Annotated in this window: 52 protein-coding genes (2 of these 52 only partly in view); all 52 read left to right on the forward strand. The window is 46.3% G+C overall.

Annotated elements, in window-relative coordinates; translation table 11 throughout:
* Window positions 1–240 carry the end of a translation elongation factor Ts gene (gene tsf / locus V7728_RS09135; RefSeq protein WP_007611455.1) on the forward strand. Its footprint begins 642 nt before the window's first position, so 240 of the gene's 882 nt are visible here — the last part of the coding sequence; the start codon falls outside the window, past its left edge; its stop codon occupies window positions 238–240.
* A 145-nt stretch (window positions 241–385) separates the two neighbouring features.
* Window positions 386–1,108, forward strand: a complete 723-nt coding sequence (gene pyrH, locus V7728_RS09140; protein ID WP_003154213.1) for a UMP kinase — start codon at window positions 386–388, stop codon at window positions 1,106–1,108.
* 2 nt (window positions 1,109–1,110) lie between these two features.
* Complete coding sequence (gene frr, locus V7728_RS09145) at window positions 1,111–1,668, forward strand: ribosome recycling factor (RefSeq protein ID WP_003154212.1); 558 nt, start codon at window positions 1,111–1,113, stop codon at window positions 1,666–1,668.
* Between the two features lie 125 nt (window positions 1,669–1,793).
* Window positions 1,794–2,576 (forward strand): isoprenyl transferase, encoded by a 783-nt coding sequence (locus V7728_RS09150; RefSeq protein ID WP_007611457.1) that lies wholly within the window; start codon window positions 1,794–1,796, stop codon window positions 2,574–2,576.
* Window positions 2,577–2,579: 3 nt separating this feature from the next.
* Window positions 2,580–3,377, forward strand: a complete 798-nt coding sequence (locus V7728_RS09155) for a phosphatidate cytidylyltransferase (RefSeq protein ID WP_007409796.1) — start codon at window positions 2,580–2,582, stop codon at window positions 3,375–3,377.
* Between the two features lie 55 nt (window positions 3,378–3,432).
* Complete coding sequence (dxr, locus tag V7728_RS09160) at window positions 3,433–4,584, forward strand: 1-deoxy-D-xylulose-5-phosphate reductoisomerase (RefSeq protein ID WP_043021091.1); 1,152 nt, start codon at window positions 3,433–3,435, stop codon at window positions 4,582–4,584.
* 6 nt (window positions 4,585–4,590) lie between these two features.
* Window positions 4,591–5,859, forward strand: coding sequence for an RIP metalloprotease RseP (gene rseP, locus V7728_RS09165; protein ID WP_099566744.1), 1,269 nt, complete (start codon window positions 4,591–4,593; stop codon window positions 5,857–5,859).
* A 31-nt stretch (window positions 5,860–5,890) separates the two neighbouring features.
* Window positions 5,891–7,585: a proline--tRNA ligase gene (proS, locus tag V7728_RS09170; protein WP_003154202.1), complete on the forward strand. Its 1,695-nt coding sequence runs from the start codon at window positions 5,891–5,893 to the stop codon at window positions 7,583–7,585.
* A 111-nt stretch (window positions 7,586–7,696) separates the two neighbouring features.
* A complete protein-coding gene (locus V7728_RS09175; protein ID WP_012117566.1) occupies window positions 7,697–12,010 on the forward strand; it encodes a PolC-type DNA polymerase III in 4,314 nt (1,437 codons plus the stop codon).
* 239 nt (window positions 12,011–12,249) lie between these two features.
* Window positions 12,250–12,720 carry a ribosome maturation factor RimP gene (gene rimP, locus V7728_RS09180; RefSeq protein ID WP_007409801.1) on the forward strand — a complete coding sequence of 157 codons (471 nt, stop codon included), beginning with the start codon at window positions 12,250–12,252 and terminating at the stop codon, window positions 12,718–12,720.
* Window positions 12,721–12,759: 39 nt separating this feature from the next.
* Window positions 12,760–13,881 carry a transcription termination factor NusA gene (nusA, locus tag V7728_RS09185; RefSeq protein WP_003154195.1) on the forward strand — a complete coding sequence of 374 codons (1,122 nt, stop codon included), beginning with the start codon at window positions 12,760–12,762 and terminating at the stop codon, window positions 13,879–13,881.
* A 13-nt stretch (window positions 13,882–13,894) separates the two neighbouring features.
* A complete protein-coding gene (gene rulR / locus V7728_RS09190; protein WP_003154193.1) occupies window positions 13,895–14,170 on the forward strand; it encodes a glucose-induced regulator RulR in 276 nt (91 codons plus the stop codon).
* A 1-nt stretch (window position 14,171) separates the two neighbouring features.
* On the forward strand, window positions 14,172–14,474 hold the full coding sequence (locus V7728_RS09195) for a YlxQ family RNA-binding protein (RefSeq protein ID WP_003154192.1): 303 nt from the start codon (window positions 14,172–14,174) through the stop codon (window positions 14,472–14,474).
* Between the two features lie 19 nt (window positions 14,475–14,493).
* Complete coding sequence (infB, locus tag V7728_RS09200) at window positions 14,494–16,641, forward strand: translation initiation factor IF-2 (RefSeq protein ID WP_053573443.1); 2,148 nt, start codon at window positions 14,494–14,496, stop codon at window positions 16,639–16,641.
* Window positions 16,638–16,916: a DUF503 domain-containing protein gene (locus V7728_RS09205; RefSeq protein ID WP_003154188.1), complete on the forward strand. Its 279-nt coding sequence runs from the start codon at window positions 16,638–16,640 to the stop codon at window positions 16,914–16,916. Before infB ends, V7728_RS09205 begins: the two co-directional genes overlap by 4 nt.
* 16 nt (window positions 16,917–16,932) lie before the next feature.
* Window positions 16,933–17,286 (forward strand): 30S ribosome-binding factor RbfA, encoded by a 354-nt coding sequence (gene rbfA, locus V7728_RS09210; RefSeq protein WP_003154185.1) that lies wholly within the window; start codon window positions 16,933–16,935, stop codon window positions 17,284–17,286.
* 84 nt (window positions 17,287–17,370) lie between these two features.
* Entirely contained in the window at window positions 17,371–18,300 is a 930-nt protein-coding gene (gene truB / locus V7728_RS09215) for a tRNA pseudouridine(55) synthase TruB (protein WP_017417788.1), read from the forward strand.
* A 19-nt stretch (window positions 18,301–18,319) separates the two neighbouring features.
* A complete protein-coding gene (gene ribF / locus V7728_RS09220; protein WP_007611467.1) occupies window positions 18,320–19,261 on the forward strand; it encodes a bifunctional riboflavin kinase/FAD synthetase in 942 nt (313 codons plus the stop codon).
* A 165-nt stretch (window positions 19,262–19,426) separates the two neighbouring features.
* On the forward strand, window positions 19,427–19,696 hold the full coding sequence (rpsO, locus tag V7728_RS09225) for a 30S ribosomal protein S15 (protein ID WP_003154182.1): 270 nt from the start codon (window positions 19,427–19,429) through the stop codon (window positions 19,694–19,696).
* 174 nt (window positions 19,697–19,870) lie between these two features.
* A complete protein-coding gene (pnp, locus tag V7728_RS09230) occupies window positions 19,871–21,994 on the forward strand; it encodes a polyribonucleotide nucleotidyltransferase (protein ID WP_015239868.1) in 2,124 nt (707 codons plus the stop codon).
* A 112-nt stretch (window positions 21,995–22,106) separates the two neighbouring features.
* Window positions 22,107–23,066 (forward strand): polysaccharide deacetylase family protein, encoded by a 960-nt coding sequence (locus V7728_RS09235; protein ID WP_012117569.1) that lies wholly within the window; start codon window positions 22,107–22,109, stop codon window positions 23,064–23,066.
* A 39-nt stretch (window positions 23,067–23,105) separates the two neighbouring features.
* Entirely contained in the window at window positions 23,106–24,341 is a 1,236-nt protein-coding gene (locus V7728_RS09240) for a M16 family metallopeptidase (RefSeq protein WP_012117570.1), read from the forward strand.
* Window positions 24,342–24,419: 78 nt separating this feature from the next.
* Window positions 24,420–24,677 carry a YlmC/YmxH family sporulation protein gene (locus V7728_RS09245; protein WP_003154176.1) on the forward strand — a complete coding sequence of 86 codons (258 nt, stop codon included), beginning with the start codon at window positions 24,420–24,422 and terminating at the stop codon, window positions 24,675–24,677.
* 157 nt (window positions 24,678–24,834) lie between these two features.
* Entirely contained in the window at window positions 24,835–25,725 is an 891-nt protein-coding gene (gene dpaA / locus V7728_RS09250; protein ID WP_012117571.1) for a dipicolinic acid synthetase subunit A, read from the forward strand.
* Window positions 25,726–25,727: 2 nt separating this feature from the next.
* Window positions 25,728–26,318: a dipicolinate synthase subunit B gene (dpaB, locus tag V7728_RS09255; RefSeq protein ID WP_007409809.1), complete on the forward strand. Its 591-nt coding sequence runs from the start codon at window positions 25,728–25,730 to the stop codon at window positions 26,316–26,318.
* A gap of 134 nt (window positions 26,319–26,452) precedes the next feature.
* A complete protein-coding gene (gene asd, locus V7728_RS09260) occupies window positions 26,453–27,493 on the forward strand; it encodes an aspartate-semialdehyde dehydrogenase (RefSeq protein ID WP_012117572.1) in 1,041 nt (346 codons plus the stop codon).
* An 87-nt stretch (window positions 27,494–27,580) separates the two neighbouring features.
* Complete coding sequence (gene dapG / locus V7728_RS09265) at window positions 27,581–28,795, forward strand: aspartate kinase (RefSeq protein ID WP_003154168.1); 1,215 nt, start codon at window positions 27,581–27,583, stop codon at window positions 28,793–28,795.
* A gap of 30 nt (window positions 28,796–28,825) precedes the next feature.
* Complete coding sequence (gene dapA / locus V7728_RS09270; RefSeq protein WP_003154166.1) at window positions 28,826–29,695, forward strand: 4-hydroxy-tetrahydrodipicolinate synthase; 870 nt, start codon at window positions 28,826–28,828, stop codon at window positions 29,693–29,695.
* Between the two features lie 178 nt (window positions 29,696–29,873).
* Entirely contained in the window at window positions 29,874–31,541 is a 1,668-nt protein-coding gene (gene rnjB, locus V7728_RS09275; protein WP_007409811.1) for a ribonuclease J2, read from the forward strand.
* 115 nt (window positions 31,542–31,656) lie between these two features.
* Complete coding sequence (locus tag V7728_RS09280; RefSeq protein ID WP_003154162.1) at window positions 31,657–32,394, forward strand: ClpP family protease; 738 nt, start codon at window positions 31,657–31,659, stop codon at window positions 32,392–32,394.
* Window positions 32,391–32,600: a YlzJ-like family protein gene (locus V7728_RS09285; RefSeq protein WP_003154161.1), complete on the forward strand. Its 210-nt coding sequence runs from the start codon at window positions 32,391–32,393 to the stop codon at window positions 32,598–32,600. The genes V7728_RS09280 and V7728_RS09285 overlap by 4 nt, the downstream gene beginning before the upstream one ends.
* A 134-nt stretch (window positions 32,601–32,734) precedes the next feature.
* Window positions 32,735–35,095, forward strand: coding sequence for an FtsK/SpoIIIE family DNA translocase (locus V7728_RS09290; protein WP_309192285.1), 2,361 nt, complete (start codon window positions 32,735–32,737; stop codon window positions 35,093–35,095).
* A 124-nt stretch (window positions 35,096–35,219) separates the two neighbouring features.
* Window positions 35,220–35,945 (forward strand): GntR family transcriptional regulator, encoded by a 726-nt coding sequence (locus tag V7728_RS09295; protein ID WP_007409813.1) that lies wholly within the window; start codon window positions 35,220–35,222, stop codon window positions 35,943–35,945.
* A 111-nt stretch (window positions 35,946–36,056) separates the two neighbouring features.
* Entirely contained in the window at window positions 36,057–37,286 is a 1,230-nt protein-coding gene (locus V7728_RS09300; RefSeq protein WP_007409814.1) for an MFS transporter, read from the forward strand.
* A 107-nt stretch (window positions 37,287–37,393) separates the two neighbouring features.
* Window positions 37,394–37,849, forward strand: coding sequence for a MarR family winged helix-turn-helix transcriptional regulator (locus V7728_RS09305; protein WP_003154157.1), 456 nt, complete (start codon window positions 37,394–37,396; stop codon window positions 37,847–37,849).
* A complete protein-coding gene (locus V7728_RS09310) occupies window positions 37,849–40,968 on the forward strand; it encodes an MMPL family transporter (protein ID WP_099566745.1) in 3,120 nt (1,039 codons plus the stop codon). The genes V7728_RS09305 and V7728_RS09310 overlap by 1 nt, the downstream gene beginning before the upstream one ends.
* Before the next feature lie 151 nt (window positions 40,969–41,119).
* Entirely contained in the window at window positions 41,120–42,400 is a 1,281-nt protein-coding gene (gene yfmF, locus V7728_RS09315; RefSeq protein WP_012117578.1) for an EF-P 5-aminopentanol modification-associated protein YfmF, read from the forward strand.
* The gene (yfmH, locus tag V7728_RS09320; protein ID WP_043021101.1) at window positions 42,397–43,683 is read left to right on the forward strand and encodes an EF-P 5-aminopentanol modification-associated protein YfmH; all 1,287 of its coding nucleotides are present in this window, start codon (window positions 42,397–42,399) and stop codon (window positions 43,681–43,683) included. The genes yfmF and yfmH overlap by 4 nt, the downstream gene beginning before the upstream one ends.
* A gap of 59 nt (window positions 43,684–43,742) precedes the next feature.
* Entirely contained in the window at window positions 43,743–44,471 is a 729-nt protein-coding gene (gene ymfI / locus V7728_RS09325; protein WP_015239877.1) for an elongation factor P 5-aminopentanone reductase, read from the forward strand.
* A gap of 75 nt (window positions 44,472–44,546) precedes the next feature.
* Window positions 44,547–44,804: a DUF3243 domain-containing protein gene (locus V7728_RS09330; RefSeq protein WP_003154150.1), complete on the forward strand. Its 258-nt coding sequence runs from the start codon at window positions 44,547–44,549 to the stop codon at window positions 44,802–44,804.
* A gap of 127 nt (window positions 44,805–44,931) precedes the next feature.
* The gene (locus tag V7728_RS09335; protein WP_007409819.1) at window positions 44,932–45,723 is read left to right on the forward strand and encodes a DUF3388 domain-containing protein; all 792 of its coding nucleotides are present in this window, start codon (window positions 44,932–44,934) and stop codon (window positions 45,721–45,723) included.
* Window positions 45,724–45,741: 18 nt separating this feature from the next.
* On the forward strand, window positions 45,742–46,641 hold the full coding sequence (locus V7728_RS09340; protein WP_014417801.1) for a helix-turn-helix domain-containing protein: 900 nt from the start codon (window positions 45,742–45,744) through the stop codon (window positions 46,639–46,641).
* Between the two features lie 73 nt (window positions 46,642–46,714).
* Window positions 46,715–47,296: a CDP-diacylglycerol--glycerol-3-phosphate 3-phosphatidyltransferase gene (gene pgsA / locus V7728_RS09345; protein ID WP_007409821.1), complete on the forward strand. Its 582-nt coding sequence runs from the start codon at window positions 46,715–46,717 to the stop codon at window positions 47,294–47,296.
* Window positions 47,297–47,313: 17 nt separating this feature from the next.
* Complete coding sequence (locus V7728_RS09350) at window positions 47,314–48,564, forward strand: competence/damage-inducible protein A (protein ID WP_007409822.1); 1,251 nt, start codon at window positions 47,314–47,316, stop codon at window positions 48,562–48,564.
* A gap of 170 nt (window positions 48,565–48,734) precedes the next feature.
* Complete coding sequence (gene recA, locus V7728_RS09355; RefSeq protein WP_003154145.1) at window positions 48,735–49,778, forward strand: recombinase RecA; 1,044 nt, start codon at window positions 48,735–48,737, stop codon at window positions 49,776–49,778.
* 167 nt (window positions 49,779–49,945) lie between these two features.
* Entirely contained in the window at window positions 49,946–51,127 is a 1,182-nt protein-coding gene (locus tag V7728_RS09360) for a serine hydrolase domain-containing protein (RefSeq protein WP_064115445.1), read from the forward strand.
* Window positions 51,128–51,419: 292 nt separating this feature from the next.
* Window positions 51,420–52,979, forward strand: a complete 1,560-nt coding sequence (gene rny / locus V7728_RS09365) for a ribonuclease Y (RefSeq protein ID WP_003154140.1) — start codon at window positions 51,420–51,422, stop codon at window positions 52,977–52,979.
* Window positions 52,980–53,039: 60 nt separating this feature from the next.
* A complete protein-coding gene (locus V7728_RS09370; RefSeq protein ID WP_003154137.1) occupies window positions 53,040–53,834 on the forward strand; it encodes a TIGR00282 family metallophosphoesterase in 795 nt (264 codons plus the stop codon).
* A gap of 199 nt (window positions 53,835–54,033) precedes the next feature.
* Complete coding sequence (gene spoVS, locus V7728_RS09375) at window positions 54,034–54,294, forward strand: stage V sporulation protein SpoVS (RefSeq protein WP_003154135.1); 261 nt, start codon at window positions 54,034–54,036, stop codon at window positions 54,292–54,294.
* Between the two features lie 257 nt (window positions 54,295–54,551).
* The gene (gene tdh / locus V7728_RS09380; protein WP_043021104.1) at window positions 54,552–55,598 is read left to right on the forward strand and encodes an L-threonine 3-dehydrogenase; all 1,047 of its coding nucleotides are present in this window, start codon (window positions 54,552–54,554) and stop codon (window positions 55,596–55,598) included.
* Between the two features lie 12 nt (window positions 55,599–55,610).
* The gene (locus V7728_RS09385; protein WP_098081411.1) at window positions 55,611–56,789 is read left to right on the forward strand and encodes a glycine C-acetyltransferase; all 1,179 of its coding nucleotides are present in this window, start codon (window positions 55,611–55,613) and stop codon (window positions 56,787–56,789) included.
* A gap of 142 nt (window positions 56,790–56,931) precedes the next feature.
* Window positions 56,932–57,671, forward strand: partial view of a tRNA (N6-isopentenyl adenosine(37)-C2)-methylthiotransferase MiaB gene (gene miaB, locus V7728_RS09390; RefSeq protein WP_012117585.1) — the 5' portion only. 790 nt of this gene lie beyond the right edge of the window; the window shows 740 of its 1,530 coding nt (coding positions 1–740); the start codon lies at window positions 56,932–56,934; the stop codon falls past the right edge of the window.

Genomic DNA, 57,671 nt, shown 5'->3' on the forward strand with positions numbered 1-57,671 from the left:
CAAGAAGGCAAACCGGAAAACATCGTAGCTAAAATGGTTGAAGGCCGTCTGAACAAATTCTTCGAAGAAATTTGCTTATTAGACCAAGCTTTCGTTAAAAACCCAGACGAAAAAGTGAAACAAGTTGTGGCTGCGAAAAACGCATCTGTTAAAACTTACGTCCGCTACGAAGTTGGAGAAGGTATTGAAAAACGCCAAGAAAACTTTGCTGAAGAAGTTATGAACCAAGTGAAAAAATAATGGCGGAAAGCCTTGGCGAATCTTTCGCGGCTTTTCAGGCAGTATAGGGGACACTACTTGTGTTCCCTATTTTTAAAACTATATTTACAAACCTTTTTTTCTCTTGCATAATAGGAAACGGCAATGTTTACACTTGGAGGTTATTATGGAAAAACCAAAATACAATCGTATCGTTTTAAAGCTTAGCGGAGAAGCATTGGCAGGAGAGCAGGGAAACGGCATTAATCCAACTGTCATCCAATCCATCGCTAAACAGGTAAAAGAAATCGCTGAGCTTGACGTCGAAGTGGCCGTAGTCGTAGGCGGCGGCAACTTATGGCGCGGAAAAACGGGCAGTGACTTAGGAATGGACCGTGCGACGGCCGATTATATGGGCATGCTTGCTACTGTCATGAACTCACTTGCCCTGCAGGACAGCCTGGAAACGCTCGGAATTCAGTCCAGAGTGCAGACATCAATTGAAATGCGTCAGGTCGCTGAGCCTTACATCAGAAGAAAAGCCATCCGCCACCTGGAGAAAAAACGCGTTGTTATTTTTGCCGCGGGAACAGGAAACCCTTATTTCTCTACGGACACAACCGCAGCGCTGCGTGCCGCTGAAATCGAAGCGGACGTGATCTTAATGGCGAAAAATAATGTCGACGGTGTGTATAATGCTGATCCGAGAAAAGATGAGTCAGCCGTTAAATACGAAAAATTATCTTATCTCGATGTGTTAAAAGACGGGCTGGAAGTCATGGATTCTACGGCTTCTTCACTATGTATGGATAATGATATTCCGCTGATCGTCTTTTCTATTATGGAAGAAGGAAATATTAAGCGTGCCGTAATCGGCGAATCTATCGGAACGATCGTAAGGGGGAAATAACGTTGTCAAACGAAGTATTAACACAAACAAAAGAACGCATGGAAAAAGCGGTTGCCGCTTATTCACGCGAATTGGCGTCAGTCCGCGCAGGACGTGCCAACCCATCTCTATTGGATAAAGTGACAGTAGAATACTACGGTGCCCAAACACCTTTAAACCAGCTGTCTTCCATCAATGTGCCTGAAGCGCGTATGCTTGTTGTCACACCGTATGACAAAACGGCAATCGGCGATATTGAAAAAGCGATTCTGAAAGCTGATCTTGGCGTAACGCCGACAAGTGACGGCACAATTATCCGCATCGCGATCCCGGCTCTGACGGAAGAAAGACGTAAAGAACTTGTCAAAGTCGTGAAAAAATACGCGGAAGAAGCGAAAGTAGCAGTCCGTAATGTCCGCCGTGACAGCAACGATGACCTCAAAAAACTTGAGAAAAACGGAGACATTACAGAAGACGAGCTTCGTGCTTCCAGTGAAGACGTTCAAAAGCTGACAGATGAATATGTGTCAAAAATTGACAGCGTCACGAAGGACAAAGAAAAAGAAATCATGGAAGTTTAATGAAAAACTATGTACAATAGATAATGTGAAAAGACCCTCTCATGTTTACAGGGGGTTTTTTTGTTAATACTGTTGATTACATTGATCATCAGCAACGCAACCTTTTTGGGTGACGGAGGAATCTCATGCTCAACATACTCAAAAATTGGAAGAATCAGCAGAATGCGGCTTCCAACTTAGAACGGTATACAAAAGAAGACATACTGAAGGGTGAAATTCCCGCACACATTGCCATTATTATGGACGGAAACGGACGCTGGGCGAAGAAGCGCTCACTCCCTCGGATTGCAGGACATCATGAAGGAATGAAAGTGGTAAAAAGGGTGACAAAGCTCGCAAGTCAGCTCGGCGTTAAAGTTCTGACTCTTTATGCGTTTTCAACGGAGAACTGGAAGCGCCCGAAGATGGAAGTCGACTTTTTGATGAAGCTTCCGGAAGAGTTCCTGAATACGTATCTTCCTGAATTAATAGAGGAAAATGTACAGGTGAAAATTATCGGAGATGAATCCGCGCTCCCTTCTCATACGTACAGGGCGATTGAGAAGGCCGTAAAAGATACAGAACAAAATGACGGGCTGATTCTCAATTTCGCTTTGAACTACGGCGGACGCACGGAAATCGTCAATGCGGCAAAAGCACTGGCCGAACAGGTGAAAAGCGGCACGCTGAATATCGAAGACATTGATGAAGCGCTCTTTTCCGGGCATTTAATGACAGAATCAATCCAGGACCCGGAGCTGCTCATCAGAACGAGCGGAGAAATCAGATTGAGCAACTTTATGCTTTGGCAGGTGGCTTACAGTGAATTTGTTTTTACAGATGTCCTGTGGCCCGATTTTAAAGAAGATCACTTTCTGCAGGCAGTGGGAGAATTTCAACAGCGGGGCCGGAGGTTTGGCGGAATTTAGAGGATGGTGGAAATGAAACAAAGATTGTTAACGGGTGTTCTGGCAGCGGCACTATTTTTATTTTTGGTTATTTTCGGAGGATTGCCGTTCACCGTATTTGTTTACGTGATGGGAAGTATAGCGCTTTTTGAGCTTTTGCGGATGAAAAAGCTCAGATTTTTTTCTTTTCCGGGTCTGATCAGCCTCTTGTTGTTATGGCTGTATATGATGCCGGACAAGTATCATTTTTTCGATGCGAAAATGGAAGTAACGATTTTCGCCGTATTGATTCTGCTCAGCTATACGGTGCTCGTGAAAAACACTTTTACGTTTGACGAAGTCGGGTTTATCGTTCTCGCGACGGTATATATCGGACTGTGTTTTCATTATTTTATTGAAATCAGAAACATTGAAACAAACGGGCTTTTGTATATCTTTTATGCCTGCGTTGTCATATGGTCAACGGACTCAGGCGCATATTTCGTCGGAAAGTCGCTCGGGAAGCGGAAGCTGTGGCCCGAAATCAGTCCCAACAAAACGGTGGAAGGGTTTCTCGGCGGTATTGTCATCGCCCTTATTTTTACGGCTGTTTTTCAGCTGTTTGCGCACCTTCCGATTTCATACCCGGTTCTTTTGGTCATCACGCTTGTTCTGTCTGTATTCGGACAGATCGGGGATTTGGTTGAATCAGCGCTTAAGCGGCACTATGATGTGAAGGATTCGGGAAAAATCCTTCCCGGGCACGGGGGCATTTTAGATCGATTTGACAGCTTTTTGTTTGTCATGCCGTTCTTATACTTTCTGCTTGCGCTTTTTTCATGAGAAAGGCTAATATGAAAATAAGACCGATCTGGACGCATAGAATGGGAGTGGCATTTTGAAGAATATTTGTCTTTTAGGAGCAACAGGATCAATAGGGGAGCAGACGTTAGACGTATTGCGCATGCATCAAGATCAGTTCCGTCTCGTCTCGATGACTTTCGGTAAAAACGCCGAGAAAGCGATCCCGTTGATCAGAACGTTTCAGCCGAAATATGTAGCAGTCGGCGACATGGATACATACCAAAAAGTGAAAGAAGCGTCTTTTTCTCATGAATGTCAAATCGGCATCGGAGAAGAAGGCCTGATTGAAGCGGCAGTCATGGACGAAGTGGATATCGTGGTCAATGCGCTGCTTGGAAGCGTCGGTTTAATCCCGACTTTGAAAGCGATTGAACAGAAAAAAACAATTGCGCTTGCAAATAAGGAAACTCTCGTCACTGCCGGGCATATAGTGAAAGGACACGCAAAACGATACGGTGTTCCTCTTCTTCCGGTCGACAGCGAACATTCCGCTATTTTTCAGGCGCTGCAAGGCGAACAGAGCAAAAATATCGAGCGCCTGGTCATTACGGCATCCGGCGGCAGTTTCAGAGATAAAACACGGCAGGAGCTTGAGTCTGTAACGATTGCCGACGCCCTTAACCACCCGAACTGGTCGATGGGTGCAAAAATTACGATTGACTCGGCTACAATGATGAATAAAGGACTTGAAGTCATTGAGGCGCATTGGCTGTTTGACATTCCGTATGAACAGATTGACGTTGTATTACATAAGGAGAGCATCATTCATTCGATGGTTGAATTTCACGACAGAAGCGTCATCGCCCAGCTCGGAAATCCGGACATGAGGGTGCCGATTCAATATGCGCTGACATATCCGGACCGTCTGCCTCTGCCTGAAACTAAAAGGCTTGAATTATGGGAGATCGGAAACCTCCATTTTGCGAAAGCTGACTTTGAAAGGTTCCGCTGCTTACAATTTGCCTTTGAATCAGGTAAAATAGGAGGAACGATGCCGACGGTTTTAAATGCGGCCAACGAAGAAGCCGTTGCCGCTTTTCTTGCCGGACGGATTTCATTCTTATCGATTGAGGACCTGATTGAACAAGCATTGGACCGCCACAGCGTAATTCAGGATCCGAGTCTTGCGGATATCCAAGAAGTGGACAAAGACACCCGGGGATACGTTAATTCAATACTCACATAAGGTGGTATGTTCGTGAATACAGTTATCGCGTTTATTATTATTTTCGGAACGCTCGTTTTTTTCCATGAGCTCGGGCATTTATTGCTCGCCCAAAGAGCGGGAATCCTTTGCCGTGAATTTGCGATCGGCTTCGGCCCTAAAATCTTTTCATTTAAAAAGAATGAAACCGTGTATACGATCAGACTCCTTCCGGTCGGCGGGTTCGTCCGCATGGCCGGTGAAGACCCGGAGATGATCGAAGTCAAACCCGGTTATACCGTCGGGCTTCTTTTTAATAAAGATGACGAAGTGGAAAAAGTCATCATTAATCAAAAAGAAAAATATCCCGACGCTTTAATGATCGAGGTGGAGACGGCTGATCTTGAGCACGAAATGAAGATTACCGGGTACGAGCAGGGGAAAGAAGATGAACTGGCGGGCTTTACTGTCAGTCAGACCTCCTTTTTTATCGTAGACGGAGAAGAAGTGCAGATTGCGCCTTACAATCGACAATTCGGGTCTAAACCCGTATGGAAGCGGATTAAGGCGATTGCTGCCGGTCCGATAATGAACTTCATCTTAGCGTATGTCATTCTCGTCATGCTTGGATTCATTCAAGGCGTGCCTTCGAATCAGCCTGAGCTCGGGAAGCTGACAGACAATGGACGCGCAGCGGCTGCCGGTTTAAAAGAAGGCGACTATATCCAGAGCATTAACGGTGAAAAAATGAGGTCATGGACAGACATCGTGACAGCGGTAAAAGAAAATCCCGGAAAAAAAATCGATGTCGCCGTCAAACGGGACGGCAAATCGTTTCATATCTCGGTTACACCTGAAGCTGTAAAAGATGAAAATAAAAAAACAATCGGCCGCTTCGGCTCTTATGCGCCGACTGAAAAAGGCGCGCTTGCAGCGATCGCCTATGGCGCGACATCTACCGTTGATGTCACAAAAGCGATTCTGACCAATCTGAGCAAACTTGTGACAGGCCAGTTTAAGCTTGATATGCTTTCGGGTCCTGTCGGCATTTATGATATGACGGATCAAGTTGCAAAAACCGGTATTATCAACCTATTCCAGTTTGCGGCGTTTTTAAGCATCAACCTGGGAATTGTCAACCTGCTGCCGATACCGGCGCTTGACGGCGGGCGGCTGCTGTTTTTATTCATTGAAGCAATCCGCGGCAAGCCGATAAACCGTGACAAGGAAGCATTTGTCGTATTTATCGGCGTAGCTTTCTTAATGCTTCTTATGCTGGTTGTCACATGGAACGATATCCAGCGTTTATTCTTATAATTGACTAGTAAAAAATCAGAGGTGCGAAGACATGAGACAAAGTTTGACGCTTATTCCGACCCTGAGAGAAGTGCCGGCTGATGCTGAAGCAAAAAGCCATAAGCTTCTGCTGAGAGCGGGATTTATCAGACAAAATACGAGCGGGGTTTACAGCTACATGCCCCTGGCTTACAGGGTCATTCAAAACATTCAGAAGATCGTGCGTGAAGAAATGGAAAAAATCAACGCGGTGGAAATGCTGATGCCGGCCCTTCAGCAGGCTGAAACATGGCAGGAATCGGGCAGGTGGTATACGTACGGCCCTGAATTAATGCGTCTGAAAGACCGCCACGGCCGTGAATTTGCTTTAGGCGCGACACATGAAGAAGTCATTACTTCTCTCGTGCGCGATGAGGTGAAATCTTATAAGCGTCTGCCGCTCACTCTTTACCAGATCCAGTCTAAATTCAGAGATGAAAAACGCCCGCGTTTCGGCTTATTGCGCGGACGCGAATTCATCATGAAAGATGCGTATTCTTTCCATGCTTCTGAAGAAAGTCTGGAGGAAACATACCAAAACATGTACGGCGCATACAGCAGCATTTTCGCACGCTGTGAATTAAACGTCCGTCCCGTTATTGCCGACTCGGGCGCGATGGGCGGAAAAGACACGCATGAATTTATGGCTCTTTCTGAAATAGGGGAAGATACCATCGCTTATTCCGATGGATCCTCTTACGCAGCCAATACGGAAATGGCGGAAGTTGTCATGAACAGCGAGCCGTCAGATGAAACACCCGAGGCATTGGAGAAAATTGATACGCCGAATGTCAAAAGCATTGAAGAGCTCGCTTCGTTCTTGCAGATCGAGCCGAGCGCCTGCATCAAATCAATGCTGTTTAAAGCGGATGACCGATTTGTTCTCGTGTTAGTAAGAGGCGATCATGAGGTCAATGACGTGAAAGTGAAAAACCTTCTGAACGCGGAAGTGGTTGAGCTTGCGTCTCATGAAGAAGTAGCCGAGAAACTTGGCACGGAGCCGGGATTTGCGGGGCCGATCGGCGCTGCCGGCGACATTGAGATTTATGCCGACCAAGCCGTGAAAGTAATGGTAAACGCCGTTTGCGGCGCGAATGAAAAAGACCGTCATTACCGAAACGTAAACATCGAACGTGACGCGTCTGTAAAAGCATACGCCGATCTTCGAATCATTCAGGAAGGCGATCCGTCACCTGACGGAAAAGGCACGATCCGTTTCGCTGAAGGGATTGAGGTCGGACAAGTCTTTAAACTAGGCACGCGTTACTCTGAAGCGATGAATGCGACATACCTTGATGAAAACGGGCGTGCGCAGCCGATGCTGATGGGATGTTACGGAATCGGCGTGTCCAGAACGCTTTCAGCCATCGCTGAACAGCATCACGACGAAAAAGGCTTGATCTGGCCGAAAAGCGTTGCTCCGTATGACCTTCATATTTTGGCGCTGAATATGAAAAACGAAGCACAAAAAGAGCTTGCTGAACAGCTTTACGGCAAATTCCAGGCGGAAGGTTATGAGGTATTATACGATGACCGCGCTGAACGCGCAGGCGTGAAATTTGCTGATTCTGATCTGATCGGCCTTCCGATCCGCATCACTGTCGGAAAACGTGCCGACGAAGGCATCGTAGAAGTGAAAATCCGCAAAACCGGTGAATCTGCCGAAGTTTCAGTGGATGAGCTTTCTGAATTTATCAAGACGAAGTAATTACCATAACGAATCATACAAAATCATGTTAAAATAGAGAAAAAAGAAGGTACCTCATCACCTGCGGAGGTACCTTCACTTATGATGTTTTAAGGGAGGGATACTGTCTGAATGGAACAGTTATCAGTAAACAGAAGACAGTTTCAGATTCTTCTGCAGCAGCTTAATATGACAGATGATACCTTCATGACATACTTTGAAGACGGAGAGATTGATAAACTGACAATCCATAAAGCAGAAAAGGCCTGGCATTTCCAATTTCGCTTTAAGGCTCTTTTGCCGTATCAAATATATGATTCATTCATGATGAGGTTAACACAATCGTTTGCTCACATCGCCCGTGTCACATCGTCCGTTCAGGTCATCGACCCTACAGTGACAGAGGAGCTTGTACAGGATTATTGGACACGCTGTATTGAAGAGCTTGAAGGAACCTCGCCGCCGATGGTGGCTCTTTTGAATCAGCAGAAGCCGAAGCTCAAGGGAAACAAACTGATCGTGAAAACAAAAACAGATACAGAAGCATCTGCGCTCAAAAATAAATACAGCGCACTGATTCAGCACAGCTACCGCCAATTCGGCTTTCCGGAACTGCAGCTGGATACCGAAATTTTCGTATCTGACCAAGAAGTCCAGAAATTCCGCGAGCAAAAGCTTGCTGAAGATCAGGAGCGGGCGATGCAGGCGCTTATCGAGATGGAGAAGAAGGAAAAAGAGGGCGATGAGGATCAGGCACCGTCCGGACCGCTTGTCATCGGCTATCAAATTAAAGAGAACGAAGAAATCCGGACGCTTGACAGCATCATGGATGAAGAAAGAAGAATTACGGTGCAGGGGTTTGTGTTTGATGCTGAAACACGCGAGCTGAAAAGCGGACGCACGCTCTGTATTTTCAAAATCACGGACTATACAAACAGCATTTTAGTAAAAATGTTCGCCAGAGAAAAAGAAGACGCCGCTTTGATGAAAACGCTGAAAAAAGGCATGTGGGTGAAGGCGCGGGGAAGCATTCAAAACGATACATTCGTTAGAGACCTCGTCATGATTGCAAATGACGTGAATGAAATAAAAGCCAAAACCCGTGAAGACACCGCTCCTGAAGGCGAAAAACGGGTTGAGCTTCATCTGCATTCTCCGATGAGCCAAATGGATGCTGTAACGGGCATCGGAAAGCTTGTCGAACAGGCGAAAAAATGGGGACATGAAGCGATTGCGTTAACTGATCATGCCGTTGTGCAGTCTTTCCCGGATGCCTATTCCGCCGCGAAAAAACACGGCATTAAAATGATTTACGGAATGGAAGCCAATATCGTAGATGACGGCGTTCCGATCGCATACAATCCAGCTCACCGTCTTCTGGAAGAAGACACATACGTTGTCTTTGACGTTGAAACGACAGGTCTGTCCGCAGTGTATGACACCATCATTGAGCTTGCTGCAGTCAAAATAAGAGGCGGAGAAATTATCGATAAATTCGAAGCGTTTGCCAATCCGCACCATCCGCTGTCAGCAACGACGATAGAGCTTACCGGGATTACGGACGACATGGTCCGCGACGCTCCCGATGTCGTTGACGTCGTCCGGGATTTTAAAGAATGGATCGGCGATGACGTGCTTGTGGCTCATAACGCCAGCTTTGATATGGGATTTTTAAATGTGGCGTACAAGCGTCTTTTGAAAACGGAAAAAGCGAAAAATCCGGTCATTGATACGCTGGAACTCGCGCGTTTCCTGTATCCTGAGTTTAAAAATCACCGCTTAAATACGTTATGTAAGAAGTTTGATATCGAATTAACCCAGCATCACCGAGCGGTTTTTGACGCTGAAGCAACGGGCTACCTGCTGTTGAAAATGCTCAAAGATGCCGCTGAAAAAGACATTTTTTATCATGATCAGCTGAATGAGAATATGGGACAATCCAATGCTTATCAGAGATCAAGACCTTATCACGCTACATTGCTTGCCGTAAATGAGACCGGCCTTAAAAATCTGTTTAAGCTCGTGTCCATTTCTCATATTCAATATTTCTACAGAGTGCCGCGCATTCCGAGGTCGCAGCTTAATAAATACAGAGAAGGTCTGTTAATCGGCTCTGCCTGTGACAGGGGTGAGGTCTTTGAAGGCATGATGCAAAAATCTCCTGAAGAGGTTGAAGATATCGCATCCTTCTATGATTATCTTGAAGTGCAGCCGCCGGAAGTATACAGACACCTTCTGCAGCTTGAGCTCGTCCGGGATGAAAAAGCGCTGAAAGAAATCATCGCCAACATTACGAAGCTCGGAGAAAAATTGAATAAGCCGGTCGTGGCTACGGGAAATGTCCACTATTTAAACGATGAGGATAAAATTTACCGGAAGATCTTAATATCTTCCCAAGGCGGCGCCAACCCGTTAAACAGACACGAACTGCCTAAAGTGCACTTCAGAACGACAGATGAAATGCTGGAGGCTTTCTCCTTCCTCGGTGCGGAAAAAGCGAAAGAAATCGTGGTTGACAATACGCAGAAAGTCGCTTCGATGATCGATGAGATCAAACCGATCAAAGACGATCTGTACACGCCGAAAATTGACGGGGCCGATGAAGAAATCCGTGAAATGAGCTATCAGCGCGCCAGAAGCATTTACGGTGAAGAGCTTCCCGAAATTGTGGAAGCGAGAATAGAAAAAGAATTAAAAAGTATCATCGGTCATGGATTCGCCGTTATTTATCTCATCTCTCATAAGCTTGTAAAACGGTCTCTGGATGACGGTTATCTCGTCGGCTCCCGGGGGTCCGTCGGTTCATCGCTTGTGGCGACCTTAACGGAAATCACTGAAGTGAACCCGCTCGCTCCGCACTACGTGTGCCCGAGCTGCCGATATTCCGAATTCTTTAATGACGGATCAGTCGGTTCCGGTTTTGACCTTCCGGATAAAAGCTGCCCGTCTTGCGGCACCCCTTTGAAAAAGGACGGACATGATATCCCGTTTGAAACGTTCTTAGGCTTTAAAGGTGACAAAGTACCCGATATCGACTTGAACTTCTCAGGTGAGTACCAGCCCCATGCCCATAACTACACGAAAGTATTGTTCGGTGAAGATAACGTGTATCGCGCTGGAACGATCGGCACCGTCGCGGAAAAGACGGCTTACGGATATGTGAAAGGCTATGCGGGCGACCACAACCTACACATGCGCGGCGCGGAGATCGACCGTCTGGTGCAGGGCTGCACCGGCGTTAAGAGAACGACCGGCCAGCACCCGGGGGGGATTATCGTTGTCCCGGATTACATGGATATTTACGATTTTTCACCGATACAATTCCCGGCAGATGCGACGGGGTCTGAATGGAAAACGACTCATTTTGACTTCCACTCCATTCATGACAACCTGCTGAAGCTTGATATATTGGGGCACGATGATCCGACCGTCATCCGGATGCTCCAGGATTTAAGTGGAATTGATCCGAAGACGATTCCGACAGATGATCCGGAAGTTATGAAGATTTTCCAAGGCACAGAATCGCTCGGCGTTACTGAAGAGCAGATCGGCTGTAAAACGGGGACGCTCGGCATTCCTGAATTCGGGACGCGATTTGTGCGGCAGATGCTTGAGGATACGAAGCCGACGACGTTCTCCGAGCTTGTCCAGATTTCCGGGCTTTCTCACGGAACGGACGTATGGCTCGGCAATGCGCAGGAACTGATACACAACAATACGTGTGAACTGAGCGAAGTGATCGGCTGCCGTGATGACATTATGGTTTACTTGATCTATCAGGGCCTTGAGCCTTCACTGGCCTTTAAAATCATGGAATTCGTCCGTAAAGGCAAAGGCCTGACGCCGGAATGGGAAGAAGAAATGAAAAAGAACAATGTGCCGAACTGGTATATTGATTCATGCAAAAAAATCAAATACATGTTCCCGAAAGCCCACGCCGCCGCATACGTGCTGATGGCGGTGCGGATTGCATACTTTAAAGTGCATCACGCGCTTTTATATTATGCTGCGTATTTTACCGTCCGCGCAGATGACTTTGACATTGATACAATGATTAAAGGCTCGACTGCCATCAGAGCGGTGATGGATGATATCAGCTCTAAAGGGCTTGATGCTTCGCCGAAGGAGAAAAACCTCCTTACCGTGTTAGAGCTTGCGCTTGAAATGTGTGAGCGCGGCTATTCCTTCCAGAAGGTCGATCTATACCGTTCGAGCGCTTCGGAATTTATCATTGACGGCAACAGTCTCATCCCGCCGTTCAACTCAATTCCGGGACTCGGAACCAACGCCGCTCTCAATATTGTGAAAGCGCGGAAGGAAGGGGAGTTCCTTTCAAAAGAGGATCTTCAAAAACGCGGAAAAGTGTCAAAAACCATTTTAGAGTATTTAGACCGTCACGGCTGTCTTGAGTCGCTTCCGGACCAAAATCAGCTGTCTCTGTTTTAAGCTTTGTGCACAGCCTCCGAGCGGAGTTTGATTTGCATTAAATATATGGTTATGGTATAGTTTTATTGGAAATGCTAACGATTACCGAGGCAAAGAGTGGGGAAACCCGCTCTTTTGTATTGAACAGGCAATTTTGCCTCGACATGTCCATCGTTTTCTCAATGCCCCTGCTCTTTTGAAGCAGGGTTTTTATGCAGAGGAACGGCTGATATGATATCGACAGCACAAGGAGGAAAAACATGAGCAAAAAAGTGACTGATACCGTTCAAGAAATGGCTCAGCCCATACTGGATGACCTTCAGCTTGAACTCGTAGACATTGAATTTGTCAAAGAGGGTCAAAACTGGTTCCTTCGCGTGTTTATTGATTCCGAGAACGGTGTTGATATTGAGGAGTGCGCCAAAGTCAGCGAAGCGTTAAGCGAAAAGCTGGATGAGGCCGATCCGATCACCCAGAACTACTTTCTTGAAGTATCTTCTCCTGGAGCCGAGCGTCCATTAAAGAAAAAAGCCGACTTCGAAAAATCACTGGGCAAAAATGTGTACATGAAAACGTACGAACCGATTGACGGTTTAAAAGTGTTTGAAGGCAAATTGGCTGAATTCGATGGACAAACTGTTACAATAGAGATGACGGTCAAAACAAGAAAGAAACGGGTCAATATTCCGTATGAAAAAATAGCTAACGCAAGATTAGCTGTAACATTTTAATGAATGAAGTATTAGTGTTTAAGGGGGGAGACCGCTAACATGAGCAGTGAACTATTAGATGCTCTCACTATTCTTGAAAAAGAAAAAGGCATCAGTAAAGACATTATCATCGAAGCAATTGAAGCTGCCTTAATTTCCGCGTATAAGCGAAATTTTAACCAGGCGCAAAACGTACGGGTCGATCTGAACCGTGAGACGGGCACGATCCGCGTGTTCGCAAGAAAGGATGTCGTAGACGAGGTATACGATTCAAGACTTGAAATCTCGCTTGACGACGCTCAGCACATCCATCCGAACTACCTTGTCGGAGATGTCGTTGAAATAGAAGTAACGCCGAAAGACTTCGGCCGCATTGCTGCGCAGACGGCGAAACAAGTGGTGACGCAGCGTGTCCGTGAAGCTGAGCGCGGCGTGATTTACTCAGAATTTATCGATCGTGAAGAAGACATTATGACGGGAATTGTACAGCGCTTAGACAGCAAGTTTATTTACGTGTCTCTCGGCAAGATTGAAGCGCTGCTGCCCGTCAATGAACAAATGCCGAATGAGAGCTATAAACCGCACGATCGGATTAAAGTATTTATCACAAAAGTCGAAAAAACGACAAAAGGGCCTCAGATCTATGTATCAAGAACGCATCCTGGTCTGTTGAAGCGTCTTTTTGAAATCGAAGTGCCGGAAATTTATGACGGAACGGTCGAACTGAAATCCGTTGCCAGAGAAGCGGGCGACCGCTCTAAAATCTCCGTCCGCACTGATGATCCTGACGTTGATCCGGTCGGTTCATGCGTCGGTCCTAAAGGCCAGCGCGTGCAGGCGATCGTCAATGAACTGAAAGGCGAAAAAATTGATATCGTCAACTGGTCTGATGATCCGGTTGAATTTGTTGCCAATGCGCTCAGCCCGTCTAAAGTGCTGGATGTCATCGTCAGCGAAGAAGAAAAAGCCACGACTGTCATCGTTCCTGATTACCAGCTTTCTCTGGCAATCGGAAAAAGAGGGCAAAACGCCCGCTTAGCTGCGAAACTGACAGGCTGGAAAATCGATATCAAAAGTGAAACGGATGCAAGAGACCTTGGCATCTATCCGAGAGAGCATGAAGAAGATGACGATTTAGAGCCGCTCTTTATGGAGCCTGAAACAGCCGAATCGGATGAATAAGAGGTGACTTTAGGTGAATAAGCGAAAAAAAATTCCTCTGCGCAAATGCGTGGTAACGGGGGAAATGAAGCCTAAAAAGGAACTGATCCGAATTGTCCGTTCTAAAGAAGGAGAGATTTCAGTCGATCCGACCGGAAAGAAGAACGGGCGGGGTGCCTATATCACCCTTGAGAAAGAATGCATCTTAGCTGCGAAAAAGAAAAACACATTGCAAAATCAATTTCAATCACAAATCGATGACCAGATTTTCGAAGAATTGCTGGAACTGGCGGAAAAGGTGAAAAAATAACATGTCTGGAATGGAATGGTTTCCCTTGCTGGGTCTGGCCAATCGAGCTCGTAAGGTCGTGTCGGGCGAGGACTTGGTTATAAAAGAAATTAGAAATGCGCGTGCAAAACTTGTTCTGCTGACAGAAGATGCATCTGCGAATACTGCAAAAAAAGTATCCGATAAATGCAATTATTATAAAGTGCCTTATAAAAAAGTCGAAAGCCGCGCTGATCTCGGCCGCTCTATCGGCAAGGAATCACGTGTCGTTGTCGCCGTCACTGACCAAGGTTTTGCGAATAAGCTGATCAGCTTGCTCGATTAATATTTTTGGGGGTGAACGAATGGCTAAAATGAGAGTTTACGAATATGCAAAAGCCATCAATGTTTCAAGCAAGGAAATTTTGACTGCGCTGAAAAACATGGATATAGTAGTAAATAACCATATGGCAATGCTTGAAGAAAAGACCATTAAGCAGCTTGATGCGAAATTTAAAAAAGGCGGCGCCGGCGTTACATCTCAGAAGCCTGCGGAAACGAACAAAAACAAGCCGCAAGGGATTAATCAGCAGCCTGCTGGGAATCAACCAAACAAAATTCGAGACGGAAAGAAGAATGACGTGCAGAATAATCAATTTAACAAAAACAAGAAGAATAACAACAACAAAAACAAAAACAAACGCAATCATAACAACAAAAATCAGTATCAGCAAAAACCGCTGAAGCCGAAAAAAGAGCTTCCTGAGAAAATTACGTTTTCCGGCTCTTTAACAGTCGGAGCTTTAGCCGAGGAACTGGGCAAAGAGCCGTCTGAACTCATTAAAAAACTGATGCTTCTGGGCGTAATGGCTACCATTAACCAGGAGCTTGACAAAGACACAATCGAACTGATCGCATCTGAATACGGTGTAGAAACAGAAGAAGTGATTGTGCTTGAAGAAACTGAGCTTGAAAAATATGAAGAGGCTGACAAAGAAGAAGATCTTCAAATCCGTCCGCCTGTCGTGACGATCATGGGCCACGTTGACCACGGGAAAACGACCCTCCTTGACAGCATCAGAAAAACAAAAGTTGTTGAAGGTGAAGCCGGCGGAATCACCCAGCATATCGGGGCTTACCAGATCGAAGAAAACGGCAAAAAAATCACGTTCTTAGATACTCCGGGACACGCGGCGTTCACAACAATGCGTGCGCGCGGTGCGGAAGTAACTGATATTACCATTTTAGTCGTAGCGGCTGATGACGGCGTTATGCCGCAGACAGTCGAAGCCATCAACCATGCGAAAGCGGCTGAGGTTCCGATTATCGTTGCCGTGAATAAAGTGGATAAAGAAAGCGCGAACCCTGACCGTGTCATGCAGGAGCTGACTGAATACGGACTCGTTCCTGAAGCATGGGGAGGAGAAACGATTTTCGTTCCTCTGTCCGCTCTTACAGGCAAGGGAATTGACGAGCTTGTCGAAATGATTCTGCTTGTCAGTGAAGTGGAAGAGCTGAAAGCCAATCCGAACCGTCAGGCAAAAGGAACGGTTATTGAAGCTGAGCTCGATAAAGGAAGAGGATCTGTCGCGACACTTCTCGTTCAAACGGGAACATTGAATGTCGGAGATCCGATCGTTGTCGGAAATACATTCGGCCGCGTGCGGGCCATGGTCAATGATCTCGGCCGCCGCGTGAAAACAGCCGGACCGTCCACACCTGTAGAAATTACTGGCTTAAACGACGTACCGCAGGCTGGCGATCAATTCCTCGTCTTTAAAGACGAAAAAACAGCCCGTTCTGTCGGTGAAGCACGCGCTTCCAAGCAACTGGAAGAACAGCGCAGCGACAAAGCGAAGCTGAGCCTCGATGATCTGTTTGAACAAATTAAACAAGGCGATGTCAAAGACATCAATTTAATCGTAAAAGCTGACGTTCAAGGTTCAGCCGAAGCGTTAACAGCCGCTCTTCAAAAAATTGAAGTAGAAGGCGTAAAAGTGAAAATCATTCACACAGGCGTCGGTGCGATTACGGAATCAGACATCATTCTCGCATCTGCTTCAAATGCAATCGTTATCGGGTTTAATGTGCGCCCAGACGGAAATGCTAAGAGCACGGCTGAAGCTGAAAATGTAGATATCCGTCTTCACCGTATCATTTACAAAGTCATCGAAGAAATTGAAGCGGCGATGAAAGGAATGCTTGATCCTGAATACGAAGAAAAAGTCATCGGCCAGGTTGAAGTGCGCCAAACATTCAAAGTGTCGAAAATCGGTACGATTGCCGGCGGATATGTAACAGACGGCCACATTACACGTGACAGCGGACTCCGCCTGATCCGTGACGGCGTGGTCATCTTCGAAGGGGAAGTAGACGTTCTGAAACGCTTCAAAGATGATGTGAAAGAAGTTTCACAAGGATATGAATGTGGTATTACAATTAAGAAATACAATGACATTCGCGAAGGCGACATCATTGAAGCGTATGTCATGCAGGAAATCGAAAGAAAGTGATCGGATTTGCGGAATGTGAATGCATCATTTATGATGCGGGATCATTAAAGGAGAAACGAGCCGTTCTGAAGCGGATTATAACGAGGGTTCAGAATAAGTTCAACGTGTCGGCCGCAGAAATCGGCTATCAGGACACTTGGCAGCGGACCAGCTTCGGAATCGCCGTCGTCTCCTCCTCTCACGTTCAGGCGGAAAAGGAGATCCAGCGTGTACTCGCGTTTATTGACTCCTTTCCCGAAATAGAACGGACGATCACTAGAACAGAGTGGTTTTAACTTAGAGGTGATTGAATTGAGTATGAGAGCAAACCGTGTCGGCGAGCAGATGAAAAAAGAGCTCGGGGATATTATCAGCCGAAAGCTGAAAGACCCGAGAATCGGATTTCTCACTGTAACAGACGTACGTGTTTCAGGTGATTTACAAATAGCGAAGGTGTATATCTCCGTTCTCGGCGGAGAGAAAAAGAAAGAGGAGGCGCTGAAAGGGCTTGAGAAAGCGAAAGGATTTATCCGTTCCGAAATCGGCAGCCGAATCAGACTCCGCAAAACGCCTGAGCTTGAATTTGAATTTGATGAATCAATTGAGTACGGCAACCGTATTGAAACATTGATTCACGAACTGCATTCAGATAAACCGTCTGAATAACAAGGAAAGAGGATGGGCGAGTGTCGTCTGTCCTCTTTTCTGCGTTTTACGGGATACAATTGATAACAAAGGAGCGAAAGACAGATGGTTAACGGAGTTCTCCTTTTACATAAACCGGTCGGCATGACTTCTCACGACTGTGTAATGAAAATAAGAAAACTGTTAAAAACAAAGAAAGTCGGACATACGGGAACGCTTGATCCGGAAGTGTCAGGCGTACTGCCGATCTGTGTCGGACGGGCCACAAAGATTGTTGAGTACGTCACCGACAAGTCAAAAACGTACGATGCTGAGATCACTCTCGGCTTCTCCACATCGACCGAAGACCAGACTGGAGAAACGGTCAGCGTAAAACCTGTCAAGGAGCCGCTGAAAGAAGCGGATATCAAAGCCGTTTTAGACGAACTGAAGGGACCGCAGGAGCAAGTGCCGCCGATGTATTCCGCTGTAAAGGTCAACGGGAAAAAGCTCTATGAATACGCCAGGGCGGGTATTGAAGTGGAGCGGCCGAAGCGGAATATCACGATTGAAGATATCGCGCTCACTTCCCCTGTCACTTATAAAGAAGACACAGCATCATTCCGCTTTACAGTCACGTGCTCAAAGGGCACTTACGTGAGAACATTGGCGGTGACAATCGGTGAAAAACTCGGCTATCCCGCGCATATGTCGCATCTCATCCGCACCGCTTCCGGCGATTTCAGCCTTGATGAGTGTTTCACGTTTGAGGAACTTGAACAGCAGGTTTCAGACGGCACGGTTGCAGAGCATGCCGTGCCGATTGAAAGAGCGCTCAATCATTTGCCGAAATGGGTCATAAGTGATACATTAGCTAAGAAAGCTGAAAACGGGTCAGTGTTTGACATCCCGGCGGAATTTTCTGCAATGACAGCTGACGCCCGTATAGCGGTCTGTACTGAAGACGGAGAATGTGTGGCCATTTATATGCCGCATCCTTCAAAAAAAGGACTGCTGAAACCGGCTAAAGTGCTCATGCAAAAAAGCGAACAATAAGAAAAAAGGTGACCGTTCTGTGAAGACGATACATATTTCTCATCCGCATCATTTACAAAAAGAAGAGCAGCCGGCGTCTGTCATGGCGCTCGGCTACTTTGACGGCGTTCATTTGGGACACCGGAAAGTAATCGGAACAGCCAGACAAATTGCCGAAGAAAAAGGCCTGTCGCTGGCCGTTATGACGTTTCATCCCCACCCTTCCCATGTGTTGGGCAGGGACAAAGAGCCAAAGGATCTGATTACGCCGCTTGAAGATAAAATCAGCCAGATCGGGCGTTTAGGCGCTGATGTGCTGTATGTCGTAAAGTTTGATGAAGCGTTTGCGTCTCTTTCTCCAAAACAGTTTGCCGAGGAGTATATTTTAGGGTTAAACGCGCGGCACGCTGTGGGAGGCTTCGATTTTACGTACGGAAAATACGGAAAAGGCACGATGGAGACGCTGCCGGACGATTTAAACGGCAAGGCCGGATGCACGACTGTCGAGAAACAGACCGAGCAGGACAGAAAGATCAGCTCCACTTATATCCGGTCAGCGCTGCAGGATGGTGACGTTGAACTTGCGCACACTCTTCTCGGCCAGCCGTATTTTATCCGGGGCACTGTGATTCACGGAGACAAAAGAGGCCGCACCATCGGTTTTCCGACCGCGAATGTCGGCCTGCACAACAGCTATATCGTGCCTCCGACAGGCGTGTATGCAGTGAAAGCCGAAATAAAAGGCGAGGTGTATGAAGGCGTCTGCAACATCGGCTACAAACCGACCTTTTATGAAAAGCGCCCCGATCAGCCGTCAATTGAAGTCCATTTGTTTAATTTTCAGCAGGATGTATACGGAGAAGACGTTAAAATCGAGTGGTACAAACGAATCCGAAGCGAACGGAAGTTTAACGGCATCGATGAACTGACGGCTCAGATCGGGAAAGACAAACAAGAAGCGATCCGTTTTTTCAGCAAATAACGGAAAAAACATCAAAAGTACACAAATTTTCTTCTAAAAGATTTGCATATGGGCGCGATTTTTAGTATCATATGTTTCGTAGTCTTAAAACCATTGCTTGGCAATCCGAAGTCACCGACGGTTGCTAGGTAACTGGGGCTAATTATGATATGGAGGTGAAACAGGATGGCAATTACTCAAGAGCGTAAAAATCAACTCATCAGTGAGTTCAAAACACACGAATCTGATACTGGATCTCCAGAAGTTCAGATCGCTATCCTAACAGACTCAATTAACAACTTGAACGAGCATTTGCGTACTCACAAGAAAGATCACCACTCACGTCGCGGTCTTCTTAAAATGGTAGGTAAACGTCGTAATCTTCTTACGTATCTGCGTAATAAAGACGTAACTCGTTACCGTGAGTTAATTAACAAACTAGGCTTACGTCGATAATCGTAAAAAGCGGGAGGATTCCCGCTTTTTTATCGTATTAAAGCGAAAAAAATAATAATAAAAAAACAATGAAATCCTTTTACATACTACTTTGACATTGATATGTTCAATTCATTTCGTTCATAATAGGAGTAATTGATTATTTCACACATTAAGAGAGGAGCTCGTAATCGAATGGGACAAGAGAAACATGTCTTTACCATAGATTGGGCCGGCAGACAGCTTACAGTAGAAGCCGGCCAGCTTGCCAAACAGGCAAACGGCGCTGTCATGGTCCGCTACGGCGATACTGCAGTGCTCAGCACAGCAACCGCATCAAAAGAACCGAAACCGCTAGATTTTTTCCCGCTTACTGTTAACTATGAAGAAAGATTATACGCAGTAGGTAAAATTCCGGGCGGTTTTATTAAAAGAGAAGGCCGTCCAAGTGAAAAGGCCGTTTTAGCCAGCCGTCTGATCGACCGTCCGATCCGCCCGCTTTTCGCAGACGGATTCCGTAACGAAGTACAGGTCATCAGCATTGTCATGAGTGTTGATCAGGACTGCTCATCTGAAATGGCTGCAATGTTCGGTTCATCACTCGCTCTTTGCGTTTCCGATATCCCGTTTGAAGGCCCGATCGCGGGTGTGACGGTAGGCCGCATTGACGGGAAATTCGTCATCAATCCGACGGTTGACCAGCTTGAAAAAAGTGATATCAACCTCATCGTTGCAGGCACAAAAGACGCCATCAACATGGTGGAAGCCGGAGCGGATGAAGTACCTGAAGAAATCATGCTTGAGGCGATTATGTTCGGTCACGAAGAAATTAAGCGCCTGATCGCATTCCAAGAAGAAATCGTCGCAGCAGTCGGCAAAGAGAAAACAGAAATCCAACTGTATGAAATTGACGAAGAGCTCAGCGAAAAAGTAAAAAGCCTTGCGGAGCCGGATCTTCTCAGCGCCATTCAGGTTCACGAAAAACATGCTCGCGAAGACGCGATTAATGAAGTGAAAAATGCAGTTGTCGCGAAATTCGAAGAAGAAGAGCATGATGAAGATACGATTAAAAAAGTGAAACAGACACTGTCTAAACTTGTGAAAAACGAAGTGCGCCGTTTGATCACAGAAGAAAAAGTCCGTCCGGACGGCCGCGGCGTTGATCAGATCCGCCCGCTTTCTTCAGAAGTCGGCCTTCTGCCGAGAACGCACGGCTCCGGGCTGTTTACGAGAGGACAGACGCAGGCGCTCAGCGTATGTACATTAGGCGCCCTTGGGGACGTTCAGATTCTTGACGGTTTAGGCGTGGAAGAATCAAAACGCTTTATGCATCATTATAACTTCCCGCAGTTCAGCGTAGGGGAGACAGGCCCGATGCGCGGACCGGGACGCCGTGAGATCGGTCACGGTGCTCTTGGAGAGCGTGCGCTTGAGCCGGTCATTCCGAATGAAAAAGACTTCCCGTATACGGTCCGCCTCGTATCCGAAGTGCTTGAATCAAACGGTTCCACTTCACAGGCCAGCATTTGCGCGAGCACGCTTGCCATGATGGACGCAGGTGTTCCGATTAAAGCCCCTGTTGCGGGTATCGCGATGGGACTTGTGAAATCAGGCGAGTACTATACGGTATTAACGGATATTCAAGGGATGGAAGACGCCCTCGGTGACATGGACTTTAAAGTAGCCGGCACGGAAAAAGGCGTGACAGCGCTGCAAATGGACATTAAAATTGAAGGCCTTTCAAGAGAAATTCTTGAAGAAGCGCTTCAGCAGGCGAAAAAAGGAAGAATGGAAATCTTGAACAGCATGCTCAGCACGCTTGGTGAATCAAGAAAAGAACTTTCTCAATATGCGCCGAAAATTTTAACGATGAACATTAATCCGGATAAAATCCGTGATGTTATCGGACCGAGTGGTAAACAAATCAACAAAATCATTGAAGATACCGGTGTTAAAATTGACATTGAACAAGACGGCACCATCTTTATTTCTTCTACTGATGAAAGCAGCAACCAAAAAGCGAAAAAAATCATCGAAGATCTTGTCAGAGAAGTCGAAGTCGGCCAGCTTTACCTCGGTAAAGTCAAACGGATTGAGAAATTCGGCGCTTTCGTTGAAATCTTCAGCGGAAAAGACGGTCTCGTTCACATCTCTGAACTAGCGCTCGAACGGGTCGGCAAGGTTGAGGATGTTGTGAAAATCGGTGACGAAATCCTTGTGAAGGTAACTGAAATTGACAAACAGGGACGAGTGAATCTGTCGCGTAAAGCAGTGCTGCGCGAAGAGAAAGAAAAAGAACAGGAACAACAACAATCTTAAATGAAAACCTAACAAGGAGCCTGGGAGACCCGGCTTCTTTATTTTGAGAAAGACAACAGACGGGTTCTACCTTGTCCTCCTCATACATAATGTGTGAGGAGGGGGGAAGGACATGTTGAAAAAATTCGTGCCGTTTGCCGTTTTTTTATTTCTTTTTTTTGTTTCGTTTGAAATGTTAAAAAATCCGTATACAGTTGATTACATAGACGCAATGAAAAAAGACGCTGTAACTGTGTCAGCATCAAAAGATCCGCTCTATGAAGAATTACTGCAAAAAGCGTCAGAGTATGAAGTGAAGCCGCAAGACGCGCGGATTGATAAAATATGGAAGAGTATACCGGGATATAACGGTTTAAAAGTCAATGTGGAAAAATCCTATAAACAAATGAAAAAGGACGGAGAATTTCACGAAGACGGCCTTGTCTATGAGCAGGTAAAACCGAAAGTCCATCTTGATTCTCTCGCGCCCGAACCCATTTATAAAGGAAATCCCGACAAACCGATGGTCGCTTTCCTGATAAATGTCGCCTGGGGAAATGAATACGTGGAGCAAATGCTGCCTATTCTGAAGCAGCACCAGGTCAAAGCAACTTTCTTTCTTGAAGGGAAATGGCTGAAAAACAATCAGGAGCTGGGGAAAAAAATAGCGGCAGACGGACATGAAATCGGAAATCATTCATACAATCACCCTGATATGAGCAAACTGACTTCAGGAAGCATTTCCGAACAGCTTGACAAAACCAATGCACAAATCAGCGAGACGCTCGGCATAAAGCCGAAATGGTTTGCGCCGCCAAGCGGCAGCTTCAGAAAAGCTGTGGTCGATCTTGCGGCGGAAAAAGGAATGGGCACCATCATGTGGACCGTGGACACCATTGATTGGCAAAAACCGTCTCCGGCTGTTTTACAAACAAGGGTGTTGAGCAAAATACATAACGGAGCCATGATTTTAATGCATCCGACTGATCCGACTGCGAAAAGCCTGGATACACTGATTGCAAAAATCAAAGAAAAAGGCTACGCGCTCGGCTCAGTGTCTGACTTAATGGATGAAAACAGGCTGATGAAGTAGCAGGCGGCAGTTGCCTGTCTTTGAATAGGAGGAACAGACTTGATAAAACGCTATACATGCCAAAACGGTGTAAGAGTTGTGCTTGAAAATAATCCAACGGTGCGGTCTGTGGCAATCGGCGTATGGATCGGGACGGGATCACGTCATGAAACGCCGGATACAAACGGTATTTCGCACTTTCTTGAGCATATGTTTTTTAAAGGAACAAATACCAGGTCCGCACGTGAAATCGCAGAATCCTTCGATCGGATAGGCGGCCAAGTGAATGCCTTCACTTCAAAAGAATATACGTGCTATTACGCCAAAGTGCTGGATGAGCATGCAAACTACGCACTTGATGTGCTGGCTGATATGTTCTTTCATTCTGCTTTTGACGAAGATGAGCTCAAAAAAGAAAAGAACGTCGTATATGAAGAAATCAAAATGTATGAAGACGCGCCGGATGACATTGTCCACGATCTGCTGAGCAAAGCGACATACGGCAATCATTCGCTCGGCTACCCGATTCTCGGGACGGAGGAAACGCTTTCGTCATTTAACGGCGATTCTCTCAGACAGCATATGGATGACTTTTACACGCCGGACCGCGTCGTCATTTCTGTCGCCGGAAATGTAACGGAACAATTCATTAAAGACGTGGAGAAATGGTTCGGTACATACGAAGCGAAGGGCAAAGCAAGCGGCATCAGCGAGCCTGAGTTTCATTATGAAAAGCTGACCAGAAAAAAAGACACCGAACAAGCGCATCTCTGTCTCGGTTTCAAAGGCCTGAAAGTCGGAGATCCGGACATTTACGATTTGATCGTCTTAAACAACGTGCTGGGCGGAAGCATGAGCAGCCGTCTTTTCCAGGATGTGCGCGAAGATAAAGGACTGGCCTATTCTGTATACAGTTATCACAGTTCCTATGAAGACAGCGGTATGCTGACGATTTACGGAGGCACCGGCGCGAATCAGCTCGGACTTCTGTCTGAAACTATTCAGGAAACGTTATCGGTTCTAAAACGTGACGGTATCACCCCGAAAGAGCTGGAAAACAGCAAAGAGCAAATGAAGGGGAGCTTAATGCTCAGCTTAGAGAGCACAAACAGCAAAATGAGCCGGAACGGGAAAAACGAACTCCTGCTCGGAAAGCATAAGACCATGGATGAAATTATCACTGAATTAAATGCGGTCAGCCTGGAAAGCGTCAACGGCCTCAGCCGCCGCTTATTTACGGATGATTACGCACTATCGCTCATCAGCCCGACCGGCAATATGCCGGCCTCGTCTTAATCGGAAAAGCAGTCTGCCTCTATACGGGGCAGGCATTTTTTTTTGCTCCGGGTCATATAGTACAAGGGGGTGGCTATCATGAGGCTCAGTGAACTTTCAGGTAAAGAAATTGTGGACATTAAACGGGCAGAGCGGCTCGGCGTGCTCGGCCAGACCGATTTGGAAATTAATGAACAGGACGGACAAATTACCGCGCTGTTGATACCGACGGTAAAATGGTTCGGATTGCGAAAACAAGGCCACGACATCCGCGTCCCCTGGAACCATATCCAAAAAATCGGGTCAGACATGATCATTTTAGACGTTCCGGGGGAGATCACGCCTCCCGAAGAGTAGATCTTATTCATTTTTTGCAAGCACCGGCTCATACAGCCGGTGCTTTTTTCATGAAAAAGAACGCTGTACATTCACCGCCCTTTCTCTTTGCACATACGATGAAGAGGAGGATGACACTTAAAAGATCCAGTAACTGTAAAGAAGGTGAACGTTTCAGATGTTAACCGGATTGACAATTGCGATCATTGGCGGTGACGCAAGACAGCTTGAGATTATAAGAAAGCTGACAGAACAGCATGCCGATATTTATCTTGCAGGGTTTGACCAATTGGATGACGGTTTTACAGGAACCGTCAAATGCAAAATTGATGAGATTCCCTTTCAAAAAATAGACAGTATCATCCTGCCCGTATCGGCAACGACCGGAGAAGGCGTTGTTTCCACGGTTTTTTCAAATGAAGAAGTGGTATTAAAGCAGAGCTATCTTGAGCGGACACCGGAGCATTGCGTCATTTATTCAGGCATCTCCAACGCGTATCTTGAGGGGATCGCCAGCGAAGCCGGCCGCAAACTTGTGAAATTATTTGAACGGGACGATATCGCGATATTCAACTCGATTCCCACTGTTGAAGGAACAATCATGATGGCGATTCAGCATACGGATTATACCATTCACGGATCAAATGTCGCCGTTCTCGGCATGGGGCGCACCGGTATGACGATCGCCCGGACGTTTGCGGCGTTAGGAGCGAAGGTAAAAGTGGGCGCGCGGAGTTCGGCTCATTTGGCCCGTATAACGGAAATGGGGCTTTTTCCTTTTCAACTTGAAGAGCTTACTGAACATGTAAATGATATTGATATCTGCATTAACACCGTACCGAGCTTGATTCTGAATCAAAGCGTTTTATCACGCATGACGCCGAAGACCTTGATTTTGGATTTAGCATCCCGTCCGGGCGGAACGGATTTCAAATATGCTGAAAAACAAGGCATTAAAGCGCTGCTTGCTCCGGGTCTTCCGGGAATTGTGGCCCCGAAAACAGCCGGACAGATTATTGCGAACGTATTGAGCAAGCTTTTGGCAGACTTAAAGAAAGAGGGGAAATAACCATGTCTCTGAAAGGGAAAAGAATCGGATTCGGATTAACCGGCTCGCATTGCACATATGAGGAAGTTTTTCCGCAAATAGAGGCGCTTATCAGTCAAGGAGCTGAAGTCCGGCCGGTCGTGACATCAACCGTTCAATCGACCGATACCCGCTTTGGGGAGGGGGGAGATTGGGTCAGAAAAATTGAAGAAGCAACAGGCTTTGAGGCGATTGATTCCATCGTAAAAGCGGAGCCTCTCGGGCCAAAACTTCCGCTCGACTGCATGGTCATCGCCCCTTTAACCGGAAATTCAATGAGCAAACTCGCAAATGCGATGACTGACAGCCCCGTCCTTATGGCTGCGAAAGCCACGATCCGCAACGGCCGCCCGGTCGTGCTCGGAATTTCGACAAACGACGGACTCGGTTTAAACGGAACGAACTTAATGAGGCTGATGTCCGCAAAAAACATATATTTCATCCCGTTCGGCCAGGACGACCACGTGAAAAAACCGACATCGCTCGTCGCCAGAATGGATCTCCTTCCGATTACGGTAGAAAAAGCTCTTTTGCACCAGCAGGTTCAGCCGGTGCTCGTACACCACCATGAATAAAAAATCATGATGACAGAAAATCATTCCGGAATAAAAAAATTCGATCAATCCGTGACTATTCTATGGTAAAATAAAACGTAAAATGCAAAGTCAATTCAACAAATGATGCTTAATTGGCGGAAGGAGTTTTACAGATGGGAAGAGGATTACACGTAGCAGTTGTCGGAGCGACGGGAGCCGTAGGACAGCAAATGCTGAAAACACTGGAAGACAGAAACTTTGAAATCGAAACACTCACACTACTATCCTCAAAGCGTTCTGCTGGTACGAAAGTAACGTTTAAAGGCGAAGAATATACAGTGCAGGAAGCTGTTCCTGAAAGCTTCGAAGGCGTTCATATCGCGTTATTCAGCGCCGGCGGAAGCGTATCACAAAGCTTGGCGCCTGAGGCTGTAAAACGGGGAGCCATCGTGATTGACAATACCAGCGCATTCCGTATGGACGAAAATACACCGCTCGTGGTGCCTGAGGTGAACGAAGGTGATCTGCACAAACATAACGGCATTATCGCCAACCCTAACTGTTCAACGATTCAGATGGTGGCTGCGCTTGAACCGATCCGCAAAGCGTACGGATTGAAAAAAGTCATTGTATCTACTTACCAAGCTGTGTCCGGGGCCGGCAATGAAGCGGCGAAGGAATTGTACAGCCAGACAAAGGCGATTTTAAACAATGAACCCGCAGAACCGTCCATTATGCCGGTTAAAGGCGACAAAAAGCATTATCAAATCGCATTTAACGCCATTCCGCAAATTGATAAATTCCAAGATAACGGCTATACGTTTGAGGAAATGAAAATGATTAATGAAACGAAAAAAATCATGCATATGCCGAATCTGGAAGTGGCTGCGACATGTGTCAGACTGCCGATTGAAACAGGGCACTCAGAATCTGTTTACATTGAGCTTGACCGTGATGACGCAACCGTTGAAGATATGAAACAGCTTTTAAAAGAAGCTCCGGGTGTTACGCTTCAGGATGATCCGGCGGAGCAGCTTTACCCGATGCCTGCTGATTGCGTCGGCAAACGCGATGTATTTGTAGGAAGAATCCGGAAAGATTTGGACAGAGCAAACGGTTTTCATTTGTGGGTTGTTTCTGATAACCTGTTAAAAGGCGCCGCTTGGAACTCAGTCCAAATCGCGGAAAGCCTGCAAAAACTGAACCTCGTATAAACAAACGTATTTTCTATAGGCGAACAGAAGAGAGTAAGGCTCTGCCTGCTCTCTTCTGTTACGTCAGACTAATTTGGAGTGAAAATAGTGAAGATCATTGTTCAAAAATTCGGCGGAACATCCGTAAAAGATGACAAAGGCCGCAAGCTTGCGCTAGCACACATTAAAGATGCCATCAGTGAAGGTTATAAAGTTGTTGTTGTCGTATCGGCGATGGGAAGAAAAGGAGACCCGTACGCGACAGATTCTTTAATCGGGCTCCTTTACGGCAGCCAGTCCGACATTTCTCCGAGAGAGCAGGATATGCTTCTGTCTTGCGGAGAAACGATTTCGTCCGTTGTTTTTTCCAGCATGCTGAAGGAAAACGGCATAAAAGCCGCAGCTTTAACAGGAGCCCAGGCCGGCTTTTTAACCAATGCCCAGCATACTGACGCCAAAATTATAGAAATGAAAACAGAGCGGCTTTTCGCTGCACTTGCCAGCCATGACGCTGTCGTTGTCGCGGGATTTCAGGGAGCGACTGAAAAAGGCGACACGACGACGATCGGCAGAGGAGGAAGCGATACTTCAGCAGCGGCGCTCGGCGCGGCGGTAGATGCTGAGTTTATCGACATTTTTACGGACGTGGAAGGCGTTATGACAGCCGATCCGAGAATCGTGGAAAATGCTAAGCCGCTTCCGAACGTCACATATACGGAAATCTGCAACCTTGCCTATCAAGGCGCGAAAGTCATTCATCCGCGCGCGGTGGAAATCGCCATGCAGGCAAAGGTGCCGATCCGCGTGCGCTCCACTTATTCAAAAGACAAAGGCACTTTGGTGACGTCCCATCATTCGTCTAACATCGGCAGCGATGTATTCGAACGGCTGATCACGGGGATCGCCCATGTGAAAGATGTGACGCAATTTAAGGTCCCCGCCAAAATGGGGCAATACAACGTTCAGACTGAAGTCTTTAAAGCAATGGCAAATGCCGGAATCAGCGTAGATTTCTTTAACATTACGCCGAGTGAAATCGTATATACCGTAGCCGGCAGTAAAACGGAAGCCGCGCGCAGCATTTTGGCTGAATTAGGATATGAGCCGACAGTGACGGAGAGCTGTGCGAAAGTGTCAGCGGTCGGCGCCGGAATAATGGGTGTTCCGGGTGTCACGTCAAAAATCGTCTCCGCACTTTCTGATAAAGGCATTCCGATTCTGCAATCTGCCGACAGCCATACGACGATCTGGGTGCTCGTTCATGAAAAAGATATGGTAACGGCCGTAAATGCGCTGCATGAAGTGTTTGAACTTTCAAAGTAAATGTGATTGAATCATGATGAGGTGAAAAAAATGAATGTCGGAAATATATCTACAGCGATGATTACCCCCTTTGACAGTAAAGGGAATGTAGACTTTCAAAAACTGTCTACATTAATCGACTATTTGTTGAAAAACGGCACGGATTCTTTAGTCGTCGCAGGCACGACCGGCGAATCTCCGACACTTTCAACGGAAGAAAAAATTGCACTCTTTGAATTTACAGTCAAAGAAGTGAACGGACGCGTGCCTGTTATTGCGGGTACGGGAAGCAACAATACGAAAGACTCCATTAAACTGACAAAAAAAGCTGAAGAAGCCGGCGTCGATTGCGTTATGCTTGTCACGCCGTATTATAATAAGCCTTCCCAAGAGGGGATGTACCGTCATTTTAAAGCCATTGCGGAAGAAACGTCTCTTCCTGTGATGCTTTACAACGTGCCGGGCAGAACGGTCGCTTCGCTTGCGCCGGAAACGGCCATCAGACTTGCGGAGATACCGAATATCTCTGCGATTAAAGAAGCGAGCGGCGATCTTGATGCCATTACGAAAATCATTGCCGAAACACCGGAAGATTTTTACGTCTATTCAGGTGATGACGGGTTAACGCTTCCTATTCTCGCAGTCGGCGGAAGAGGAGTCGTGTCAGTGGCCAGCCATATCGTAGGTTCTGACATGCAGCAGATGATTAAAAACTATACGAACGGGCAGACGGCAACCGCGGCACTGATTCATCAGAAGCTTCTGCCGATCATGAAGGAGCTCTTTAAAGCGCCTAATCCGGCTCCGGTCAAAACGGCGCTACAGCTGAAAGGCCTTGATGTCGGATCTGTGCGTCTTCCTCTTATCCCGCTGAATGAAGATGAACGTCTGAGCCTGAGCAGCGTCATCAGCGAACTGTAAGAAAAAATTTATACAGTTAAAATACGCGGTCATTCTCATTTTTATCGTGAGTTTGACCGTTTTGTATACATATTGGTTTTCCCTAAACCTTCCGCTTCTTCTTGTTTTCTAAAATTGATATCAGTTATAATAGGAACAAGTGATGATGGACGGGTATGAGACTAGGAGGATACAGATTTTGAAAAAGAAAAATACAGAAAACGTCAGAATTATCGCCCTTGGCGGCGTCGGAGAAATTGGGAAGAACCTATATGTCATTGAAATTGACTCAGACATATTTGTAGTGGATGCAGGGCTGATGCACCCTGAAAATGAAATGCTCGGTATTGATGTCGTCATTCCGGATATTTCCTACTTAGTAGAACGGGCTGACCGCGTGAAGGCCATCTTTCTGACACACGGGCACGATGAAAACATCGGAGGCGTCTTTTATTTATTGAACAAGCTGTCGGTGCCGGTATACGGAACGAAACTTACGCTTGCATTACTGAGAGAAAAACTCAAGCAGTACGGGCATAATCGAAAAGCTGATTTGCGTGAAGTTCACTCTAAATCAGTCATTACATTTGAATCAACGAAAGTATCGTTCTTTAAAACGATTCACAGTATTCCGGATTCAGTGGGAGTCAGCTTCAAAACATCACTTGGCTCTATTGTGTGCACGGGAGACTTCAAATTTGACCAGACGCCTGCTTATCACCAATCATGTGATATTGGCGAAATTGCCAAAATCGGAAACAGCGGCGTGCTCGCCCTGCTTTCTGACAGCGCCAATGCGGAGCGCCCGGGGTATACTCCGTCAGAAGCATATGTAAGCGGTGAAATTTCCGATGCGATGAACAATTCAGAAAACCGTGTCATCATTGCTGTATTCGCGTCTAATATCAACCGGATCCAGCAAGTGATACAGGCTGCCGTCCAGAACGGCCGCAAACTTGCAATCGCCGGAAAAAATCTGCAAAACGTGCTTCAGCTGGGGCGCAAGCTCGGCTATATTGAAGCCGAAGATGAAATGTTTATTCCTGTGCAGGATGTGAAAAAATATCCGAAGCGGGAAGTGGCAATTGTTACAGCCGGAAGCCATGGTGAGCCGCTGGCCGCTCTTACGCGGATGGCCAAGCAGGCGCACAAGCAGCTTAACATTGAAGAAGGAGACACCGTTGTCATTGCATCAACACCGATTCCGGGGCATGAATTGATATATTCCAAAACCGTCAACCTGCTTGCCCGCGCCGGCGCTCAAGTCATTTTCGCCCAAAAACGCGTGCATGTGTCCGGGCACGGTTCGCAGGAAGAATTGAAACTCATGCTTAATTTGCTGAAACCGAAATATTTAATTCCGGTTAACGGTGAATTCAGAATGCAAAAAGCGCATTCCAAAATCGCAGAAGAGATCGGCATGAAACGCAGCGATATTTTCTTGATTGAAAAAGGTGACGTCGTTGAATTCCGCGGCCAGAATGTGAAAATCGGGGATAAAGTCACGTACGGAAACGTTCTGATTGACGGCCTCGGAGTCGGCGACATCGGCAACATCGTGCTGAGAGACCGCCGCTTATTGTCACAAGACGGCATTCTCATCGTCGTGATTTCACTCGATAAGCAGAAAAAGAACCTCGTATCAGGTCCTGAGATCATTACGCGCGGTTTCGTGTATGTCAGAGAATCAGAGGGTCTAATTGTACAAGCTACTGAGCTCGTCCGCTCTATCGTGACTGAAGCGACGGAAACATCTGCCGTAGAATGGTCCACGCTGAAACAAGCCATGCGTGATGCGCTGAATCAATTCCTTTATGAAAAAACAAAACGCAAGCCGATGATCATTCCGATCATTATGGAAGTATAATGTATACAAAGCCGGAGCGCATGATGCTCCGGCTGTGTTTTTGTTCATGTCCCGGATGGAAATCATCATCTTTGTTCATAATACAAAGAGACATTCGGAAAGGGTGAAAGATAAAATGGATCATCGTATGGAAAACACCGAAGAACAGCAGCCCGAAAAATCAGATGCGAAAGACAGCATTATGAGCAAAATTCAGCAGCTGGGAGAGACATCTCTGCCGCAAATGTCCCAAGATACCAATATTCACTGCCTGACGATCATCGGCCAAATTGAGGGGCACGTCCAGCTCCCGCCGCAAAATAAAACAACCAAATATGAACACGTCATTCCGCAAATCGTCGCCATTGAGCAAAATCCGAAAATCGAAGGACTTCTGATCATCTTAAACACCGTCGGAGGCGATGTGGAAGCGGGGCTTGCGATTGCGGAAATGCTCGCATCCTTATCAAAACCGACCGTCTCAATCGTACTCGGCGGGGGACACTCGATAGGTGTGCCGATCGCCGTGTCATGTGATCATAGTTTTATCGCGGAAACAGCGACTATGACCATTCACCCCGTTCGGCTTACAGGTCTGGTTATCGGGGTTCCGCAAACATTTGAATACTTGGACAAAATGCAGGAGCGGGTCGTCAACTTTGTGACCCATCATTCAAATATTTCCGAAGAAAAATTCAAAGAGCTGATGTTTTCAAAAGGAAACTTAACCAGGGACATCGGGACGAACGTAGTCGGGAAAGATGCGGCTGATTACGGATTAATTGATGCCGTGGGCGGCGTCGGACAGGCGATAAAAAAGCTGAACCAGCTGATTGAGGAACGAAAGGGCGAGGAAGGAAGGATGATTCAATGATCCTTTATACCGTCATGCCCCAAGAAGTCGTTTACGGTCAGGATATAGAGCAAAGCGTGCATGAACAGGTAGATTACGCCGGCGTGCCGCTGCTAGTTGAGATGAAGGGAAATGAAGCTGAAGTCGTACAGATTTTAAGTACGAACCCGATGGATTTCTTGAATCCGGACATCGCTCCGGGACAAAAAATCAAGCTGAAAATCTAACCGGCATTCAGTCCGTTTCTCGGGGGCAAAATATGCTATAATAGGGGAATCCTACAGAAAAATGCAGCCGGCAAAAGGCTGCTTTTCTTCATGATGTATGATTTTACATTTTTTAACGCAGTAAGGTGATGAGTGTGGCAAAGAAAAAACGGAAATCTAAAAAGAAACAAGAGAGTAAGCTCAATCTAAAATACGAACTAAGCGGACTGCTCTGTGTTGCAATCTCAATTATTGCTGTTTTGCAGCTCGGCGTTGTGGGACAGACATTTGTGTACTTGTTCCGTTTTTTTGCCGGAGAGTGGTTTATTTTATGCTTAATTGCGCTCTTCCTTCTCGGAATTTCGCTGTTTTGGAAAAAGAAGAGTCCAAGCCTTTTAACGAGAAGAAAGGCAGGATTGTACTGTATTATCGCCAGTATATTGCTGCTGTCTCACGTGCAGCTCTTTAAAAATCTGTCTCATCACGGGTCGATTCGGTCGGCAAGTGTCATCGGCAACACGTGGGAGCTGTTTATGATTGACATGAAACAGCAGGCTGCTTCCCCTGATTTGGGCGGCGGCATGATCGGCGCGGTACTGTTTGCAGCTTCCCACTTTTTATTTGCATCAACGGGTTCACAGATCATGGCGATCGTGCTGATCTTAATGGGGCTGATTCTTGTAACGGGCCGTTCACTGCAGGAAACGCTCAAAAAGTGGACGAGCCCCGTCGGCCGGTTTATCCGCGGTCAATGGCAGGCATTTCTTGAGGATATGAAGACGGTCAGAACGAATATGTCTTCGCCGAAAACAAAAACAAAATCGGGCAAAAAACAAAAACAGGTTCAAAAGAAAAAAGAAGAGCCTGAACCGGAGGAAGAGGATGAGGAAATCATTTCGCCGATCATCCATTCAGAGCCGATTATTTCAAGCTTTTCAGACCGTCAGGAAGAGCCCTCCAAACCGCTGATTCCGGAAAAAACGCAGGAGGCTGCACAAGCGGCAAAAGATGAGCCTTCCGGCGGCGCTCAAGACAGTGGCGAAACGGCTGCGGCTCCGCCGATGACGTTTACAGAGCTTGAAAATAAAGATTATCAAATGCCTTCATTGGACATACTGGCTGACCCGAAACATACCGGCCAGCAGACCGATAAGAAAAACATTTACGAGAATGCAAGAAAACTCGAACGGACTTTTCAAAGCTTCGGCGTAAAGGCGAAAGTGACGCAGGTTCATCTCGGTCCGGCGGTCACAAAATATGAGGTGTATCCGGACGTCGGGGTCAAAGTCAGTAAAATCGTGAATCTGAGCGATGACCTCGCGCTCGCGCTTGCCGCGAAGGATATCCGGATCGAAGCGCCGATTCCGGGTAAATCGGCAATCGGCATCGAGGTGCCCAATGCTGAAGTTGCGATGGTTTCGTTAAAAGAAGTGCTTGAATCCAAGCTCAATGACAAGCCGGACGCGAAGCTTCTGATCGGCTTGGGACGAAATATTTCCGGGGAAGCCGTGCTTGCCGAACTGAACAAAATGCCCCATCTGCTCGTAGCGGGGGCAACGGGAAGCGGAAAAAGCGTCTGTGTCAACGGTATTATTACGAGCATTCTGATGAGGGCCAAACCGCATGAAGTGAAGATGATGATGATTGACCCGAAAATGGTTGAGCTGAATGTGTATAACGGCATTCCTCATCTGCTTGCGCCGGTCGTGACAGATCCGAAAAAGGCCTCGCAGGCTTTGAAAAAGGTCGTCAATGAGATGGAGCGCCGCTATGAGCTGTTCTCCCATACGGGTACGAGAAATATAGAAGGCTATAACGATCATATTAAGCGGTCAAATGCCGAAGAAGAAGTCAAGCAGCCTGAGCTGCCGTACATCGTCGTCATCGTTGACGAGCTTGCCGATCTGATGATGGTCGCTTCTTCCGACGTGGAAGATTCAATTACGAGACTTTCACAGATGGCGCGGGCGGCGGGAATTCATTTGATTATCGCGACACAGCGGCCTTCAGTCGACGTTATTACCGGTGTTATTAAAGCCAACATCCCGTCAAGAATCGCCTTCAGTGTCTCATCTCAGACCGATTCACGGACAATTTTAGACATGGGCGGCGCTGAAAAGCTTCTGGGGCGCGGAGACATGCTGTTTCTGCCTGTAGGCGCAAATAAGCCGGTGCGTGTGCAAGGGGCATTCTTATCCGATGAAGAGGTTGAGCATGTCGTTGATCATGTCATTACGCAGCAAAAAGCGCAGTACCAAGAAGAGATGATTCCGGAAGAAGTTTCGGAAACACACAGTGAAGTAACGGATGATCTCTATGACGAAGCGGTCGATTTGATTATCGGCATGCAGACGGCATCAGTCTCCATGCTCCAAAGGCGGTTCAGAATCGGATATACGAGAGCTGCCCGTCTGATTGACGCAATGGAGGAACGGGGCGTCGTCGGGCCGTATGAAGGAAGCAAACCGAGGGAAGTACTATTATCTAAGGAACAATATGATGAGCTCTCTTCTTAAAAAGGAGAGAGTTTTCACTGAAAATGATATCACCAAAATCATTCCTATTTATTTTTTTATTAAAACATGATATAGTTGTCCCAATTGTTCAATAATTTATGAAAGTGGTTTACGGAGGGGAAACATGTCTACAAAAGCTGACAATCGTCACTTGTATCTAAAAGTGATTGAGCGAATCAAAGAGGATATACAAAACGGAATTTACACCGAAAAGGAAAAGCTTCCTTCTGAATTTGAGCTTTCAAAATCAATGGGTGTCAGCCGGGCAACTCTGCGTGAAGCTTTGCGTATCCTTGAAGAGGAGCATGTGATTATCAGAAGGCACGGTGTGGGCACTTTCGTCCATACAAAACCGCTGTTTCTTTCAGGTATTGAACAGCTCAACAGCGTGACGAAAACGATTCAGCAGGCGAACATGGTGCCGGGTACGATTTTTTTGTCGTCTCAGGTCATCACGCCGTCTGATGAAGATATCGCTAGATTCCGGCTTGAGCCTGAGCAGGAGCTTTTTTATTTGGAACGCGTGAGAACGGCAAGCGGCACTCCGGTCGTTTACTGTTTAGATACGATTCCGATGCACATTCTGCCGAATTCTTTCTGTCATGAACAGGAGTCTATTTTTGATCTTTTGGAAAAAAACTCCGGGTCTGTGATCAGCTATGCCGTTGCTGATATCGAACCGATCGGATATCACGATACGATTTCACCGGTTTTGGAATGCGAGCCGGAGACGGCGCTTTTATTGCTGAAGCAAACCCACTATAATCAGAATGATGAACCTGTGCTGTATTCATTAAATTATTTCCGGGCTGATAAGTTCAGTTTTCATGTTGTAAGAAAACGTTTTTAAGACAGACGCGTCATGTGTCTGTTTTTTTATTTGCCGTTTCAGTACATACTTTGTTTTCTGCAAGGCACAATAAAACAGGAAACAACCAAGTATAGTGAATGGGTGAATAAGTTGAGTAAGAAGAAAAATGGAACGAAAAATATCATTGCTCTGGCTTCTGTACCGCTCGTGATGACACTCGGGAATTCCATGCTGATTCCTGTGCTTCCGATGATTGAAAAGAAGCTGTCCATATCGTCTTTTCAAGTATCGTTAATTATAACGGTCTATTCGATTGTGGCGATTATTTGTATTCCGATTGCCGGATATCTGTCCGATAAATTCGGAAGAAAAAAGGTTCTTCTGCCTTGTCTTCTCATAGCCGGTGCGGGCGGAGCGCTTGCCGCGATAGCTTCCACCGCGTTCAAGCATCCTTATCCCATTATCTTGGCGGGGCGGGTGCTGCAGGGAATCGGTTCGGCAGGGGCGGCTCCTGTAGTGATGCCGTTTATCGGTGATTTATTCAAAGGGGATGATGAGCGGATTACCGCGGGGCTCGGCGATATTGAGACGTCTAACACTGCCGGGAAAGTAATAAGCCCGATTCTCGGTTCGCTCTTGGCTGCATGGTTTTGGTTTATGCCATTTTGGTTCATTCCGTTTTTTTCGCTCATCAGTTTTTTTCTCGTATTGTTTTTGGTGGCAAAGCCGGAGGAACAAAAAGAAGCGCCTTCTATTTCCGAATTTGTGAAAAATGTCGGCCGCATATTTAAGCGTGACGGACGCTGGCTCTTTACGGTTTTTATCATCGGCTGCGTGATTATGTTTTTGCTGTTCGGGGTTCTTTTTTATTTATCAGACTCACTGGAGAAGAAATACGGCATTGACGGTGTGGCTAAAGGAGCGCTTTTGGCAATCCCGCTTTTATTTCTATCCGTCAGTTCATATATAGCAGGCAGGAAAATCGGAAAAGACCAAGGCAAAATGAAGTTTTGCATCGTTTTCGGAATGAGTGCCGTGACACTGTCGTTTATCGGCCTATGGTGGAATCACAGTTTTTATTTATTATTTATCTTTTTGTGTGTCAGCGGTATCGGTATCGGAATGGCATTGCCGGCTTTAGACGCTGTCATCACAGAAGGCGTAGACAACGAGGAATCGGGAACCATCACCTCATTTTATAACAGCATGCGGTTTATCGGAGTAGCGGCGGGACCGCCGATCTTTGCTGCCCTGATGTCAAATGCAGGCTGGCTGATTTTTATTTTATCCGCTTTTTGCGGCATTGTGTCTGTATTTTTAGCGCTGTTAAATATCTCATCACAAGCAAAAGAAAAAAAGGAATCATTAAAGACGGTGTAATCTGCACTGTCTTTTTTTTATTTTATTTTGAAGATTGACATGATACCGTCAAGTCGTTATCCTTTTTAATAGTTAAACATATTAACTATCGGAAGGAGGGGGAAAAGGTGCATGAAGAAAAAGTAAAGCAGCTGATTCAGCGTTATTCCGATGTATACCTGCACGTCTTAAAAAAAATTGACAGCATTATCGCTGAAAAAGTGAACAAAGAACTGACATTGGATCAATATTACATCCTCCGCTATATTATGCTCAATCCCGATTGCAAATCAATTGAACTGGCCGCGGTGTGCCACGTCAACAAAAGCGCCATTACATCTATGACGAACCGCCTGTATGAAAAAGGCTACATCAATAGAGAACGCAGCCAAAGCGACCGCCGGAGCATACTTTTAAATGTCACGGAAAAGGGGACGGAAGTATTTCACCGTGTGGAGCGGCGGATTGAGGAACTCGTCCGATCATATATTATGTATTTTGATGAAGACGAGGCGGAGATGTTCGTGAATACATATGAAAAATTATATCGATTGATGATGACTGAGGAGGATCAGCAGACATAATGAAAAACATTATCCGAGCCCGCTGGATCATCGCCGCGGTGTGGGTCGCCGCAACGGTGATATTTATGCTTACAGCGCCTGATATGGCTGAATTGACACGGGAGAAAGGGCAGATTTCCGTACCGGACGGATATTCCTCTTCTTACGCCCATGAATTGCTTGATGAAATGTCTGATTCAGATGCACCGTCTTCTTCTGCCGTCATCGTATTCCACGAAAAAGGCTTAATGACAGACAAAAAAGATCGTCTGGAAGAAGCCGTCAGCACTTTGTCTGAACATAAAAAAGCGCTTCAGATTAAAACGGTGACTTCATACTTCGGGGAGAAAAATGACGACATTAAAAAACAGCTGCTCTCAAAAGACAGACAAACGATGCTCGTTCAGCTGCAGCTTGATACATCCAAAAACGATATCATCGAAATAAAAAATAAAATAGATAAAGAGCTGAAACCGTACGGCGTATCATACGGCATTACAGGCCAATCGCTGATCGACGAAGATGTGTTAAAAAGCTCACAGGACGGCTTGAAAAAGACTGAATATATAACGGTCGCTTTTATCCTGATCGTGCTGATCCTTGTATTTCGGTCAGTGGTCGCTCCGTTCGTGCCGCTTTTATCAGTATTGATATCTTATTTAGTCAGCCAGTCGATTGTCGCATTTTTAGTCGATCAGCTGAATTTTCCGCTCTCAACTTTTACTCAGATTTTTATGGTTGCGATTATGTTCGGGATCGGCACAGACTACTGCATTCTGCTTCTCAGCAGATTTAAAGAAGAACTGTCGCATGGCGCTGATATAAGAGAAGCGATCGTCGTCACCTACAAAACGGCCGGAAAGACGGTTTTGTACAGCGGCGGTGCGGTGCTGATCGGATTTGCCTGCATCGGATTTGCGACATTTAAGCTGTATCAGTCGGCAGCAGCCGTTGCGGTCGGTGTCGCGGTGCTGCTGCTTGCGCTCATGACGATCGTGCCGTTTTTTATGGCTGTTTTAGGAAAAAGCCTGTTTTGGCCTGTTAAGGGCGATATTTCGCATCCTCAAAGCAAAGCATGGGAAACGTCAGGGCGGTTTTCATTTAAAAGGCCGCTCATCAGTCTTGCAATCGTTGCGGTATTCACCGTCCCGCCTATCCTTCTTTACAAAGGGTCGCTGTCTTACAACAGTCTTGACGAAATCGGGGATAAATATGAATCCGTCCGCGCGTTTCATACGATTTCAGACGCCTTCGGCCCGGGAGAACTTCTTCCGGCCACAGTCGTCATCAAAAATGATGAGACATTAAATACCGAAAAACACCTGATTGATATCGAAAAAATCAGCAGAGAACTTGAAAAAACAGAGGGTGTAAAAACGGTCAGAAGCGCCACGCGCCCTGCTGGAAACGGATTGAATCAATTATTTGTCACAAATCAGGCAAAGCAGCTTCAAGAAGGGCTTGATAAAGGCAATACAGGACTTGAAAAAATCACGGACGGATTAGGGCATGCCGCAAAGTCGTTAGCTGATTCACAGCCGCAGATCGAAGAGTCGGGGAATAGCGTCAATCAGCTTATTGACGGAACATTGTCTCTGAAATCCGGGCTTTCTGATATAGGAGAAAACCTGAATAAACTGCAGGCTGGCGTGAACGAGAATAAAGCCGGCGTCGCCCAGATGAGAAAGCAGATTGAAGAGCAAAAACAAATGCTGACTTCACAGCTCAAACAAAACAGCGGTCTCGCTTCAGAAACGCAAAACGCTTTAAAATCGGTAAAAACCGTCCTGCCGATGAAAGATGAAGCCAGCAGACAGCTTGCCGATTTGAACAAGCAGCTTGCCCGGCTGCCGTTTGCAAAATTGGAAGCGTCAATACCGTCAGTCAAAACCGATCCCTCTTACCAAGAAATCAAATCAGCCTTTACGGGTGTACAGTCAGCCGTTTCCAAGGCAAACGCGGATGCAGAAGCGTTTTCTAAACAGGTCGACAGTCAAAAGGCTCATCTGCAGCAAGCGGAAAAACAATTTGCCCGACTGGCAGCCGCTCAGAAGAAGATTGACACTCAAATTAACGCAATGATCAATGGTCTGACCAGTATTGAAAACGGTCTGCAGCAAGTGTCAGACGGACAGGGGGCTCTCGCGGGACAAATGCCGCGCCTTGAATCGGCGGCAGGACAGCTCGCGGAGGGCCAGAAAAAAATGAAGAGCGGCCTTGGTGATTTTTCTTCCCGGCTCAGCGATCTTTCTTCAGGCCTTAACGATAGTGTAAAAGGGCTTAAGAAAGTATCAAGCGGCATGATGGGGGCGAATGATTACCTGGGTGAGCTTCACAAGGCGTCAGACAAAGAAATGACAGGCTGGTTTGTGCCGAAAGACGCGTTGACAAACAGTGATTTCACAAGCGTGTTTAATACGTACATGTCAGATGACAGAAAAACGACAGAATTGACCGTCGTTCTTGATAACAATCCTTACTCAAATACGGCCATTCAAGATATTCAAGCGATCAAAGCGAGCGTAAAAAGAGCCATTCCGAACACGGATCTGAAGAATGCTTCCTTCGGCGTTTCGGGAGTCTCCAGCATGAATGCCGATCTGAAGGAAGTATCGGATTCAGACTTCAAACGGACGGCCATGTTTATGCTGGCGGGAATTTTTCTGATTCTCATCGTGATGCTGCGCTCCCTCATTATGCCTGTTTATTTAGTGGCGTCGCTCGTACTGACGTATTTCGCATCCATCGGCGTGACGGAATACATCTTTACACACTTCTTCGGGTACCCGGGCGTAAACTGGGCCGTGCCGTTCTTCGGCTTTGTCATTTTGATGGCTCTAGGCGTAGATTATTCCATCTTTTTAATGGACCGCTTTAATGAGCTGAAAAAAGAAGGAACGGAACCCGCAATGATCAGCAGTATGAAAAATATGGGTTCCGTCATCATTTCTGCGGCGATTATTTTAGCGGGAACCTTTGCGGCCATGCTGCCGTCAGGCGTTCTTTCCTTATTACAGATTGCAACCGTGGTATTAACAGGCCTTCTCATGTACGCAATTGTCGTCCTTCCGTTTTTTGTACCGGTCATGGTGAAAATATTCGGAAGCGCCAACTGGTGGCCTTTCAATTTGAAAAAATAACGTTCAATGCCTCTGCCTGTTTTCGGGCAGAGGTTTTTTGTTTCCTTATAAATCCTCCAGTTGATATAATTACATCTGCGCACTCTTTTTTGCGAATGCTGAAATTTGGTCATAATACATACTATGAAAGAATGAACGAAGGAGGTTTCACATGACTTACGTAAATGAAATGAAGTCAAAGCACGGCGGGATCACCGCCCACATCGTAAAGACCGAGAAATTTAAAACCGTTTCGCTGACGTTTAAAATGCTGGCTCCTTTAACGAAAGAGCTCGTAACAAAAAGGGCGCTGTTTCCGCATGTGCTTCTGCGCGGAACAGAAAGCCGCCCGAAAACCGCTGATCTGCGGTCTTATTTTGATGAACTGTACGGCACATCCGTTTCAGCTGATCTGACAAAAAAGGGAGAACGTCATGTCATTACGTTCAGGCTTGAGATTCCTAATGAAAAGTATCTGAAGGACCGCACACCGTTATTGGAAAAAGGCCTTCAGCTTTTATCAGAGCTTGTCTTTTCGCCCGCTTTGGAAAACGGCGCCTTCCTGCCCCTTTATGTCACGCAGGAAAAACGGACGCTGAAACAGCGGATTCAAGCCGTATATGATGATAAGATGAGGTATTCTAATCTGCGTCTCGTTCAGGAAATGTGCAAAAGCGAACCGTATGCCCTTCACGTCAACGGCGAGTTCGATGATGTTGAACACATTACACCGCAAGATTTGTATGAAGCCTATCAAAAAGCCATACGCGAAGATCAGCTGGACCTGTACGTCATCGGCGATGTTGATACAGATCAGGTGAAAACGGCCGTTGATACGTATTTTAAAACGGAAGAACGGGAGCTTCAGCCTTTTGAAAGAAGCGCGGCGAATGAGCAGCCCGATCCGAAGGAAGTCATTGATGAAGAGGACGTCAAGCAGGGCAAGCTGAATATCGGATTCCGGACCAATACGACATATACAGATCCGGATTATCCTGCATTGCAGGTGTTTAACGGGCTGTTCGGAGGTTTCTCTCATTCAAAGCTGTTTATAAATGTCCGTGAAAAAGCGAGCCTCGCCTATTATGCAGCCTCAAGGGTGGAAAGCTTCAAAGGGCTTTTGATGGTCATGTCGGGCATTGAGGTGAAAAATTACAAGCAGGCCGTCACCATCATTGAAGAACAGTTTCAGGCTATGCAAAACGGTGACTTTTCAGAAGATGATATCGCCCAAACGAAAGCCGTTATTAAAAATCAAGTATTAGAAACCATTGATACGGCATACGGCTTAGCGGAATTTCTGTATCAGCAGGCCTCAGCCCAAGTAGAGATACCGATCGAAAGATTCCTTGACAATATCGAGAAAGTGACAAAAGAGGACATTATCAATGTCGGAAAGAACATTAAGCTGGATACGACTTATTTCTTAAAAGGGACGGGGGGAGCATCTTGACTAAACCGATAAACTTCGAACAGCTTCAGGAAACGCTGTATCATGAAAAAATGGCAAACGGCCTTGATGTCTATGTGCTGCCGAAACAGGGCTTTAATAAAACATACGCCGTGTTTACGACAAAGTACGGTTCCATTGACAATCAATTCGTTCCTTTAAATAAGGAAGAAATGGTACACGTCCCTGACGGAATCGCGCATTTTCTGGAGCATAAACTGTTTGAAAAAGCGGACGGCGACGTGTTTCAGGACTTCAGTAAGCAGGGGGCGTCGGCAAATGCCTTTACATCATTTACACGAACCGCTTATCTTTTCTCCAGCACTTCTAATGTGGAGAAAAACCTGGAAACACTCGTAGATTTTGTTCAGGACCCGTATTTCACGGAAAAATCAGTTGAAAAAGAAAAAGGCATCATCGGCCAGGAAATCAATATGTATGATGATAATCCGGATTGGCGGCTGTTTTTCGGCCTTATCGAAAATATGTATAAAGACCACCCCGTGAAAATTGACATTGCCGGAACGGTGGAGAGCATCTCACATATTACGAAAGATCTGCTGTATGAGTGCTATGAAACGTTTTATCACCCGAGCAATATGCTGCTCTTTATCGTCGGTCCCGTAGATCCTGAAGCGGTCATCAGCCAGGTGCGGAAAAACCAGGAGAAAAAGCCGTTTACAGACCAGCCCGAAATCAAACGTGAAGAAGTTCAGGAGCAGGAAGCGGTTTTCCGCCGGGAGCAGGAATTAAAAATGAACGTGCAAGGCTCAAAATGTCTTGTCGGCTTAAAGGCGAAAGATCCTTATAAAACGGGGCAGGATCTGTTGAAGCACGAGCTCAGCATGAACCTCATGCTTGAATGTCTTTTCGGAAAAAGCTCACCGCATTACGGTGACTTGTACGACAAAGGCTACATTGATGAAACCTTCAGCTTTGATTACACGGCTGAATACGGATTCGGTTTTGCCTCTGTCGGAGGAGATACACCGGAGCCGGATAAGCTCGCTGACGAATTAAAACACATGCTGCTTGATGCAGAATCAGCCGTGACTGCGGAAAAACTTGATCTTGCAAGAAAAAAGAAGATCGGGTCATTCTTAAAAGCGCTCAATTCGCCTGAATATATCGCCAACCAATTCACACGCTACGCCTTTTTAGATATGAGTCTGTTTGATGTCGTAACCGTACTGGAGCAGATTACGCTGGAAGACGTAAAGCGGGTCATTAAAGAAGAAATATCAGAAGACAGGCTGACAGTCTGCAAAGTCGTGCCAAAATCATAACAAAAACATCCCTCACGCCCTGAGGGATATTTTTCTGGGGAAAGAAGGAGTATTGATTGATGAAACAGACAGCGCTCGTAACCGGAGCAAGCGGCGGAATCGGACAAAGTATAAGTGAAGTCCTCGCAAAAAACGGATATGACGTCCTCTTGCATTATCATTCTAATAAGGAAGCCGCACACAGGCTTGCGGAAAGGCTGAGCGCATCATTCGGCGTAAAAGCCTCCGTTATTCAGGCGGATCTGTCCTCACCGGATGGAGCGGAGACACTCAGCCGTTCCGTTAAGCAGCCTGTGGATGCTCTGATATTAAACAGCGGCAAAAGTCATTTCGGCCTGATTACGGACGTTACGGATGACACGGCGCGGGAGATGGTGCAGCTGCATGTAACGAGTCCGTTTCTTTTGGCGCGTAATCTGATGCCCGGCATGATCCGGAAAAAAAGCGGGGGCATCGTCGCGATCGGTTCCGTCTGGGGAGAAACAGGCGCATCGTGCGAGGTATTATACAGCATGGTCAAGGGAGCGCAGCATTCGTTCGTCAAAGCGCTTGCCAAAGAGCTTGCTCCGAGCGGCGTCCGCGTGAATGCAGTCTCGCCGGGTGCCGTTGATACAAATATGCTTGATCAGTTCACGTCTGATGAAAAAGAAGCGTTGGCAGAGGAAATTCCCGCGGGCCGGCTGGCAAAGCCGGAGGAAATCGCCGAAGCGGCGGCCTTTTTATTATCGGACAAGGCTTCCTATATTACGGGGCATATATTATCCGTAAACGGCGGCTGGCACTGCTGAAAAAAATGTGTGTATAGTTTGCATCTGTACGGACAAAATAATTTTGTAACAACAGATGAAATGGAGGAACCCAACATGTCAGTATTAGAAAACTGGGATAATTGGAAGAATTTCCTTGGCGACAGATTGAACTATGCGCAGGAAAAAGGGATGAGTGATGAAACGATCACTGACCTCGCTACAGAAATCGGCGGTTACCTTGCGAACGAAGTCGACTCGAAAAACCATCAGGAAAAAGTGCTTGCTGATCTTTGGAGCGTTGCTTCTGAAGATGAACAGCGCGCCATCGCAAATATGATGGTGAAGCTTGTTGAAAATAACAGCACTCATTAAGAGGGGGGATTTCTCCTCTCTTTTTTTATGTTTTCCTCTATAGAGCAACATTCTTCTTTCTAATTAGAGAAAAATGTTTTATGATAAAGGAAGGTAAAAATTTGCCACAATGGAGGGGGTATATCATTTGGCAAAGCTCGAATGGTATTTTGAATATGAAATTCAAGTGAACCGCCCCGGCCTGCTCGGGGATATTTCATCTCTTCTCGGGATGCTGTCAATTAATATTGTCACAATTAACGGTGTCGACCTTTCCAGAAGGGGAATGCTGCTCAGATGCCGGCATATAGATCAAATTAAACGATTGGAATCAATTTTAAAAACAATGGAGACCATTAAAGTAACGAAGCTGAGAGAACCGAGGCTTCGCGACCGTCTCGCAGTTCGCCACGGAAGATACATTCAGCGTGATGCCGATGACAAAAAAACCTTCCGTTTTGAAAGGGACGAGCTCGGTCTTCTGGTTGACTTTATGGCCGAGCTGTTTAAAAAAGAAGGGCACAAACTGATCGGAATCCGGGGAATGCCGAGGGTCGGAAAAACGGAGTCCATCGTTGCGTCAAGCGTTTGTGCCAGCAAAAGATGGCTTTTCGTATCATCAACGCTGCTAAAACAAACGATCCGGAGCCAGCTGGTTGCCGATGAATACAGCACGGAAAACGTGTTTATCCTCGACGGCATCGTTTCGACAAGACGGGGATCTGAGCGCCATCTTCAGCTCGTCAGTGAAATTATGCGGCTTCCGGCGACAAAGGTCGTGGAGCACCCCGATATTTTTGTTCAAAATTCGGAGTATACGCTCGATGATTTCGATTATATTATCGAACTCAGAAATGATCCTGACGAAGTTATTACATATGAACATGCAGAAGAACCGCAAATATTTGATCAGACCGGTTTTTCAAGCTTTGATTTTTAATATTGGAAGGTGTTTGTTGTGACAGAATTAGCAATCCGGCTTAAAGAAGCCAGAGAGGAAAAAGGGATGTCATTGGATGAACTCCAGGCGGCGACGAAAATTCAGAAAAGATACTTAACCGCTCTGGAAGAAGGCAATTATGACGTCATTCCCGGCAATTTTTATGTGCGGGCGTTTATCAAGCAATACGCTGAAGCTGTCGGGCTTGATTCAGATCAGTTATTTGAAGAATATAAAAAAGACATCCCTAACACGTACCATGACGATGTGTCGGAAAAAATCTCCGGTCTCGCCATGCAAAGGGAGCTTCCTAAGTCCGCTTCAAAGGCGGCGGAATGGCTTCCGACCGTCCTTGTCGTCATCGGTGTCATTATCGTCATCGCGATCATTTATGCGATTATTCAGCTCGGAATGAGCAAATCCGGGCAGACAGACGGAGATAAGGCAGTCACCCAAAGTGAGAGCAAGTATGAGATTCCTAAGGATTCTGCGCTGAAAAACGACGGCAATACAAATGACGAAGCGCAATCTGACAGCAAAAAAGACAAAAAGGACACAAAAGCGTCAGAGCAGAAAAAGAAAGAAAAAAGCAGTGAAAAGACGGAGATCAAAGCGGCCGGAACGGAAGGCTCGGCTTCTTCATACAACGTCTCCGGGGCAGATAAGTATAAGCTTGAACTGATTGCTTCTGACAGCGCATGGATCCGCGTCCGTGATGACAGCGGCGGTTCTTTAAAAGAAGGAACACTGCAAAAAGGCGAAACCTTTAAAAAAGACGTCACGGATCAAAAGCAGATTGAAATCCGCACGGGCTATGCCCCTAACCTGAAAATTAAAATCAACGGAGAGGTTCTGTCCTATGAACTCAATCCGCATGATGTAATGGCGCAGACCATCACAATCAAGATGAAAAAATAAAAGGGGAAAAGTCATCTGAACGATTAAGATGACTTTTTCTTCACGTCCGAGTACATATTATTGGAGGGGCTTTATGTTTAACTTACCGAATAAAATCACACTGGCAAGAATCGCTTTAATTCCTGTATTTATGATTATCATGCTTGTTCCTTTTCAGTGGGGCAGCGTTCATATAGGGGATGAATCGATTCCGGTCGCACATCTTACGGGAGCTGTTTTGTTCATTATCGCATCAACGACTGACTGGGTGGATGGCTACTACGCCAGAAAACTGAACCTCGTGACAAACTTCGGGAAATTTTTAGATCCGCTGGCTGACAAACTGCTGGTGTCCGCGGCATTAATTACGCTTGTGCAGTTTGACCTTGCGCCGGCGTGGATGGTCATCATCATCATCAGCCGCGAATTTGCCGTAACGGGATTAAGACTTGTGCTGGCGGGAACGGGGGAAGTTGTAGCCGCCAATATGCTGGGGAAAATTAAAACATGGGCTCAGATCATCGCTGTTGCCGCGCTTTTGCTGCATAATCTTCCGTTTGAGCTCGTTTCTTTCCCGTTCGGCGATATCGCTTTATGGGTGGCCGTGCTGTTCACAGTCATTTCCGGCTGGGATTATTTTGCGAAGAACTGGGATGCGTTAAAAACATCTAACTAAGAAAGAAGGACTTAAAGATGGAAATAGCAAAAAAAGCAGAAATCATTGCAGTCGGCTCGGAGCTTCTGCTAGGCCAGATCGCCAATACGAACGCGCAGTTTATCAGTAAAGAGCTGGCGGAAATTGGTGTAAACGTGTTTTATCATACCGCTGTCGGTGACAATCCGGAGCGGCTTAAGCAAGTCATCCGCATTGCCGAAGAGCGCTCAGACCTGATTATTTTTTCAGGCGGCCTCGGACCGACCAAGGACGATTTGACGAAAGAAACCATTGCAAACACACTGGGGCGCCCGCTCGTTCTGAATGACGAAGCGTTCCGGTCGATCGAAGAATATTTCGCGAAAACAAAACGGACCATGTCGCCGAATAACCGCAAACAGGCGCTCGTCATTGAGGGCTCAGACGTTTTGGCGAATCATTTCGGCATGGCGCCGGGAATGCTTGCAGAGCACGGCTCAAGGCTTTATATGCTGCTTCCCGGGCCGCCGAGCGAGCTGCGTCCGATGTTTGAAAATGAAGCGAAGCCGCTGCTTCTTAAAAAGCTCGGTTCTAATGAGAAAATCGTTTCAACCGTGCTGCGGTTTTTCGGAATCGGTGAATCCCAGCTTGAAGCTGATTTAGAAGATATCATTGATGCGCAGACGAACCCGACGATTGCGCCGCTTGCTGCTGACGGAGAGGTCACGCTGCGTTTAACGGCGAAACATGCTGACGAAAAAGAAACAGAACGGCTTTTAAAAGAAACGGAAGCCGCCATTTTAGAACGTGTCGGTGAATTTTTCTACGGATATGATGATACGTCTCTGGTGAAGGAGCTTTCAAAAGCATGCAGACAAAACGGAATTACGATTTCCTCTGCCGAAAGCTTTACAGGCGGCCTGTTTTCAGAGTGGGTGACTGATTTAAGCGGTGCGTCTCAACTATTTGCAGGGGGCGTTGTCTGTTATTCCGACAGCGTGAAACAGCATGTGCTCGGCGTGAAAGCTGAGACGCTCGCAGAAAGCGGAGCGGTCAGCAAAGAGTGTGCGAAAGAGCTTGCAGCCGGTGTGAGAAAGCTGACCGGAAGCGATATCGGCATCAGCTTTACCGGGGTTGCGGGTCCCGACCCGCAGGAAGGGCATGCGCCGGGCCGCGTCTTTATCGGCATTTCGGCGGAAGGAAAAGAAGAGGTGCACGAATTTAACTTTGCCGGCTCAAGAACCGGAATCAGAAAGCGCGCCGCTAAATACGGCTGCCATCTCATTTTGAAAATGCTGGATCAAAAATAAAGTTTTAAAGAGGCGTTTTCTCTGATTTTTAAGTTTTACAAGGGAAATTATGCTCTTTTGCAGAAAAGCGAACGCGGAAAAAATCCGAATATGCGTTCGCTTTTTTCTTGGCAAATGCCAGTAAACAAGGTATAGTATATGTAGTGGCAAGATAAAGGAGGAAAAAATAAATGAGTGATCGTCAGGCAGCCTTAGATATGGCTCTTAAGCAAATAGAAAAACAATTCGGCAAAGGTTCCATCATGAAGCTCGGAGAAAAAACGGATACAAGAATTTCAACGGTGCCAAGCGGTTCCCTTGCACTTGATACCGCTCTCGGAATAGGCGGATACCCGCGCGGACGGATTATTGAAGTATACGGACCTGAAAGCTCAGGTAAAACGACTGTAGCGCTTCACGCAATCGCTGAGGTTCAGGAAAAAGGCGGACAGGCAGCATTTATTGATGCTGAGCATGCTCTTGATCCTGTTTACGCGCAAAAGCTCGGTGTCAATATCGAAGAGCTTCTGCTTTCTCAGCCGGATACGGGAGAGCAGGCGCTAGAGATTGCTGAAGCGCTGGTGCGAAGCGGAGCTGTTGATATCGTAGTCGTTGACTCTGTTGCGGCGCTTGTTCCAAAAGCTGAAATTGAAGGTGACATGGGTGATTCACACGTCGGTTTACAGGCGCGTCTTATGTCTCAGGCGCTCCGTAAGCTTTCCGGCGCCATCAATAAATCTAAAACAATCGCAATCTTTATTAACCAGATTCGTGAAAAAGTCGGCGTTATGTTCGGAAATCCGGAGACGACACCGGGCGGCCGCGCGCTGAAATTCTATTCTTCCGTGCGCCTTGAAGTGCGCCGTGCCGAGCAATTAAAGCAGGGCAACGACGTGATGGGGAATAAAACGAGAATTAAAGTCGTAAAAAACAAAGTCGCTCCTCCGTTCCGTACGGCTGAAGTGGACATTATGTACGGTGAAGGAATCTCCAAAGAAGGGGAAATCATCGACCTTGGAACTGAACTGGATATCGTGCAAAAAAGCGGTTCGTGGTATTCTTATGAAGAAGAACGCCTCGGTCAGGGCCGTGAAAACGCCAAGCAGTTCTTAAAAGAAAATAAAGACATCATGCTGATGATTCAGGAACAAATCCGTGAATATTACGGTTTAGACAATAACGGTGTAACGGACAAAGCGGAAGAAGTTCAGGAAGAGATGGAATTAGAAGAATAAAAACACGATCAAAAGAGCGGAATAAGCAATTTCCGCTCTTTTTTTGTGTGTTTCAAAAAAACACTGGCTGTTTCGGAAAATTTTATCTGGAATGTTACAACTTTTTTCACCCTTCACTCGTCTAACATCATGGCGAAAGTTGAAATTATATCTGAGGAGGAAAAAAGATGACGAGCCCCCGCCGCACAAGAATAAATAAAAAAAGAAAGAAGAAGCTGATGAAAACGGGAGGGCTGTTTCTTTTTCTGCTGCTTGTCACTGTTTTTATTATGATCTGGACCGTCACAGCGCATCACCGGGAGAAGGAATCCGTTAAAAACGCTCCCGCCGCTCAATCTGATACTTCAAAAGACCAGACTCAACAGAAAAAAGAAAAGACGCAAAAAGAGAAAACACCTAAATCAATCGATCACAATAAACAGATCAGCAATTACTTGCAACAGATCGGGTTCAGCGGCACAGCAATGATCGTAAAAGATGGAAAAGTTGTGCTGAAAAAAGGCTTTGGCTATGCGGACCGAAAACAAAAAATTAAAAACAATCCGGAGACATCATATTATATCGGTTCTTCACAAAAAGCGTTAATCGCGACGGCTGTCCTGCAGCTTGAAGAAAAAGGGCTGCTGCAGACGAGTGACCCCGTCAGTACATACTTGCCGAATTTTCCCAACGGCACGCGCATTACATTGAAAAACCTGCTCAATCATACGTCCGGCATAAACGGGCATATTGAGGGACAGGGACCGATTTCTCCAATTGATTTAATCAAGGATATAGAATACCGCGGAATTAAACGGCAGCCCGGGGTTTGGGATTACAGGGATTCCAACTATTCAGTGCTTGCTTATATCGTATCTCAAGTCAGCGGGGAGTCTTATGAACAATATATAAAAGAACACGTGTTCAAACCGGCCGGAATGAAGCATGCCGGATTTTACAAAACATTTGTCAAAGCCAAATATCCTGCCGTCGGCTACAAAGTCGATGAGAGCGGCAGTCTTGTAACGCCGCACCTTTTGGACTTATCGCAGCTGTACGGGGCGGGCGACATGTATATGAGCGCTGAAGATCTCTATAAATTTGATAAAGCGATCGTAAACGGCACGCTCCTTTCAAAAGAAAGCTTCACAAAAATGTTTACAGCAGGAAGCAGTGCCGCTTACGGCATGGGGTTTTACATTGATCCGGGAAGCTATTCCAATCACGGTGTTATGCCCGGTTACAACATTTTGAACAGCTTCAGCCATTCGGCAAGCAAATATGTCATATTACTGTCAAACATTCAGAATAACGCCAAATTAGGACAGGTAAACAATAGAATTTACCAATTGCTTAACCAGGCGGACTAACAGAGCCGTCATTCACAAAAAGCGGATGAAGGTATGGTATGATATATACATGGGCGAAGATCCGAGCTGAAGGCGAATCGTTAAGCTGGCAAGCTTGACAAGTATTTCCGACACAATTACAATGAAGTTGTAACATTTGTTTTTTTAACATGATTGTTAAACCATTTAAACTTGACAAGGGCATGAGAGACTCATTCCCTGTGAAGGTTCTGTATGTTGAGAAAATCAGACAATGTACATGCCGGCACTTATTTAAGCAAAAACCAAGTTCATAGCAAGAGGAGGTGAAAGTATGACCCCAATGACGGTTCTCATCTCCATTTTGCTGACTCTGCTCGGTTTAGTTGTTGGCTACTATGTTCGTAAAACCATTGCCGAAGCAAAGATTGCGGGCGCACGCGGTGCTGCCGAGCAAATCCTTGAAGATGCAAAGCGTGATGCTGAAGCACTGAAAAAAGAAGCTCTGCTTGAAGCAAAGGACGAAATCCATACACTTCGAATAGATGCTGAACAGGAAGTTCGTGAAAGACGAAATGAGCTTCAAAAACAAGAAAACCGTTTACTTCAAAAAGAAGAAAATCTTGACCGTAAACATGAAGGAATTGATAAACGGGAAGCGATGTTGGAGAAGAAAGATCATTCTCTGAATGAACGACAACAACATATTGAAGAGATGGAAAGCAAAGTGGATGAGATGATTCGTATGCAGCAGTCAGAACTCGAACGCATTTCGAGCCTGACACGGGATGAAGCGAAACAAATCATTCTTGACCGGGTTGAAAATGAGCTTTCACATGACATCGCCATCATGACAAAAGAAACCGAAAACCGTGCGAAAGAAGAGGCAGATAAAAAGGCGAAAAACATTCTGTCGCTTGCTTTGCAGCGCTGTGCAGCAGATCATGTTGCCGAAACGACGGTATCGGTCGTCAATCTTCCGAATGATGAGATGAAAGGACGTATCATCGGCCGTGAAGGGCGTAACATTCGTACGCTTGAAACGCTTACAGGTATTGACCTGATTATTGATGACACACCTGAAGCAGTCATTCTTTCCGGATTTGATCCGATCAGACGGGAGACGGCAAGAATCGCTCTTGATAAACTCGTTCAGGATGGCCGTATTCACCCGGCGCGCATTGAAGAAATGGTTGAAAAATCCCGCCGTGAGGTAGATGACTATATCCGGGAAATGGGTGAGCAGACGACGTTTGAAGTCGGCGTTCACGGACTCCACCCGGATCTGATCAAGATCCTCGGCCGGTTGAAATTCCGTACAAGCTACGGGCAGAACGTACTGAAACATTCTATGGAAGTTGCGTTTTTAGCCGGTTTAATGGCTTCCGAGCTTGGAGAAGATGCAAAGCTTGCCAAGCGGGCCGGTCTTCTGCATGACATCGGAAAAGCAATTGACCATGAAGTGGAAGGAAGCCACGTGGAAATCGGAGTGGAGCTTGCGACCAAATATAAAGAGCATCCAGTCGTCATTAACAGTATTGCGTCACACCACGGAGACGAAGAGCCGACTTCCATTATCGCCGTTCTGGTTGCTGCCGCTGATGCACTGTCAGCCGCAAGACCGGGCGCGAGAAGTGAAACGCTCGAAAACTATATCCGCAGACTTGAAAAGCTTGAAGAAATCTCCGAGTCTTACGAAGGTGTTGAAAAATCATTTGCGATTCAGGCCGGCCGTGAAGTTCGCATCATGGTAAAGCCGGACTCCATTAATGATTTAGAAGCCCATCGTTTGGCACGTGATATCCGTAAACGAATTGAGGACGAGCTTGATTATCCGGGCCACATTAAAGTGACCGTAATCAGAGAAACTCGAGCCGTAGAGTATGCAAAATAAAGTGATGCTTAGCGCATCACTTTATTTTTTTGAGTCCCTGAAAAGGAAGGAATGGAATGTATGAGAATTTTATTTATCGGAGATGTTGTCGGTTCCCCGGGCCGCGACATGGTAAAAGAATATGTCCCGAAACTGAAAGCGAAACATAAACCGCATTTTACAATTATTAACGGAGAAAATGCAGCACACGGAAAAGGACTGACAGAAAAGATCTACCACAGCCTGATGGAAGCGGGAGCAGATGCCATTACAATGGGAAACCATACGTGGGATAAAAGAGAGATCTTCGACTTTATTGATGATGTGCCGCATCTTGTCCGGCCGGCGAATTTCCCGGAAGGTACGCCGGGCAAAGGCATTACCTATATTAAATCGAACGGAAAAGAGCTTGCCGTCATTAATTTACAGGGACGGACGTTTCTTCCGCCGCTTGATGATCCGTTTGCTAAAGCGGATGAATTAATAGAAGAAGCGAAAAAGCGCACGCCGTACATTTTTATTGATTTTCACGCCGAAGCGACAAGCGAAAAAATTGCAATCGGCTGGTACACAGACGGAAGAGCCTCTGCCGTGGTAGGCACCCATACACACGTGCAAACGGCAGATAACCGCATTTTGCCGAAAGGAACGGCATATATTACTGATGTAGGCATGACGGGTCCGTACGACGGAATTCTCGGTATGGACAGAGAAACGGTCATCAAGCGGTTTAAAACCAATCTTCCCGTCCGGTTTACGGTGGCGGAAGGTAAAACTACGCTGAGCGGAGTGCTCATTGACATCGACGATCAAACGAAAAAGGCCGTAAATATCGAACGGATATTAATCAATGATGACCATATGTTCTTTGAATAGGTGATCATGTGTTTATTTTATAAAAATATTAAAAGGAAAAGCAGGAATATAGCAACTTCTTAGTGAATATAGTAGAAATGGAAGGTAGCCCGCTATTTTTGAAAAGCATTGTGGGGATGGCTTTTTGGATAGCAACATCTAATAATGATTGTTCTAATGAACACTCACTTATCCATTGTAAAACTAAGGGGGAGCAGAAATGGAAATCTTGAAAGTTTCAGCAAAATCAAGTCCAAATTCAGTAGCAGGCGCGCTTGCCGGTGTATTGAGGGAACGCGGAGCCGCCGAAATTCAAGCAATTGGGGCGGGTGCCTTAAATCAGGCTGTTAAAGCGGTTGCGATTGCCAGAGGCTTTGTCGCGCCAAGCGGCGTAGATTTGATTTGTATTCCGGCTTTTACAGATATACAGATTGACGGAGAAGAAAGAACGGCGATTAAGTTAATCGTCGAACCCCGTTAAAAACAAAAACATGACATTCTCAACCTGCTTGCGTAAGGCGAGCGGGTTGTTTTTATTGTTGTCATATTTTCTCACAATATTATATTGATAGTACGAAGAGATGATAAATGGCTTTATTCATATAATATTCAAAAAAAATCCCGCCCATTTTTCCGGACGGAAGCAGTTGTTTTCTCGGAGTGGACACTGGTGTTTACCTCCTTTTTATATCATGTTACAATCCAGTTATTACAGTGTTTTTTCGAGGAGGAGTGTACATGTTGGGAGGAAAGATGAAAGCTATCGTCAAAAATGAAAACGCTTTCGGAGCAACTCTGAAAGAAATTCCCATACCTTCCATTAATGAGAATGAAGTTCTCATTAAAGTACAGGCCGCATCTATATGCGGTACAGATGTGCATATTTATAATTGGGATCAATGGGCGCAGAAACGAATCAAAACACCTCAAGTATTCGGACATGAATTCAGCGGTATCGTAGCGGAAACGGGCAAGCACGTCACAAATGTCAAAACAGGTGACTACGTTTCGGCTGAAACCCACTTCGTCTGCGGTACTTGTGTCCCTTGTTTAACAGGAAAACATCATGTGTGCACCCATACAAAGATCCTCGGCGTAGATACAGCCGGTTCCTTCGCTGAATATGTCAAAGTGCCGGCTCGAAATGTTTGGAAAAATCCCGCTGATATGGACCCCGCCGTCGCTTCTGTTCAAGAGCCGCTTGGCAACGCGGTGCATACGGTGCTGGAAAGCAGCCAGCTTGCGGGCGGTTCCGCTGCAATTATCGGCTGCGGACCGATCGGGCTGATGGCGGTGGCAGTGGCTAAAGCGGCCGGTGCATCCCGTATTGCGGCCATTGATAAAAATGATTACAGGCTGGCTCTTGCGAAGAAATTGGGAGCCACGATCACCATTTCAGCTGATAAGGAAGATCCGCTTGAGGTGATCGACACCTTAACAGGCGGAGAAGGGATCGACCTTGTCTGCGAAATGTCAGGCCACCCGGCAGCTATCGCACAAGGATTAAAGATGGCGGCCAACGGGGGAAGGTTCCATATGCTGAGTCTGCCGGAACGTCCGGTGACGGTTGACCTGACAAATGACGTGGTGTTTAAAGGACTTACCGTCCAAGGCATCACAGGCAGAAAAATGTTTGAAACATGGCGGCAGGTATCGCACCTGCTTGAATCCGGCCTTGTTGATCTGACGCCGGTGATCACGCATCAGTTTCCGCTTGAAGACTTTGAAAAAGGGTTTGACCTGATGAGAAAGGGCCAGTGCGGCAAAGTCATTTTGATTCCATAAGGGGAGGGTTCTATAATGAAAGAATTTGAATTTCTAAAAGCAGAGCTTGATAAAATGAAAGAAAATAAAACGTGGCAGCAAATGAAACAAATTGAAACGAAGCAGGGTCCGTCGGTGGAAGTCAAAGGGGAAAACGTGATACAGCTTTCATCGAACAATTATCTCGGTTTGACGTCGCATCCAAGGCTTGTCGAAGCGGCCAAACGCGCCGCGGAAGAATTCGGAGCGGGTACGGGGTCCGTCCGGACAATCGCCGGAACATTCACAATGCACAATGAGCTGGAGAAAAAATTGGCAAACTTTAAAAAAACAGAAGCGGCACTTGTTTTTCAATCGGGGTTCACAACGAATCAGGGCGTCTTATCAAGCATTCTTACAAAAGAAGATATCGTGATCTCTGACGAACTGAACCATGCTTCCATTATTGACGGGATCAGGCTGACGAAAGCAGATAAAAAGGTGTACCGCCATGTTGATATGGACGATTTGGAAAGAGTGCTGAAAAAATCAATGAATTACCGCATGCGCCTGATCGTCACCGACGGCGTATTCTCAATGGACGGCAACATCGCTCCTTTGCCTGACATCGTCAAACTTGCAGAGGCGTACGATGCCTTTGTGATGGTCGACGACGCGCATGCTTCCGGCGTACTCGGAAAAAACGGAAGGGGAACGGTTAATCACTTCGGTCTTGACGGAAGAGTCCATATACAGGTGGGCACATTAAGCAAAGCCATCGGAGTGCTTGGCGGTTACGCCGCAGGGTCGCAGGTTCTGATCGATTACCTGCGCCATAAAGGGCGTCCTTTCTTATTCAGCACTTCTCATCCGCCTGCGGTAACAGCCGCATGCATAGAAGCCATTGACGTCCTGCTGGAAGAGCCTGAGCATATGGAAAAGCTATGGGAGAACACGGCGTATTTCAAAGACAAACTGGTTCAAATGGGGCTGACCCTCACAAAAAGCGAAACACCGATCGTGCCGATATTAATAGGGGAGGAAGAAAAAGCCCAGGCATTATCAGACCTTTTATTGACCCGCGGCGTCTTTGCACAAAGCATCGTGTATCCGACGGTCGCCCAAGGAAAAGCGAGAATCCGCACCATTATTACGGCGGAGCATACAAATGAGGAGCTTGACCGGGCCTTGGAAGTTATCCGTTCAGCCGCAAAAGAGCTGCAGCTTGTGTAAGGGGGAAATGATTCCCTCTTTTTTATTTCTTATTGATTCTTATTCTCAATAAGGTGTACAATAATAGGCTGGCGGTTGTGCCAAACGCTTTTAACCAGTATACTTGAGGGTGGAAGTTTCGGTTGAAAGGAGACATTCGAACATGAATGAAAAGCAAAAGCAGGAAAGCGGACAAGTGAATCCGGCGGACAAAACATCCGAAAAGGATTACAGCAAGTATTTTGAAGCCGTATATATTCCGCCTTCTTTAAAAGATGCGAAAAAACGGGGCAAAGAATCCGTTCAATATCATAACGATTTTAAAATCTCAGAAGAATTTAAAGGCCTCGGTGAAGGCAGGAAATTTTATATCCGCACGTACGGATGCCAAATGAACGAGCATGATACGGAAGTCATGGCGGGTATTTTTATGGCGCTCGGTTATGAAGCGACAAATTCGGTTGATGACGCGAACGTTATTTTATTAAACACTTGCGCTATCCGGGAAAATGCTGAAAACAAAGTGTTCGGCGAGCTCGGCCATTTAAAGGCGCTCAAAAAAAATAACCCGGACCTGATTCTCGGCGTCTGCGGCTGCATGTCACAGGAAGAATCAGTCGTAAACCGCATCCTTAAGAAGCACCCGTTTGTCGATATGATTTTCGGCACGCACAACATTCACCGTCTGCCGGAACTGTTATCAGAGGCATATTTATCAAAAGAGATGGTCATTGAAGTGTGGTCGAAGGAAGGGGATGTCATTGAAAACCTTCCGAAAGTCCGCAACGGAAAAATTAAAGGCTGGGTCAACATTATGTACGGCTGTGACAAGTTCTGCACATACTGCATCGTACCGTATACCCGCGGAAAAGAACGAAGCCGCCGTCCTGAGGAAATTATCCA

The sequence above is a fragment of the Bacillus sp. JHAA genome (assembly GCF_036961585.1).
Classification (GTDB): Bacteria; Bacillota; Bacilli; order Bacillales; family Bacillaceae; genus Bacillus; species Bacillus velezensis.

Coding starts and splice junctions, on each gene's coding strand:
- pyrH (WP_003154213.1), top strand. CDS start 386: ATGGAAAAACCAAAATACAATCGTATCGTTTTAAAGCTTAGCGGAGAA.
- V7728_RS09150 (WP_007611457.1), top strand. CDS start 1,794: ATGCTCAACATACTCAAAAATTGGAAGAATCAGCAGAATGCGGCTTCC.
- V7728_RS09155 (WP_007409796.1), top strand. CDS start 2,580: ATGGTGGAAATGAAACAAAGATTGTTAACGGGTGTTCTGGCAGCGGCA.
- rseP (WP_099566744.1), top strand. CDS start 4,591: ATGTTCGTGAATACAGTTATCGCGTTTATTATTATTTTCGGAACGCTC.
- proS (WP_003154202.1), top strand. CDS start 5,891: ATGAGACAAAGTTTGACGCTTATTCCGACCCTGAGAGAAGTGCCGGCT.
- V7728_RS09175 (WP_012117566.1), top strand. CDS start 7,697: ATGGAACAGTTATCAGTAAACAGAAGACAGTTTCAGATTCTTCTGCAG.
- rimP (WP_007409801.1), top strand. CDS start 12,250: ATGAGCAAAAAAGTGACTGATACCGTTCAAGAAATGGCTCAGCCCATA.
- nusA (WP_003154195.1), top strand. CDS start 12,760: ATGAGCAGTGAACTATTAGATGCTCTCACTATTCTTGAAAAAGAAAAA.
- V7728_RS09195 (WP_003154192.1), top strand. CDS start 14,172: ATGTCTGGAATGGAATGGTTTCCCTTGCTGGGTCTGGCCAATCGAGCT.
- infB (WP_053573443.1), top strand. CDS start 14,494: ATGGCTAAAATGAGAGTTTACGAATATGCAAAAGCCATCAATGTTTCA.
- truB (WP_017417788.1), top strand. CDS start 17,371: ATGGTTAACGGAGTTCTCCTTTTACATAAACCGGTCGGCATGACTTCT.
- rpsO (WP_003154182.1), top strand. CDS start 19,427: ATGGCAATTACTCAAGAGCGTAAAAATCAACTCATCAGTGAGTTCAAA.
- pnp (WP_015239868.1), top strand. CDS start 19,871: ATGGGACAAGAGAAACATGTCTTTACCATAGATTGGGCCGGCAGACAG.
- V7728_RS09235 (WP_012117569.1), top strand. CDS start 22,107: ATGTTGAAAAAATTCGTGCCGTTTGCCGTTTTTTTATTTCTTTTTTTT.
- V7728_RS09245 (WP_003154176.1), top strand. CDS start 24,420: ATGAGGCTCAGTGAACTTTCAGGTAAAGAAATTGTGGACATTAAACGG.
- dpaA (WP_012117571.1), top strand. CDS start 24,835: ATGTTAACCGGATTGACAATTGCGATCATTGGCGGTGACGCAAGACAG.
- dpaB (WP_007409809.1), top strand. CDS start 25,728: ATGTCTCTGAAAGGGAAAAGAATCGGATTCGGATTAACCGGCTCGCAT.
- asd (WP_012117572.1), top strand. CDS start 26,453: ATGGGAAGAGGATTACACGTAGCAGTTGTCGGAGCGACGGGAGCCGTA.
- dapA (WP_003154166.1), top strand. CDS start 28,826: ATGAATGTCGGAAATATATCTACAGCGATGATTACCCCCTTTGACAGT.
- V7728_RS09280 (WP_003154162.1), top strand. CDS start 31,657: ATGGATCATCGTATGGAAAACACCGAAGAACAGCAGCCCGAAAAATCA.
- V7728_RS09285 (WP_003154161.1), top strand. CDS start 32,391: ATGATCCTTTATACCGTCATGCCCCAAGAAGTCGTTTACGGTCAGGAT.
- V7728_RS09295 (WP_007409813.1), top strand. CDS start 35,220: ATGTCTACAAAAGCTGACAATCGTCACTTGTATCTAAAAGTGATTGAG.
- V7728_RS09310 (WP_099566745.1), top strand. CDS start 37,849: ATGAAAAACATTATCCGAGCCCGCTGGATCATCGCCGCGGTGTGGGTC.
- yfmF (WP_012117578.1), top strand. CDS start 41,120: ATGACTTACGTAAATGAAATGAAGTCAAAGCACGGCGGGATCACCGCC.
- ymfI (WP_015239877.1), top strand. CDS start 43,743: ATGAAACAGACAGCGCTCGTAACCGGAGCAAGCGGCGGAATCGGACAA.
- V7728_RS09330 (WP_003154150.1), top strand. CDS start 44,547: ATGTCAGTATTAGAAAACTGGGATAATTGGAAGAATTTCCTTGGCGAC.
- pgsA (WP_007409821.1), top strand. CDS start 46,715: ATGTTTAACTTACCGAATAAAATCACACTGGCAAGAATCGCTTTAATT.
- V7728_RS09350 (WP_007409822.1), top strand. CDS start 47,314: ATGGAAATAGCAAAAAAAGCAGAAATCATTGCAGTCGGCTCGGAGCTT.
- recA (WP_003154145.1), top strand. CDS start 48,735: ATGAGTGATCGTCAGGCAGCCTTAGATATGGCTCTTAAGCAAATAGAA.
- V7728_RS09360 (WP_064115445.1), top strand. CDS start 49,946: ATGACGAGCCCCCGCCGCACAAGAATAAATAAAAAAAGAAAGAAGAAG.
- rny (WP_003154140.1), top strand. CDS start 51,420: ATGACCCCAATGACGGTTCTCATCTCCATTTTGCTGACTCTGCTCGGT.
- V7728_RS09370 (WP_003154137.1), top strand. CDS start 53,040: ATGAGAATTTTATTTATCGGAGATGTTGTCGGTTCCCCGGGCCGCGAC.
- spoVS (WP_003154135.1), top strand. CDS start 54,034: ATGGAAATCTTGAAAGTTTCAGCAAAATCAAGTCCAAATTCAGTAGCA.
- tdh (WP_043021104.1), top strand. CDS start 54,552: ATGTTGGGAGGAAAGATGAAAGCTATCGTCAAAAATGAAAACGCTTTC.